Source organism: Streptomyces sp. NPDC001393, from assembly GCF_053597455.1.
Genome location: NZ_JBSFIH010000013.1, coordinates 1 through 55,394, shown reverse-complemented (window position 1 = coordinate 55,394; position 55,394 = coordinate 1). Strand labels below are relative to the sequence as shown.

Genomic DNA, 55,394 nt, shown 5'->3' with positions numbered 1-55,394 from the left:
CCGGTGCAGCACCCCCCGCGCATGATCGAGCGGCCCGGGAAGCGCCACCCCCACCCCGAGCAGCGAACCGGCCGCGGACGGCTCCTGCCCGGCCGTCCCCTCCTCGCCCGGAAACGCGCCCAGGGCCTCCCGTACCACCCCCTGCACCGCGTCCCCGACCACCGCCAGCACGGCCTCCGCCCCGGCCCCCAGGTCCAGTTCGGCCCGCCGTTCCTCCACCACGGCCCCGTCCAGATCGACCAGCACCACCCGCAGCTCGTCCCGGTCCAGATGCGCCCCCACCGCGTGCCCCGCCTCCGGCACCAGCCGCAGCACGGTCCGCGGCTTGCCCCCGGTCGACGCCCGCCGCCCGGCCTCCGCCGCGAACCCCTCCTGACGCAGCCGCGCGGTGATCTTGCTGACGGCCTGCGGGGTCAGCCCGGTCCGCTCGGCCAGTTCGAGGCGGCTGATCCCCTCCGTCCCGGCGTCCCGCAACAGCCCCAGCACCAGCGCGGTGTTGTGCGACCGCACCGCGAAGAGGTTCGCCCCCGCCGATCCCGCCACCGACGACCCGGCCCGCGTCTCCGTTCTCGTCCTGTTCACGCCCCCCATTGTCCCCACCGCTTGCACTTTGGCAACAGCGTTGCGAAAGTGGGAGCCATGGGATCCATGACAGGACGCACGACCGCCACCCCCCTCCGCGTCGGCCTGATCGGCTACGGCCTCGCCGGCTCCGTCTTCCACGCCCCGCTGATCGCCGCCACCGAGGGCCTCGCCCTGCACACCGTGGTCACCGCCAACCCGGAGCGGCAGCAGCAGGCCCGCGCCGAGTTCCCGGACGTGGCGCTCGCCGCCACCGCCGAGGAGCTGTTCGACCGCGCGGACGAGCTGGACCTGGTCGTCATCGCCTCCCCGAACAGGACGCACGTCCCGCTCGCCTCCGCCGCCCTGAAGGCGGGCCTGCCGGTGGTCGTGGACAAGCCGGTGGCCGGCACCGCGGCCGAGGCGCGCGACCTCGCCGCCCTCGCCGAGGAGCGCGGCCTGCTCCTGTCCGTCTTCCAGAACCGCCGCTGGGACAACGACTTCCTGACCCTCCGCAAGCTGCTCTCCCAGGGTGACCTCGGTGACGTATGGCGCTTCGAGTCCCGCTTCGAGCGCTGGCGCCCCCAGCCCAAGGGCGGCTGGCGCGAGTCAGGTGACCCGGCAGAGATCGGAGGTCTGCTCTACGACCTCGGCAGCCATGTCGTCGACCAGGCCCTGGTCCTCTTCGGCCCGGTCACCGAGGTGTACGCGGAGACGGTCGTCCGCCGCCCCGGCGCCGAGACCGACGATGACACCTTCATCGCGCTCACGCACGCCGGCGGCGTCCGCTCCCACCTCTACGTCTCCGCGACGGCCGCCCAGCTCGGCCCCCGCTTCCGGGTGCTCGGCTCCCGCGCGGGCTATGTGAAGTACGGCCTCGACCCGCAGGAGGCGGCCCTGCGCGAGGGCCTGCGCCCCGGCCCCCGGTGGGGCGCGGAGCCCGAGTCCCTGTACGGCCGTATCGGCGCCGGCGAGTCCCCGCTGACCGGCGGCGGCACCCCCGTGCCGACCCTCCCCGGCGACTACCCCGCCTACTACACGGCCGTCGCCCGCGCCCTGACCGGCGCCGGCCCCAACCCGGTGACCGCCCTGGAGGCAGCCGCCGCCCTCGACGTACTGGAAGCGGCCCGCAGGTCGGCCACGGACAAGGTGACGGTGACCCTCTGATGCCCCAGCACCAGCACAGCCAGCAGCACCATCCCCAGATCACACCCAGGACCACCCCCGAACTCACCCCGTCCGTCGAGGAACTGGAGGCGCAGGAACGCCGCCTGGTCTTCCGGCAGTTCACGTACGACGACGCCTGGGCCCTCGGCTCACTCCTGGTCGAACTGGCCCGGGAGCGCCAGGCCCCGGTCGCCATCGACATCCACCGGGCCGGACAGCAGCTCTTCCACGCGGCCCTGCCGGGCTCCACCCCCGACAACGACGCCTGGATCGCCCGCAAGCGCCGGGTCGTCGAGCGCTACGGCGCCTCCTCCTACCTGGTCGGCGCCCGCTTCCGCGCCAAGGGCACGACCTTCGAGGACTCCTCCCGCCTGGACCCCGACACCTACGCGGCCCACGGCGGCTCGTTCCCGATCAACGTCGAGAACGCGGGCCTGATCGGCGCGGTGACGGTGTCCGGGCTGCCCCAGCTCCAGGACCACCGGTTCGTCGTGGAGGCGTTGGAGCAGTTCCTGAACGTGTGACGCCGAGCGGGATTACGTGAGGGATCCCTCCGGTTGGGAATGGCTGCAGACGTGATCGTCACGGCCCCACCCGGAGGGACAGACCCATGAGCACCGTGAGCAATCTGAAGGACCGGATCGGCCGGTACGGCATCTGGAGCATCGGCCTGCGCGCGGAGGACCCCTCCCGGCGCGGTGAACTGGGCGAGGCGGCCGCCGAGTTGGAGGAGCTGGGCTTCGGCGCCGTATGGCTGGGCGGCAGCAGCGCCGCCCGGCACGCCGAGCCCCTCCTGGAGGCGACCGACCGTCTCACCGTCGGCACCAGCATCCAGAGCATCTGGCAGTACGACGCCGAGACCAGCGCGGCCGCCTTCGCCGAGGTCGACGCGGCACACCCCGGCCGCTTCCTGCTCGGCCTCGGCGTGAGCCACGCCAAGCTCGCCGACCAGTACCGCCGCCCGTACTCGGCCCTGGTCGCCTACCTCGACGCCCTGGACAAGGCCGGGATGCCCGCCGACCGCCGGGTGCTGGCCGCCCTCGGCCCGAAGGTCCTGGAGCTGTCCCGCGACCGGGCGGCGGGCGCGGTGCCGTACCTGGTCACGCCCGAGCACACCGCCCACGCCCGCGAGATCCTCGGCGCCGGGCCGCTGCTCGCCCCGGAGCTGAAGGTCGTCCTGGAGGCCGACCCGGCCCGCGCCCGCTCCCTCGCCCGGGACACCCTCGCGATGTACCTCGCCCTGCCGAACTACACCAACAACTTCCTGCGGCACGGCTTCACCGAGGACGACCTGGCCGACGGCGGCAGCGACCGCCTGGTCGACGCGGTCTTCGCCTGGGGCGACGAGTCCCGCATCCGGGACCGGATCAACACCTTCCACGAGGCGGGCGCGGACCACGTGGCCCTCCAGGTGGTGGCAGGCGGCGACGGGAACGCCCTCCCGAGGGAGGAATGGCGCAGGCTCGCCTCTCTACTGGGTTGAGTGGAAGCGCCCCCGAAGGGGCGCGGGGAACTGCGCGACCAGCCACGAATCACCCGCACCCGCCGAACTCGCGCAGCCCCTCCCTCTTAGGCGTCCTTCAATTCCTGCCGCTGCCGACCGAGCCCCGGAATCTCCAGCTCGACCACATCCCCCGCCCGCAGATACGGCTTCGGCTCAGGCCGCCCCATAGCCACCCCCGCCGGCGTCCCCGTGTTGATGACGTCCCCGGGGTACAGCGTCATGAACTGGCTGACGTACCGCACGACCTCCCCCACGGGAAAGATCTGCTCGGCCGTCGTGCCGTCCTGCTTCAGCTCCCCGTTGACCCACAGCTTCAGCGAGAGGTCCTGCGGATCCGGAACCTCGTCGGCCGTCACCAGCCACGGCCCCAGCGGGTTGAACGTCTCGCAGTTCTTGCCCTTGTCCCAGGTGCCACCGCGCTCGATCTGGAACTCCCGCTCGGACACGTCGTGCGCCACCGCGTACCCGGCGACATGCGCCAGCCCCTCCTCGGCGGACCCGAGGTACCGGGCCGTACGCCCGATGACGACGGCGAGCTCCACCTCCCAGTCGGTCTTGCGCGACCCGCGAGGGACGAGCACCGTGTCGTTCGGCCCGACCACCGTGTCCGGCGCCTTGAAGAAGACCACCGGCTCGGCGGGCGGTTCGGCGCCGGTCTCGCGGGCGTGGTCGTGGTAGTTGAGCCCGATGCACACGATCTTGCCGATGCGGCCGAGCGGCGGACCGATGCGCAGCCCCGTCGCGTCGAGGTAGGGCAGCTCGCCGGAGTCGGCCGCCGCCCGTACCCGGTCGAGCGCGGTCTCGTCGGCGAGGAGCGCGCCGTCGATGTCGTCCACGAGGCCCGACAGGTCCCGCAGGGTCCCCTCGGGTTCGAGCAGCGCGGGCCGCTCGGCCCCTGCCGTACCGACTCGCAGCAGCTTCATGGTCACAATCTCCCTCGATCGCGGGCGCCCGACCGATGGGTGCAGCCATCGGAGGACTTGGTCGATCCTCCAATCGACCAGTCCACTCCGCAAGACCCTGTTCACGTACTGGACCGTAACCGCGCCCCGCTACCCCGCTACCAATGCCCCGCTACCGGTACAGCGCCGCCCGTTCCACCGCCGTCCAGGCCGTGCTGGTGACGACGTACAGGGCGGCGGCCAGCGGTACGACGGCCACGGTGACGAGCGTGAAGAAGGACAGGAACGGCATGACCTTGCCGACCGCGCCGAGCCCCGGCACCTGCTCGCCGCCCGCGGGGCCGGCCGCGACCGGGTTCGCGGCCGTCATCGCCTTGGTGCGCCGGTAGTTGAAGGCGGCGACGGCCGCCACGATCGCGAAGAGCCCGAGGTAGACCAGCCCGGCCGGGCCGAACACCCCACCGCCGGCGAGGGCGTCGGCCCACCGCCCGCCCAGCGGCGCCGCGAGCAGCCGGTGGCCCAGCAGCCCGTTGCTCCCACCGCCGATCGTGGAGCTGGAGAACAGGTGGTAGAGCAGGAAGAAGGCGGGCAGCTGCAGCAGGCTGGGCAGACAGCCGGACAGCGGGGAGACCCGTTCCTCGGCGTGCAGTTCGAGCACCGCCTGCTGCAGTCGCCGCGGGTCCTCGGCGTGCTTCTCGCGGAGCTCGGCGATGCGCGGCTGCAGTGCGGCGCGGGCGCGCTGGCCACGGGCCGCGGCGCGCGAGAGGGGGTGGACGAGGAGTCGTACGAGCGCGGTGAACAGGACGATCGCGGCGGCGGCCGCGGAGGCGTGGAAGAGCGGCTGGAGCAGGTCGGCGAGCTGCTCGACCAGGCGGGCGAAGAGGGAGAAGACGGACATGGCTGAGCCCTCCGGGGGTCTCGTCGTGCCGGAACGGAGTGGACCAACGGCATGACGACCCGCGCGGGGTCACGCACCACGGTGATGCGGGAGTTCGTGCCCTACGCGGCGGTCGCCGGAAGGGCGTGCCCGGGTGCCCTGGGCCGGCGCCGGCCGGGCGCGTCGGGATCGCGCTGCGGCAGGAAGGCCGTACGCCGGGCGCGGTCGCGGATCGCCGTACGCACCCGGGTGGGCGGGACGGCGGGCGCGGAGCGGGCGGCGAGCAGGGAACAGAGGGCGAGCGCGGAACCGGCGGCGGCGGTCGCGGCCAGCGCCACGGTGGTGGTGAGGGTGCCGGTGTCGAGCAGCATGACCAGCAGCAGGAGAAGCAGCAGCGCGGCGAGCGCACGCGACCGCGCGAGCCTGCGGACCACTTCGCAACCCCCCACTGCTTCTCCACGGTCTCAACCACCGACGTCTGCTTGCCCTTTATACCCGAACACCCGACATACCCGAACACCCGACCAGACACCGGAAAGGCCCCGCATGCCTCGCACTCCCCTCTGCGTCCTGAGCGACACGATCCCCGCACGCGTCGCCGACGGTCACGCGGTGGACCGGTTCGTCGAGATCGGCTCCTTCACCAAGGTGCTCACCGGTACGGCGCTCATGCGCATGGCCGCCGCGGGCCTGCTCGACGTGGACGACCCGGTCGAGCGCCTGCTCCCCGCCGCACCGCGCACCGGCATCACGCTGCGGCACCTGGCCGAGCACACCTCCGGGCTGCCGCGCCTCCCGCCCGGCGCCGGGGGCCGGGATCCGTACGCCGCGTTCGACGGCGACGCCCTGCACCGGCTGCTCGGGCGGCTGGACGGGGTCGTGGTCCGGCCGCCGGGACAGCGGGAGGAGTACTCCAACCTCGGGTACGCCGTCCTCGGCGCGGCACTCGTCCGCGCGGCCGGTGCGCCGTACGAGGAACTGCTCGCGGAGCACGTACTGCGGCCGCTGGACGTCCACGAGGTGAGCGCACACCCCGACCCGGCCCGGCGCCTGCCGGCGCCCGGCTTCCTCGGCAGGGGCCGCAGGCCCTGGACCATGGACGGGGCGATCCTCCCGGCGGGCGGCCTGTGGGCGACGCCGCGCGCGGTCGCCGAGCTGCTCGTCCGGCTGGTGCTGGAGCGCCGGCTGGGGGATCCAGCGCCCTCGTGGCAGACGGCCGGCGAACTGCACTGGCACAACGGCGCGACCCGTCACGCCTCGGTCTTCGCCGGAGCCATGGCGGACGGCCGGTGGGTGGTCGTCCACCGGCTGGGCGGCGACCCGGAGGCCACCGACCAGGCCGGCGTCGACATCCTCAGGGGCACCGGCCCGGGCGGTTCCTGACCGGCCATCCGCACCTCAGGCGGTTTCCGTCTGCAGCGGCTCCAGCAGCCGCTTCGGCTTCAGCAGGGCCTTGCTGACGGGATCCGCCGGGTCGGGGTCGAGGTCCGGTCCGGGCACCATGACCACGTCCCCGACCGGTACGACGGTCCCGCAGGCGGGGCATTCGCCGTACGGCCCGAGTTCCGTGCCGCAGTCCGCGTGCCGGAAGTAGCGCAGCCGGGTCTCGGAGAAGTGCTCGCGGCCCCACAGCCCGAGGGCGCGCAGGGTGGGCCACAGGGCGATGCCGCGCTCGGTGACGACGTACTCGTCCCGCGGCGGCGACTGCTGGTAGCGGCGCTTTTCGAGGATGCCCTCGGCGGTCAGGGTCTGCAGCCGGGCGGCCAGGACGGCGCGCGGGATGCCGAGGTGGACCAGGAAGTCGTTGTAGCGCCGCACGCCGTAGAGCGCGTCCCGGACGACGAGCAGCGTCCAGCGCTCGCCGACGATCTCGAGCGCGCGGGCGATCGCGCACTCCTGTGTCGCGTAGTCCTTGCCCAGTGCCATGCCGTCCACTGTAGCCACTTTCCGACATATAGGTTCGATGACCGAACCGATGATGTTACGGTGGTGGAGTCATGCAGGTTCATTGACTGAACCGAAGCCCCGGAAGGACAGGATCCCGCCATGACCGGGCTCGACTCCGCCACCACCCGCGCCACCCCCGTACACGGCACGACCGCCCGGGACGCCCCCGCACGCCCCCGGGCCACCCTCGCCCTGACCAGCGCGGCCACCGCCGTGGCGCTGATGACGTACACGGCCCCGATGGTCACGCTCCCGGACACGGCGGCCGCCCTGCACACCCCGCTCTCCGGCCAGGCCTGGCTCCTGAACGGCACCCCGCTGGGCCTTGCCGCCCTGCTCCTGGTGGCCGGCAGCCTCGCCGACGACTACGGCCGCCGCCGCGTCTTCCTCGCCGGCACCCTGGCCCTCGGCATCACCACCGCCCTCGCCGCCTTCACCACCTCGACCTGGCAGTTCACCCTCGCCCGCATCGCCCAGGGCGCGGCGAGCGCGGCGATCCTGGCGAGCAGCCTCGGCCTGCTGGTGGCGGCCTTCCCCACCGCGCGCGGCCGGCTGCACGCGACCGGCGTGTGGGGCGCCTTCGTCAGCGGCGGCATCGCGGTCGGCCCGCTGGTCGCGGGCGCGCTGCCGACCTGGCGGGTGGCGTACGGCGTCCTGGGCGCCGCCGCCGTCGCCGTGGCCGCGCTCGGCACCCGTGCGCTGGCCGAGTCCCGCGCCCCGCGCGGCGGCCGCCCGGACATCCTGGGTGCCCTGACCTTCGGCCTCGCCCTGGTCGCCCTGGTCGCGGCCCTGACCCTGGGCCGCGACGGCTGGCTCCGCGCACCGGTGGGACTGCTGCTGGCCGCCGCCGTACTCCTGCTCGCGCTCTTCGCCGCCGTGGAACACCGGACCGCCACTCCGATGATCGACCTCGGCCTGCTGCGCCACGCCCGCTTCCTGGCCTCCTCGGCAGGCGGCCTGTTCACGGGCCTCGCGGTGATCGGCATGTTCAGCTTCCTGCCGGCCCTGCTCCAGCAGACGCTGCGCCTGACCCCGATGCAGACGGCCTGGCTGTTCCTCCTCTGGTCCGGCCTGAGCTTCGCGGTGGCCCTCCAGGTCAAGCACCTGGCCGGCCGCATCGCCCCGCGCACCCAGCTGGCCGTCGGCTTCGCCCTGCACACCGTCGCCGTCCTGACCATGCTCGGCGCCCTGGCCTCCGGCTCCTGGACCCGGCTGCTGCCCGGCCTGATCATCGGCGGCATCGGCAGCGGCCTGCTCAACGGCGCGCTGCCGCTGCTGGCCGTCGAGTCGGTCCCCCGCGAACGCGCCGCGATGGGCTCAGGCGCCCAGCAGACCTTCCGCTACATCGGCTCCTGCGCCGGCGTGGCCCTGACCATCGCCCTCGCCACCTCCACCGGACATCTGGCCCACGGCGCGAACATCGCCCTGCTGGTGTCGGCGGGTCTGGCTGCGGTCGGAGCGGTGAGCGTGCTGGTGCTGCGGGAACGGGCGTAGGCGCTAGCGGGGCCGCATGGACACCAGCTTCCCCCACACCACCATCCGGTAGCGCGAGGTGAACTCGGGGGTGCAGGTGGTGAGGGTGATGTAGTAACCCGGCTCGGAGTACCCGTACGCGGGCCGCACCAGGGAGCGCGGCACGGGCCGGATGACCCCCGAGTCCATCGCCGAGGTCTGCGGCAGGACCTGGTCGACGTCGTACGTGTACGTCGCCGTCCGCGTCTCCACCTCGATGGCGTCCCCGCGCCGCAGCCGCGGCAGGTACCGGAAGGGCTCGCCGTGCGTGTTCCGGTGCCCGGCGAGCGCGAAGTTGCCCGCCTGCCCCGGCTGCCCGGTGCCCCGGTAATGGCCGACGTACCCCTTGTTGAGCACGTCGGCCTTGCTCACGCCCTCGGCGACGGGCACGCGCAGCCCCAGCCGGGGGATGGTGAGGACGGCGTACGCCTGGGAGCGGGAAGGGAAACTGACGGGCGTGTACGACCGCCGCGGCGCAGGGGACATGGAAGTGTCCGGGGCCGATGCGGAGGCGGTGGGCCCGGTGGGCGCCGGGGCCGCGCCCCCGGCGCCGTACCCCTGATGGCCCCACTCCCGCTCCAGCGCCTCCACCTGCCGCTCGGCGCCACGCCGGGCCTCCCGGTTGGTCCACCACAGCTGGTGCACGACCAGCAGCATGAGCAGCACACCGACGGTCACGATCGCCTCGGCCCCGCCCCACAGCACGCGCCGCCGCCGGGCGCGCCTGCGCCGATCGCTGTGCCGTACGACCCGCACGCCCGACCATGCCGGCATCCGCACCCACCTCCATGGGCCTCCCGGGAGCCGCCCGCAGGGTAGGGGCAACGGCCACAACTGGCCATAGCCGCACGTGAATCGGCAACCTCGGCCGACTTCCTCAACGGGTTTTAGAAACCACTGCCGGAACCCTCGACAACCCTACCCGTCACCCCCGATGCTTCCTGCTGCCGAAGCCGTGAGGGAGAGGGCGGAGAAGAGCGATGATCCGACGGAGAACACTGTTGGCCGCGGCGGGCGGCGGCATCCTGGGCAGCGCCCTGGCCACGGGCACGGCCCAGGCGGACGCGACAATAGCAGTCAACCCGTCGATTTCTTACGGGACTTGGGAGGGCTGGGGCACGTCACTGGCCTGGTGGGCGAACGTCTTCGGGGCGAGGGACGACTTCGCGGACATCTTCTTCACGACGAAGACGACGACGTACAACGGCACGGCGCTCCCCGGCCTCGGCCTGAACATAGCCCGCTACAACCTGGGTGCGTGCAGCTGGAACAGCGTGAACGGCGAGTCCATGGTGGCCTCGCCCAACATCCCGAAGTTCAAGCAGATAGAGGGCTACTGGCAGGACTGGACGAACGAGGACCCGACGTCGTCGTCCTGGAAGTGGACAGCGGACGCGACCCAGCGGGCGATGCTGCTGAAGGCAACCCAACGCGGCGCGACCAGCGAACTCTTCGCCAATTCCCCCATGTGGTGGATGTGCCTCAACCACAACCCCTCGGGCGCCTCGGACGGCGGCAACAACCTCCAGTCCTGGAACTACCGCCAGCACGCCTCCCACCTGGCGTCGGTGGCCCTGTACGCGAAGCAGAACTGGGGCGTGACCTTCTCGACGGTGGAGGCCTTCAACGAACCGTCCTCCTCCTGGTGGACGGCGACGGGCACCCAGGAGGGCTGCCACATGGACGCCACGGTCCAGTCGGCCGTACTCCCGTACCTCCGCAGCGAGTTGGACAAACGCGGCCTGACGACGAAGATCTCCGCGTCGGGCGAGAACACCTACGACCTGGCCCGCACCACCTGGGACTCCTTCTCCTCCACGACCAAGGGCTACGTGGACCGGGTGAACGTCCACGGCTACCAGGGCTCGGGCGGCCGCCGCGACCTGCTCTACACGGACGTGGTGACCACGTCCGGCAAGGCCCTGTGGAACTCCGAGACCGGGGACGGCGACGCCACGGGCCTGACCCTGGCCGGCAACCTCCTCTACGACTTCCGCTGGCTGCACCCCACGGCGTGGGTGTACTGGCAGGTGATGGACCCGAGCGCGGGCTGGGCGACGATCGCGTACGACGCGAACACCCTGCAGCCGGGCGCCGTACAGACGAAGTACTACGTCCTGGCCCAGTTCACCCGCCACATCCGCCCCGGGATGACGATCCTGGACACGGGCGCGAGCTACGCGGCGGCCGCCCTGGACCGGCAGGCCAACCGCCTGGTCATAGTGGCCGCGAACACCTCCTCCTCCGCTACGACCCTGACCTTCGACCTCTCCCGCTTCTCCTCGGTGACCGGCGGCCCGGGCGGCCTGGTCCCCCGCTGGAACACGGTGACAACGGGCGGCGCGGACCTCTACACCCCCCACTCCGACACCCACCTCTCCGGCAAGACCCTGTCGGCGCCCTTCGCGGCGAAGTCGATCCAGACGCTGCAGGTGGACGGGGTGACGGTGTAGGAAAGATCCGGGTGACGGTGTGGGAAAGATCCGGCAGGAGCCTGACCAGGCCATACCCCACCCTGTCCCGCTCGGCAGTACGGTGTCCCCCATGCGCCCCGACACGCCTGCCGAGAACGTCGACCACACCGCCGAAGCGGCACGCCTGGAGCGGACCGCCGGACTGTACCCCGAGGACACCGAGGCCCTGCTCCTGAGGGCGGCGGCCCACCTGGAACTGTCCGGCGACCGCCCCGCGGCCACCACCCTCTACGACCGCCTGCTCGCCGCTGCCGACGGCCTGGACAACCCCGCCCTGGTCCGCGCCCTGAAGGCCTCCAACCTCTGGGAGTACGGCCACGAGGCGGAGGCAAGGGCGATCATCGAGGGCATCCGCATGGCCGCCCCGCGCGACCCGGCCCCCTGGGTGATCATCGCGGAGTCCCTGGAATCACACGACGAGCTCGAAACGGCGGAGGAGACTTTCACGGAGGCCGCCCACCTCCTCCTCCCGACCGACGAGGACACCGAACCGGCCCCCGCCACCCACCCCCTCCTCTACGGCCGCCACCGTGTCCGCCGCATGCTGGGCCTCCCCCACGACACCTGGGACACCCTGGCCGACACCCTCCACACGTCCCCCGTGTCCCTGGACGAACTCCACGACCCCAAACGCGTCTGGTCCCTCGGCTCCGACAACCCCGCCGAACTGGCCGCGGAAATCTCCCGCCTACGAGCCGAACTGGGCGCCTACCGAGAGGCCCTCTCCCGCCCCTTCCCGGTAGCCGTCCTCCACTGGCCGGCGGGCGAGCTGGCCGAACTCCTCTCGGCCTACCCGACCCTCTCCTCGGAGTACCCCTCCCACGACACCCACCTGTCGACCATAGAGTCCTCCCTGCGCGAACTCTCCGCCTCGGGCACGGGAAACCTCGGCATCGTCACAGGCACGGTCCCCTCGTACGAGGCCTTCGCGGCATCGGAGGGCTCGTCCCCGGAGGACACCGCGCTGCTGCCCCAGTACGCGACGACGCTGGCGGCACGGGGGCGGGCGGTGGCTTGGCCGCCGCAGAGGGGGGCGGGGTGTTGGTGCGGCTCTGCCCAGAGCTATGAGGGCTGCCACGGAGCCTAGGAACGCGCCGACCCGCCACCGCAAGCCGCTGAAATGGCCCGGCGTGCCACCACCCAGCGCCGGCGCCCTCATTCCGGCTGCGCATCCAGCCCACCGAACGGCCACCCACCTGGGCCCCGCCTTCCCCGGGCCGCCCGCTCGCCTCTTCCCCGTGCTGGAGCGGCCCGGGTCACGGGTGGCCCGCAGGGCCATCGGCGCAGCCGACGCGGGAGTGGAGCGCAGCGGAACGGACGCGCCCTTGATGCGGGCCGCGGAAGCACGACAATGCCGAGAAGCGGGCGGCTCAGCCTGCTCCCAACAGATTCGACCCCAAGGCTGTGCCCTTTCTCTGGTAGGGCCACACCGCTCCAGTTGCGCCGGCAGAATTGCTGGCGTGTCCCATGCAGTGCCTTCCTCCGCCGCCGTCTCCGCTCGCATGAGCCGACAGGGATCGCGCGACACGGCGCCCGAAGTCGCGGTCCGCCGGCTCCTCCATGCAGCAGGACTGCGGTACCGAGTGAACCGGCCGGTACCGGGCATGCCTCGGCGGACGATCGACATCGTCTTCACCAAAGCCAAGGTTGCGATCTTCCTGGACGGTTGCTTCTGGCACGGCTGTCCCGAACACGCGACGCATCCGAAGGCCAACGCTGCGTGGTGGCGCGCCAAGCTCAACAAGAACATGGCACGCGACTTGGAGACGACGGAGCACCTACAAGCCTCGGGCTGGACGGTGTTGCGCTTTTGGGAGCACGAGTCCCCCGAGGAAGTGGCACGCCGAATCGCACAGTCGGTAGCGCCGAAGGGCGGTCACACCGCAGAGGACGGCCAGGCTGCACCAAGCATCAATCCGGACACGGTCCTTGGTAGTGACAACCATCTGACCTAATAATGTGTAGGCCTTGTAAAGATGACGCTGGGTACCTCCCGGACGCTAGGCCTTCCGGAGCACGAGGGCCTGCCGATCCAGACACATGAACGAGTGGGAGCGGGGGCGGTCGGATCCTATGACCGACGAGTTCGACGGCATGTATGACACGTTCAAGGCACTCCTGGACGCCTTCCCACCTTCCGAAGCCGTCAAGCGGCTGGAGATGCTGGGCGTCAAGCCGGAGATTGTCCAGGAGATCCGCGAGCGCCACGAACAGCACACGATACGCATCAAGGAACTCGAAGAGCCCCATGCCGTCGTCCTCGGGAACCGCGACACGTGGTACACCGGCCCGCAGGACAAGGACAAGTGCTGGCCGGCGATCGTTGAACTGCTGCGGAAGGACGGCTGGCCCGATGAACCCGCCATCCGCAATCTCGACGACTCCTCGACTCGCGTGGTTTCCCTGCTGAACCACCCGAAGGAGAAGTCGTTCTCAACACGCGGTCTCGTCGTCGGCTACGTGCAGTCCGGCAAGACGACCAACTTCACCTCCGTCATGGCCAAGGCGGCCGACCGCGGTTACAAGCTCTTCATCGTTCTGGCGGGCATCCACAACGGGCTCCGACGCCAGACCCAAGCCCGCCTGGTCCAGCAACTCGTGGAACCCAACCCGTCTCTGTGGTCCCAACTGACCGGTCTGGAGAAGGACTTCACTCCCCAGGAGAATCCGGCCGCGTACTTCGGTAAGAGCAACAAGACGCACGTGCTGTGCGTGGTCAAAAAGAACGCGACAGTGCTTCGCAAACTGGCGCAGTGGCTGGAGAAGGCGGCGGACTACTTGCAGGACTGCCCGGCGTTGATCATCGACGACGAGGCAGACCAGGCGACGGTGGCCACGAAGTCCATCAACCCTCTGATCCTCAACATCATGAGCAGCCTGCCGCGTTCCGCCTACGTGGGCTACACGGCATCTCCATTCGCCAACCTGCTCATTGATCCGAGCGCACAGGATTTGTATCCCCGCGACTTCGTTGTGAACCTCCCCAAGCCGGAGGGCCACTTCGGAACGGAGGTCCTGTTCGGCCGCTATGCACTCGACGGCGAAGATCCCGAACAGGTCGACGACGGATACGACATGATCCGTTCGGTTCCCGACGAGGATGTGCCCTGCGTCCGCCCGGAGACGAGGGCCGATGTTGAGGGCTTCGAACCTGTCATCACTGACACACTCCGCAGGGCCGTCGAGTACTTCTGGCTGACCACGGCAGCTCGCCGTGTGCGCCGTAAGGGCAACCCACACAGCACGATGTTGGTTCACACCAGCGTCAACACGGCTGTGCACAACAGCTTCAAACGCCCGTTGGAACACTTGTTGAAGCGCGCCGGTGAATCCCTCGCCGATGCCGGCTTCCTCTCCCGACTGCGTGATCTGTGGGACGAGGAGACCGCTCGCGTCCCTGCGGAGGAGTTCGGAGAAAAGAAGGTCCCCTTCGACGACTTGGCACCCGAACTGCCGGGTGTTCTTCGAAGCTGCCGCATCATCATGGACAACTCCAGCAGCGAGGATCGCCTGGACTACGAGAACGGCCCTGTCGTGGCAATCGCCGTGGGAGGCAACACGCTTTCCCGCGGGCTGACCCTCGAAGGTCTGTCGGTCAGCTACTTCGTACGTGCCGTGTCCGCGTATGACACGTTGCTGCAGATGGGACGCTGGTTCGGTTTCAGAAACGGCTATGCGGATCTGCCTCGGATCTGGATGACCGACGAACTGGCGGAGTGGTTCCGCCACCTCGCCACCGTCGAGACCGAAATGCGCCGGGACATCGACATATACATGACGGAGGCCGAGACACCCATCACCTTCGCCGTACGCCTGCGCACGCATCCGGCGCTGCGCGTCACCGCGGCGGCCAAGATGCGCGACGCTGTCACAGCGGCTTCTTCGTACGGCGGCAAGCGAGTCCAGACCCATTACTTCCGCACGGACGCTGACTGGCTACGCGGGAACATCACCGCGGCGCGAGACCTGGTGGCAGCATCTCGGTCGAGTGCGACTCAAATCGACTCCCGGTTGCCGGAGGGGCGCTACGTCTTCCGTGACGTGCCACACGACGTCGTGACTGAATTCCTGGCCGCGTACAAATTTCACGACAAATCGCCTGAAAACGACGCCGACCTGATCATCGGCTACATTCAGAAGCGGATCAAAACGGCCGACTCCCTCCGCCGGTGGAACGTGGCGATCGTCGGCAATCCCACAGGTGAACCGTTCGACCTTGCTCCGGGCATCAGCGTTGGACTCAACAGCCGTGCCCGTCTTGCCGTGAGCAATCCCGATCCGTACTTCGCCGACATCAAGACGCTCATGAGCCGCCGCGATGCGGCCGTGGACCTGGACGGCGGCGCGGCAAAGCTGACCGAAAAGGGCATCATGGACAGGCGCCGTGATGTTCTCCCGGACACAGGGCTGTTGGTTCTCTATCCGATCGACAAGGTTTCCGCGCCCAGCCCGACCAAGAAGCTCCGCGCTCCGCTGAACGCCGAAGAGCACGTCATCGGTGTGGGCCTGGTCTTCCCCGAGCCCAGGCATGGGGACAGCACCGTCGAGAAGTACATCTCTGCCAATCTCTCGGGGCTGCGGATAGAGGACGAAGACTACAGCCCGCTCGTCGAAGGCGAAGACGCGTGAACGACGAGGACTTCCGAAAATTGGTCGAGGAGCATTGGGCTGCGCTCGAGACCGAGCAGACCACCGGTGAACGCCGCCTGCGTGTGTCACAGCTCCCGGTGATGACGGCCCAAGGGGCCCTGACCGCGGGCGTCGACCATGAGGGGTACCGCCACGTGCTGGTGCCGGTGCACACGCACCGGAAGATCCGTACGAGTCCCGACGGGCCCGTACTCCGGCTGAGCAAGCGTCCGTTGGAAGACGACGAGACCTACCAGACGTATGCCGATCTCGCCTGCTTGCGGACAGATCTCAACGACTTGTTCACTGATCTGTGCGTTGACGCCTTGAGCGCGATTGCGGCCCTGCCCGAGAATCCGGTCAAGGCCCTTTATGGAGTCCTTGACCGCTGGAAGGCCCTCTTCCAGTCACAAAGCGCTCCACTCGGCCCCGACCAGATCGCCGGCCTGTTCGGCGAGCTGCTGGTTCTGGACCGGCTTCTTTCACGTGACTCCAGCGCCCACCGGATTTGGCGAGGACCTGAAGGGCACCCTCACGACTTCGCCGCGGGGAAGGCTGCTGTAGAAGTCAAGGCAAGTGCCGCGACCGGAAATCGAAAGCCCCGGATACACGGGCTCGACCAGCTCGATGCTCCCCCCGGAGGAACGCTTTGTCTGGCTTGGTTCGGGCTTGAGACGCCCGGCGCAGGTGACGCCGGACTCGGGTTCTTGGAGTTGCTGGAACAGACGCTTCATTCATGCGACGACGAGACCGCCCTCCTCACCATGCTCGCCGGGGCGGGCTACCGCCCCATCGATGCGGAGAAGTACCGAGGCATTCGCTTCGTGGTCAAAGAGGAGAGATGGTATCGGGTGGCGTCCGACTTCCCTCGACTGACGAAGCAAACCCTTCTGGAGGCAGGTGTACCGGTGTCCGTTCAGGACGTCGAGTACACAATCGACCTGTCCGCCGACATTCCTGCCCCCATGACCGCCGAAGAGGCAGTTCAAATGCTCGACCGTCTGATCCAGGAGTCTGTGTGACCATGCCTCGGTGGTTCTCCCAGCCCTATCCTCCGGAAGGTGCGAGTGCCGCTGAAGGCATCCGTAACCAGTTGGGACGTCCGGAACTCGACCTGCTCACCATCCTTGTGCGCGAGTCCGCTCAGAACAGCTGGGATGCCCGCCTTCCGGAGTCCGGCGTCCCAGTCGACTATCGCATCGACATGTGGACCGTCGGCCCTGCCCACACCGGCGCATGGAGAGAGCTACTGCTCTCAGGTGCTCCCGCCCCGAACGGCGACAATTTTCCACTCCGCGAGACGCTCAGGCGGGGCCCGATCCGTGTATTGGCCGTGTCCGATCGGGGTACCCGCGGGCTCGGAGGACCAACCCGAGCAGACGATGCCGTGGGGCCCGACCGCGACTTCGTCTCCTTCATCCGCAACATCGGGGAACCTCGCGACACCGCTCTGGGGGGCGGCACCTACGGCTTCGGCAAAGGCATCTTCTACCTGCTGTCCAAGCCCGGAACGGTGCTGGTCCATTCCCGCTGTCGCAACCCACACGGAGAGTACGAGACCCGCCTCATCGGTTGCACCCTGTGGAAGAGCTATGTTGCTCTCGCGGACCGGGGTGAACGTCGCTACACGGGTAGGCACTGGTGGGGTGACACTTCGGGCAGCGTCGTCGAACCGCTTGTCGGGGAGGCGGCCGAGACCACCGCGCAGCGCCTTGGCCTCAAAGCCTTCGGCTCGCAGGAGACCGGTACGACCGTCGTCGTGATTGATCCCAGTCTCGACGAACTCGAAGGACCCCAAGCAGCCGACTACTTGTGCGACACCATTGCCTGGCACCTCTGGCCCAAGATGATCAGCACGGCTGACAGACCGGCCGCCATGCGCTTCTCGGTCACGTGTGACGGTGTCCCACATCCGGTACCCGATCCTCGGAGTACCCGGCCGTTGAACATGTTCGTCGCGGCGTACGAAGAGATGGCAGGTCCGAAGGGGACCGACCTCGAATGTCAAAGGCCCAAGCGACATTTGGGACGACTCGGTCTGGTAAAGCGCATCATGCCGCCGCTCGAAGCAACACGGGCTTCACTCATGCTGGACATAGACGACCTGATCCATCATGTCTGCCTGATGCGCCCCGCTGAGCTCGTGGTCACATACCATCCAGGGCCCAAGCCTCCCAGCACGAATCAGGGCTATGCCGGTGTCTTCCGCGCCGACGAGGCAATGGACGATGTCTATGCCAAGGCTGAGCCACCCACGCACGATGCCTGGAACCCGCACTCCCTCGAAAGACCGGAAAGCACCTTCGTGCAAACGACATTCCGGCGGATCAACGAGGCTCTGGAACGGCTGCTGTCCCTCAGCGGCGTGGCACGTCCGGGAGCAAGCAGCGTGGCACTTGGCGCGGCCAGTTCGATGTTCTCCGGCCTGGTGGGTGGTGCCTGGGGAATCGGTGGAGCCACGGCCTACGCCAAGCCCGGCAGTACCGCGGTGCGCCACACAAGGTCGGAGGCCGACGAGCCGAAGCGTGCGGCGTCAGGCCGTCAGGTACAGGGACCTGCAGGGCTCGATTCCGAAATGGTCAACGGCCTCGGATCCCAGGGCACGAACGAACAGTCGCTCTCCGGGAACGCAGGGCCCGCCAATGGAGGTGCCGTTGCCCGCCGGCCGCGGGTGCAGTACGTCGGCGAGCCCTATTACGACGATCGCGGGAACAGCTCCGTGCTGATTCAGGAATTCCGACTTCCCGTGCCGGGGCCCCAGCGCGTACGGATCGACCTTGCCGTCACTCTCCCCGGGACCGGCGGGCGCGAGACCGATCCACCCATCGGTGCGAGCATGCCCGAGCTGGTGGGTTGGGAGAACGACACGGGCCGCCTGCACACCTCGGATCCCCAGGTACTCGATGGCGGCGACTCCGTCTGGCGGGCAGTCGTGCGGCCGGCGCCGGACACCATGACTGAGATCGGCATCAAGGTCGAGGCGGTGAAGAGCCCGTGACTCGGCGTGTCCTTCCCTATCGCGTTCCGTCGGAGGACGTCGTCAGTGCCGACCCGTGGCGACTCGTTGTCGAGGAGGGTGAGGTGGCCCTGCCCGAGGCATTGCCGGACTGGGACTATCACATGGATCTGCGGGTACGGAGGAATGTCCGCATCGATGTGGACCAGGCGCGCCGGCAGTCCGGGCTGCCGGAAGATGCCTCTCTCCTGATCTCCGCTGTGTGGACGGCCACCGGATCGAATCTGAGCGGCCCGGCTCAGCACCTGCGTTTGACGGGAGCAGGCACCGTCACCACGGAATTCGACGTGCTTCTGCGTGGTTCCGATCTCGGCGGTCTGCTGCTCCTGGACACCGCTCTCGTGCTGGCCGATCGGCGAAGCGACGCCCGCCCCTCGTCGCCGCGGCGAGCGGGTTCCGTGCTCTGGAGCGACCGAGCGGAACTGCGCCTGCAGGGCGATGCACCCCAATTCCCGATGGCCGTCATCGACTTCGCCCGCACTTCGTTCCCCGATGACGCCGCATGGCACCTGCAGATCAGTGGTGGCATGGAGCACGCCACGATGGGGGCTTTGCTCTTGCTGGTCAACGAGCGAAACACGGTCACGGCCACAGCGTTCCAAAATGCGGCCAGGCCTCGCCCCATTGACCGGATCGTGCTGTCCGCTGTTTACGCGGATGCGGCCAGAACCATGATCGAGCACGCCCTCGCTGATGACGACTTCGCAGAGGATGCCGACTTCACGGACGGCTCGCTCGGTGCCACGCTGCTCAGCCTGTTCGATCAGCTTTTCCCCGCGCAGTCGATCAATGACGTACGCCTGCGCCAACGGCAGTCACCGGCCTTGTTCGCCTCGGACCTGCAAGCTGCCGTAAGAATCTTCGAGGTGTCGTGATGAGCTTCCTGTACCCTCGGCTCCTCGCCGCACAGGCGAGACCGCTCTTCGACGAGTACCGGCAACTCGCTGTCGGCGACCTGTCCCGCCGTGCGGCGGTCGCACACGACTCAGCCGTCTACGTGGCCACAGGCGGCGACCGTATCGCCCCTGATCAACTCCGTGACTTGAGGGAGGGCGTTCTCGATCTGGCGAAACAGGCGGGCTTCCCGGACGACTCCGACCGAACCCGTAACTCGGAGTTCGATCTGCAGTTGGCTGCGCTGCTCCACGCCGAGATGGGCATGGTGCCCGCTGAAGCCGCATCTCGGGACGTTTGGGCCTTTCTGGCGCTGATCGTCCTCCCGGACGTCGCATTCTGGCGCTATCCCCAGCCGCCAAAGGATCGCGTCCTCGGCACCGACCTCACACGACACGTTTTCGGTCGGCTTTGGTGGCGCGCTCAGCTCGTGCGCTCGACCGACGATCCGGAACCGTACGCTGCGCTCAAGATCCTCGGTGAGGCCGCGTTCGACCAGATCTACGCCCGACGCGCCGCGCTCGGCGGCAGCCCCCACCTCGTCCGCGCGATCCTGCGCGTTTGGCAGGATCTGGATCTGAGAGGCCTGAACGAACGCGACACACTCCGTGATTTCCTCAAGCGACTGCTTCGGCTCGCACCCTTCGTATTGTTCGACGGCATCGAAGAGCATGCACTCGACAACGAGCTGCGTGCAGTCGCCCGAGAGTCTGTCGAAGCGCAACGTCAAGACGCGCCAATCACCATGGAAACACCTGCGCCTCGGCGGCAGAACGTCGTGCCAAGCGATGCCCGCGACGCTTCCCTGTCGGTGACCCCGATCGAGCACAAGCAACCGATCTTGGAGTCCGTTCCCGGGCCTGAGGTCACCACTGGGCGGTTCAGCTCGCTGGAAATATGCGCTGGTGCAGGTGCACAGGCACTCGGGCTCGAACGTGCCGGCTTCGACCCGGTGATGCTCATAGAAACCAAGGCCGACGCCTGCTTCTCCATCGGGCTTAATCGCCCTGAATGGGACATTGTCTGTATGGATGTCCTTCAGTTCCATCCCGGCCTGCGTCCCGACGTCACAGGAGTCGATCTTGTCAGCGGTGGGTTGCCCCGTGTGAAGTCCCTGGCGACCGTCGGCCGAGCCGAGGACACAGAGGAACGCCGGGTGCTGCGCGCGGCGATTTCCCTGGCCTGTGAGATCAAGCCGAAGGCCGTGCTCTTCGAGAACGTTCCCGACCTCATCGATGATCCTGAATTCGATGCTGACCGTGCCTGGATCGAGAACGAACTGCTCAGGGCAGGCCTACGTTCGAGTTGGAAGGTTCTCAACGCTGCGGACTTCAGCGTCCCGCAGAACCGCAAGAGTGGCTTCCTAGTAGCTCTCCGGGATCCTTACTTCGCTCGCTTCGCCTGGCCGGTGCCGAGCGGAGCGCCGGCTCCGACCGTGGGCCAAGTCCTCGGCCCGTCCATGTCCGCCCGGGGCTGGCCGGGAGCAAGGCACTGGATCCGGCGGGCGGATCGCATCGCCCCCGCGTTGGTCGGAGGCTCCGACCGACGAGGGGGCGCCGACCTCGGCCCAACCGGCAGCAAGAAGGCGTGGGCCGCGCTGGGCGTGAACGGCAGCAGCCTCGGTGACGAACCGCCAGGACCGGACTTCCCGATCGGGGATGAGCCCAAGCTCACAGTGGAGCAAGCCGCGATGATCCAGTCGTTCCCTGCCGATTGGAAGCTCCACGGTGGCAAGACATCCCGGTATCGTCAGATTGGGCACGCGATGCCCCCACCGCTCGCCACTGCCGTAGGTCTCGCCATCGCGGCCGCACTCCGAGGCTAAAATCGCCCCATGGTCACGTCCCGTCCCGTTGCACACGATCCCATCACAGTCATCGACCTGTTCAGTGGCTGCGGTGGGTTCACTCAGGGATTTCACGAGTTTCGCCCTGCAGAAGGAGTCGCGGACGGGCCCGTCTTCCACAGCATCGCGGCCGTCGAACACAATGTTGCCGCGGCTGCCACGTACGCAGTGAACTTCGGAAGCCTCCGGCCCGACGAGCGGATCCCCGCTGCTCGCGTCCATGTGGGCGACATCGAAGAGTGGCAGCCGACACCGGAAGCTCTCCACGCGGATGTCGTCGTCGGAGGACCGCCATGCCAAGGGTTTTCGGCGCTGAACCGCAACAAGAAGGGCAGTGAACGCAATCGCCTCTGGGAAGAGTACGTCAGGATCGTTGCCGAAATCCGCCCCAAGGTATTCGTCATCGAGAACGTCGACCGCTTCCTGAAGTCGGACGAGTTTCGCAATTTGCTCAACGAGGTTGAGTCGGACGGCAAGCTTTCCGAGTACCGACTGGTGGATCCACCTGGTCACGCACCCTCCGAAACCAGCGAAGAGAAGATCAAGCGTTACCTGCTCAACTCGGCTGATTATGGTGCAGCCCAGGCGCGTCGTCGCGCCATTGTCATCGGCGTTCGTCGCGATCTCGACAACGGCCGAACGTTGACGTACCCCACGAGAACGCACCTTCGGCGGCCGAAGCACCTGCACATGGCCACCGCCCAGCAGTTCGATGGGTTGGATTCAGGAGTGTCGTACTGGCAGGCGGTGGACGACATTTTCACCGAATCAGCGATGCGCCACCTACGAGGAACCGAACTTCCGGACGGAAAAGAATTCATTCCCGAGGTGAATTCCGTACAGCCGGGGATCTTCACCACTCTCGACTTGCACTTCGGTCGAAACCCGGAAGCGCTCTCCAGAGCGCGCTATCGCGCCATCCCGCCGGGCGGGAACCGGAAGGACCTGCGCGACAAGTGGTACACGGTGGATGAGTTCAACGAGATCCACGTCTTCGACACGCCCAATCCACCGGGCGTCAGGACACCTGTCGAATACCTTTCGACGAAGAGTTGGGACAACCACAACACCGGCACCGGTGACGTCATGGGTCGCCTCCGGTATGGCGAACCTTCGGTCACCATTCGTACCGAGTTCTTCAAGCCGGAAAAAGGTCGCTACCTGCACCCTGAGCTGCCACGCCCCATCACTCACTACGAAGCCGCCCGCATCCAGGGCTTCCCGCTCAGTTTCCGCTGGTGTGGCTCGAAGACCGAAATTGCCACACAGATCGGAAATGCCGTCCCGATCCCTCTCGGTAAGGCGATTGCTGCGTCAATACACGCATATCTTCGCGGCTGAGCGTCGCGCCACGTGAGTCCGACAGCCCGAAACCTTGTTGCGAATTCAGGCTCGGGCTGTCGTCACACGGCGCAGAGCGGAGGTTCGGGCCGGCCGCTGGTTACCGATTGGCGAGCTGCTCCGCCTCGGCCTCGAACTGCAGTTGGGCCCTGTCCAGGGCCTGGTCCACATCATGGCCGTGCGCTTGAAGCCAATGAAGAAGGTCGGCGATGGCCGCGACCACCACCCTCTCGGCCATGCCGGCACTCAGTCTGCTCGACGCGGCCGGGCGCGCAGACTGCCGCACGTCGTACACGCCGAGGACGCAAGCAGCCCTTGAGACGTGCAGGTTCTGACTGTGGCCGTTCGGCGTACTCAAGCTGGTCTCGAACTCGACCCACGTGACCTTCCGGTCGGGCAGGAGTTGAACGCCCCAGCGGTCGGAGCAGGCAGCGACAAGCGCCATGCCGCGTCCCGACTCCGCATCGCCGTTCGCGTCGATCAGCGTCGGTAAGGCTCGACTGTCGGGGTCATGGATCTCGATGTGCAGGCGGGTGCCGTGCATGGAGACGACGAGGGTTGAAGGGGTTCCCGGACCAACATGTGTGATCACGTTGGAAACCAGCTCGCTGAGGCAGAGTTGGACACGTTCGATCAGCTCAGTTAGGCCCCAGAGGCGCAGATGGATTTTCAGCACGCGTCTCAGTGCGGCCACCTCCTCCGGCACGGCGAGGAAGGGCAACTCCCAGGGGCGTCTTGACGTACATGCACTGCAATCCATCTCTCGACTCCTTCTCCCGAGTGTCGTCGGTACTGCTCGGCAAGCAGTGGCCTGTCGCCCTGGCGCAAGCCCACCTCTCCCAGGGCAGGAGAGACCAGGCAGGCATGCGCGATGCACTTCTGTTCGCCATGGATCAGCGGCTCGATGCTCAACCTAGAAGCCCGGCCGGTAAATTTGCCACACGTTCCAGCAAATTAGCTCGATCGTGGATGGGGGCGCGAGCACACGGCAGACTGCCGTCTGAGCAGACACGGAAGGATCGACATGCCCCCGAAGCAAGTTCCGACCCAGCGGCAGAAGCGCCTTGGTTACGAGTTGCGCAGAATGCGGGTGACGGCAGACATGTCTGCGGAGGAGGCTGCGAAGCTCCTCGGCGTCGACCGAGGGAAGATCTCCTACATGGAGTCCGGCGTACGCAACATCAGCGAGGAACGCCTGCGCACCCTGGCCCATCACTGCGGGTGCACCGATGACAAGTACGTGAGCGCCCTGGTCGACATGGCCTCGCCCAGCCCTCAGGGCTGGTGGGAGCAGTACCGTGGCGCTCTTCCTCAAGGACTCCTGGACATCGCCGAGTTGGAGCACCGGGCTGTTCGGATGCGTGCTGCGTGTACGGTACACATCCCAGGGCTGCTCCAGACGACCGATTACGCACTGGCGGTGTTCCGTGCCGTCCTTCCACAACTTCCGGAACACGAGGTGGCGATGAGGGCGGCCCATCGCAACCGACGCCAGGAGGTTCTCTCGGCCGAGGCAGCTCCTGCCTTCACCGCCATCGTGCACGAAGCGGCGCTTCGGATGCAGTTCGGAGGGCCCCGGATCGCTCGTGAACAACTCGATTACCTGCTCGCACAGTCCGAGAAGGACGGTGTGACGGTGTTGGTCGTCCCCTTCACCCATGGTGGTTTTCCCGGCGCGGGGCAGACCGTCCTGCACGCAGAGGGCCCGACCGCGCAACTGGACACCGTGCAGATCGACAACTCTCACGGTCCGGACTTCCTGTACGGCGAAGCAGAACTTGCCAAGTACCGTGCTCATATGGACCGGATGGAGGAGCTGGCACTGTCCCCCGGCGACTCGAAGGACTTCATCCGCGCCATCGCACACGGACTCCAGGAGGCGTGATGACCGAGATCCAGTGGGAAGAGCCGTTCTGTGGGGAGGGCAACTCGTGCTTCCGGATCGGTACCGATGAGGGCGGCAACGCGTACATAGCCGTGGTCGGGCAGGAGGACCGTTTCATCGCCGATACTCGGGACGCCCTGCGCACGATGATTCGGGACATCAAGGCGGGGAAAGCGGACCATCTGCTGAGGTGAGCCCGATCCGGCGGCATCAGCCGCGCGCGGTGGGAAAACCGATCCGATCCCAGAGATGGCCCGGGCTCGCTGCTCGTGCAGAACCCCGCGGCGGGTGCTCCACTGCTACGGTCGACCCATGTCCCTCTCGGTGTCCACTGCCCGCTCCGTCGACCTTCGGACCGAACCGATTGATCAGGTCGTCGACCACGTGGAGCGGTCTCTTGGTGCCCGCTTGGACCGGGAGTCGGTGGTACGCAAGCGCCGCACGGTCGGGGCACGGACCGATCGCGGCACGTGGGTGCGTATTGAACGGCGGCCACTCGACAGGATCGGGGTCCAGGGGTGGAACGGCACGGAGTGCGCCGCTCGCCTCTCGGGCGTCGCGAAGCCCGCATGGCTCGGGTGCCTGGTCTGGCAGAGCGTAAGCGAGCCTGTGATGTGGCGAGCCGACGAGACGGAGCTTCTGCCAGGTCGACCGGTCGGCACCGCCATTATGGGCGAGGATCCGAGGCTGCCCGACGCCTGGTGGCAGAGGCTCAACGCCTCGTTGGACGCACTCGCCGCTCAGGAGACAATGCGTGTTGCCACACCGGACACGGAAACCATCACCCAGGCACTTGTGACCGAGACCATTCATGGCGCCTTCCAGGACGGCTTCGACACTGCCGTCAAACGGTGGGTACCTGCCCATGCTGATCTCAACTGGGCGAATGTAACTGCGCCGGCCTTCAGTCTCTTCGACTGGGAAGACTGGGGCATCGCACCCATGGGACTGGACTCCGCCTCCTTGTGGGCAAGTTCCCTCGCCGTCCCGTCTCTGGCCGATCGTGTCTGGCGAGAGCGACGCTCCGACTTCGAAAGCCGGGACGGCAAGCTGATGGTCCTTTTCGTGTGCTCGAAAATCCTCGGACCGCATGCGCACCCCGAGGATCCCCGACTCGGCCCAGCACGCGGGATGGCGGACAAGACGATCGAGGAACTTCAGTCGGCCTGACCGCTCGACCGCGCCTTGAGCAGACGGCGATAGGCGTCCACCGACCTTTCGTCCACCTCACTTGCCAGGCCAGCCACCAGTTCGCCCAGATGGGCCGGGACATCGGTGCCCACAGCCACTGCTGCAACGCGAGGAAGCGCGTACGCAATCCGGAAGGCCGCCTGTACGCGTGAGAGCTCGCAACCGTCACGCAGGAAGAGACGTGGCTCGAACCTTTCCCACAGCGGTTCATTGGCGCTGCCTCCGAAGGGGCTCATCCCCCAGACTTCTCCGTCGTCCAAGCCCCAGGCCGCTCTGAGGGCGTCCGTGGCGTCGAGTGTTTCGCAACCGACCAGGAGGCCTGCACGGGTCATCAGAACGGCCGGCTTCGGCATGTTCACATCGACCAGGGCCGACAGCCGCGAGGGATTCCAGGAAGCAATGCCCCAGGCACCGCACGTCCCCTTCGTCGCGGCATCACCCAAAGCCGCGCATGCCTCTGCCAGGATTTGTCGGCAGCGCGGCGCGTTCTCGTGGAGTGAGTGTTCTGGGTTGTGCAGGAACACCAAGTCCGGCTCACGTCCGAGCTCTTCCGCCGTCTGTTCCACGGCTGTGAGCAGCCGTTCCGGTGCCAGGGAGTGTTCCTGGCCGTCCGGCCCCGGGAAGTAGCCGACCTTCGTCGACACGCGGAACTTCGACAACAGGTCACCGGCTGCCCGGGCCAGCACCTGATGCGAGCGGAAACGGAGGTAGTTGAAGGCGGTGTCGAGTTGAGTGACGCCGACGTCCAACGCGCCGGTCAGGAGGCGGCGTTCGTGACGAGACCGGTGTAACCCGAGGACAACTCGGGGGTCAGCACGGCGCACATCTCCTCCTTCACCAGCGTCTCGGCAACCTCGATCACATCTGTGCCGACGATGGCGGAGGCACGGTCGAGGGGGACCGGCCTTCCGCTCAGCAACAGACGCAGAGCGGGGAGGGCCTTGATCGCGAAGGTGAGTTTCTTCCCCGATGCCACTACGTCGACGGTCTCGCCGTTCTCCACGACGCGGGGAGCGAAGTGGGTGGTGCACACCACGGCCTCGAGGGTCCCGAAAGCGTCGAGGAACGGCACGTGGCGAGGCAGCGTCGTCTGCTGCTCGTACGCTGCCAGGAATTCCTCCGGGGTACGCTCACCGATCAGCCGACCGGCGGCCTCGATCAAGGCTTCATGGCCGGTTCCGTGACCGCGGTCCAGGTCGTGACGGAAGATCTCATGCTCGCGACACCAGTCAGCCAGCCAGGCGAGCCAGCTCGCTCCGGTTCGCTTGGTGATGCCGAATGTGACGTGCAGACTCTTTCCGGCGCCGATGCCTGTACGCGTCGCCTGATGCCAGTGGCCTCGAGGGATGTGCATGACGTCCCCCGCCCTCATGACGCCGGACCAGATGGTCTCTTCACTTGGCATGTCATTGGGGTCACAGTCCCGGTACATGGGGACCCGACGTGAAGCCGATCGCACCTCCCACTGCTTCTCGCCGGCGAGTTGCAGGACGACGACATCGTGGTCGTCCCAGTGCAGGGGGAATCCCGAGGCGTCGTTCGTCGTCAGGTAGGCATTGACCTGGACCCGCTCATGGGACCACCACTGAAACGCCCGGCATGCGACTTCCATCGTCGGGTCGAAGACGTTGACCTGATCGAGGATGAGCGTCGCTCCTTCTCGTAGAAGTCGGCCCAGGCTGCGCATGTCTGCCATGGAGATGCTCTGGCCGCGAGGGCTGACGGAATCGGTGCAGTACACGGCCGAGTGGACTTCCACGGCGTTCTGGAAGCACCTGAACTGCGGGCGGCTCAGGCTCCTGCGCATCGCGATGTCCAGCAGGCGGTTCGGGGTCAGGATCCGCGAGGCAAGCGCCGGGTCACCCATGCTTCCTCGCACGAAGGCCTTGCCCAATTCCTCCGGCCCATGCCATCCGAGCGCATGCTCTACGGCGCGAATCAACTGGTGTTCCACCACTGCCTCCTCAATGGGTCGATCTTGAATTGCGGAGACGGTGTGGGCCGACATGGCGGACCATGCCAGCCCAACCGCCGTGCGGCTACTCGCCGTCGTGCAGGTTGCCGTCGCCGCCCGGCCATGGCGCGTCGCCGGAGCTTCCGGCGTTGTCCGACCGGAGGCTGTCGTACCGGTCGTGCACGGCGGTCAGCTCTTCCACCGCGAGCAGCAGGCCGCTCGGGGCGGGAGGTGGTGTGCTGTGGTCTGCCACCTGGAGTTCTCCCTTCCTGTTGGTTCTCCCGTCGGGAATCCGGCGGGAAGTCGACGGACGACCCTCAGTGGCAAGAGCGGACACATGTGACCAGGGTGGACATGGCGGAGGCCTTCGAAGAGCTGAGTACGGCTCCGACTCCGACAGGGCTGCACGAGGGCGGAGCAGCCGGACTGGAAGACCCCCCTGAGCCGGAGCACATGCGGCTCTGCTGATGTCCAGTCAAGTTCCTGCCGCGCCACCTGGAAACGTTTCCGGGGGGTTCCTCTCACAGATGCAGCACTCCTCAAGCGCGGAAGCGCAAAGTAGCCTCCCAACTACACCCTGACGGGACGACAGGAGTGATGACGTGCCCGGAGAGCCATTAGCAGTGCATCCGCTCACCTTCCTCCGCCAGTGTCGCGGTTGGGGAAAGGCTGAATTCGCCAGGCTTATGCAGGCGCACGGGAAGACGCTGGGAATCCCGTTGGCGACCAACCGGACGACCGTATGGAAGTGGGAACAGGGACAGGAACCGGACACGGATGCCCAACGCGTACTTGCCGAGCTCTTGGGGGTGCCGTACGAGCACGTGCAAGCTGAGGGATGGCCACAGTGGCTCCCGGTGTGGGAGGTCACGGCACTGAGCGCTCCATGGACCGAAGCCGGGACCGTCGCGACACTGGCCGACCTGGTGGGCAGCGGACGCGCGGATCGTCGCGGTTTCCTCACCATCACAGGAGCCGCCCTGACAGGGCTTGCGGGAAGCTGGGTGGAAGCGCCCTCCGCCTTCGCCTCGGCACTCGACGGCGATCACGTCACGGACCGGATTGTCTCGACGATCGAGCAACGAATCAGCACTCTTCGCACCCTCGATGACCAACTCGGAGGCGGCCGGCTCCTGGAGCAGGCGCGTGGTGATCTCGCCCTGGTCACCGGCCTTCTCAGCGCGGGCAGGTACACGGAGGAGATAGGCGTCCGCCTGTACGCGCTGGCGGCCCGGGTGTCCCATCTGACCGGTTGGATGGCTTACGACGCTGGGCTGCGGTCGGCGGGACAGCGGTACTACGTGGGGGCACTGCGGAGTGCGCGGACGGCGGGGGACGACGCCTTCGGTGCCTTCGTCCTCGCGGAGATGGGAGTTCACGTCTCCGAGGCTGGGAGGACCGCCGAGCGGGTCGACCTCATTACGACGGCCATCGACAACGCTCCTCGAACTCTGCAGCCATGCACCCGGACATTCCTCTACTTGCACAAGGCCGAGGCACTGTCGCGTGACGGCAACCACCGGAGAGCTGAGTCGGCACTCAACCACGCCATGTCCATCTGGGACCGCCACTCGGCGGCGGAGAGCCCGGACTGGCTCACCTGGTTCGGGGAAGCGCAGTTGAGCTCGACTGAAGGAAAGGTCCTGTTGCGCTCCGGGCAGGTACAACGCGCAACGAGTTCATTGGAGCATTCCGTCGCCGGGGCTGCGCCGCGGGACAAGGCCGTACGCTCCAGCCGTCTGGCCGAAGCCCGGCTGATCGGCGGTGACCTGGACGGGGCACTGGACGCCGCGAACCAAGGCGCCCACCTTCTCGAGGGCAAGGTCGGCTCCGTACGGGCGCTGGACCGTCTGAAGGAGTTCTCCGCTCGGCTGGAACCGCACAGATCCGTACGGTCCGTCAGGGAGTTCCGCGAACGACTTCAAGCACTGGCCATCACAATCTGACCACCGCCGCCTCGTCTGTCGATGACGATACCGAACCCTCGAAGCCAACGGCCGGAATGCCAGGATGGGCGGTATGACGACGATCGACGGTGAGGTCGAGTCCGGGTTCGAGGCCGTGCGCGAGGCATTCGCGGAGAATTTCGCTGAGCGCGGGGACATCGGTGCGGCGGTTTGCGTGTACCGGGACGGTCGGCCGGTGGTGGACCTGTGGGGCGGGACCGCGGATCCCGACACCGGTCGCCCATGGACACTGGACACGCTTCAACTGGTCTACTCGGCTACGAAGGGGGCGACTGCGGCGGCAGCACATCTGCTGGTGCAGCGCGGCTCACTGGACCTGGATGCTCCAGTGGCCGCGTACTGGCCCGAGTTCGCCACGAGGGGCAAGGCAGAGATTCCGGTCCGCCTGTTGCTGTCCCACCAGGCCGGTCTCGTCACGCTGGACCGGCCGGTACCGCTGGCCGAGGCGTTGACCTGGCATCCGATGACCGCCGCGCTGGCCGCTCAGCGCCCGGCGTGGACTCCGGGAACCGCCCATGGTTACCACGGCCGGACCTGGGGCTGGTTGGTCGGCGAGGTGATCCGCCGAGTGTCCGGCCGTACTCCGGGCCGTTTCTTCGACGACGAGATCGCTGGTCCGCTCGGGTTGGACTTCTTCATAGGACTGCCGGCGACTGAATGCGGCCGTGTCAGCCGCATGGTGTTCCGGAAACCCGACATCGACCTCACTGCCCTGCCTCCCGAGTCGATCCCCAAGGAACTCCGCGAGCAGGTCGCGTCCTGGCGCGACCCGGGCTCCCTCAGCAACAGGGCATACGCCGTCACCGACCCAGCCGAGATCGACTTCAACGCACCCGAGGTGCAGGCCGCAGAACTTCCTGCCTCCAATGGCATCGGCACCGCTCGTGCACTGGCGCGCATGTATGCCGCGCTGATCGGTGAGGTGGATGGCGTGCGCCTGTTCACGCAGGAAACCCTGGAATCGGCGACAACGGAGCAGGCGAGCGGGATGGACCGGGTGATGGTGATTCCAAGCCGATTCAGCGCCGGATACATGCTGTCCACCGAGGCCAACCCCATGACCGGCCCAAGTTCCTTCGGCCACACCGGTCGAGGCGGCTCACTCGGCTTCGCCGACCCCGAGCACCGGATCGCCTTCGGTTACGTCGTGAACCACATCATCGGGGGTTCCGGGGACGCGCGAGCACAGGCCCTGGTCGACGCGGTCCGGAAGTCACTGCCGTGACGTCGTAAAAAGGCGCTGAGGGAGCCTCTGCCGTGTGCCGCAGGAGGCAGAGGCCGTACGGCGATTTCCTGGCCGGGAAGCCGAACTTGCCGTAGGCGACACGTTGCCGTACGGCCGCCCGCTTCTTGGTCCGTGTCGTGCCTCCGCAAGCCGAGTCAAGGGCGCCTCCGTTCCGCTGCGCTCCACTCCGGCGTCGCCTGACGGCGATGGCCCTGCGGGCCACCCTGGACACGGCTCGCTCCGGCACAGGGAATAAGCGAACGGGCAGCCGGTGAAAGCCGGGCAAGCTGATGGATCGTCAGGTTCGCTGCATGAGGGCCGGAGTGAGGGGGCCGCCCGGGTGGGTTGGGCTGTCGCTCGGACCCAGGCGAGGGGAGCGCGGCGTCTGCGGAACGGGTGGCTTGGGGCGGGGGCAGTGTGAGGGTGGGTGCTTTTGGCAACTTGTATGGATATCGGGGGTTTCGGCCGCGAGGTGGCGGATTCGGCGCGTCGCTGGCGACTTTGGAGGATTTGCACATAATCTCCGTCACTGAAAGAAGTCGATCTATCACAGATCGCATCCATTTCTCGCCATGGAGATGACATGCACAAGCTTCACAAGGCTGCCGTCCTGGTCGCCGCCCTCGGGAGCGTCGGGCTTCTGGCCTCCGGGACCGCCTACGCCGGCGGCGAAGGGGGCGGGGGCAGCAGCGTCTTGCAGAGCTCCAACTGCAAGTCGCACGACCTCAACGTCGACGTGCTCGGCGAAGTCGGAATCCTCAACGGCGTGCTGGGCAACGCGCTGAACGGCGAGGGCGACCCGGGCGCGCAGAGCACCCACATCGGCTCGACCATGGGCTGCAGCAGCAGCGCCTTCTAAGAGGGCGGCTCGGGACCGCCTAACGGCGGAGAACGGCGGCCGGCCAGCCTTCCGGTGGGCCGGCCGGCTCGCCCGCCGACGGGGACGGGATGGGTGGTGACCTCGGGTGGCTTCAGATGACCTGGGGTGGCCTCAAGTGACCTCCGGTGATCTCACTCGTGCGCGGCATACCTGACGAAGACCGTATGCGCGCGAGGTTGCCACCCATCCCGGTGCACAGCGTGAAAGACAGAACCACCGGCCAAGCCCCCCGCGACGACGGCGAGTTCCGCGGGGGGCTTCCCTCTGGGCGGCTGCACCCTCGGGGCCGGGTCCGGCCGACCGAAGAGCACAGGTAGCCCGCGGGGAAGCACCGCGCAGCCCGCGGGGAGTTGGGGCAGGGCGGTACGGGGCGGTGCCTCGCGTGGGCTGACTGGCGCGGCGACAGGGGAGAGCGTCCCGGGTCGCGTTCGTGGGCCCGGGACGCCCTGTGGTGTCTGTCGCCGGCCCCGTCACGCAGGCCGTCAGCCGCTGATCTGCTTCCGGCCGCCGCCGTCGCCTCCGCTGATCTGGATGCGGCGTGGCTTGGCCTGTTCGGCCACCGGGATGCGCAGGGTCAGGACGCCGGCCTCGTACGACGCGTCGATGCGGTCCGTGTCGAGGGTGTCACCGAGGAACAGCTGGCGGGTGAAGGTGCCCGTGGGCCGCTCGGCGACGAGCATCTCCGCGTCCTCGGGGGCCGGGTTGCGGCGCTCGGCCCGGACGTTGAGGACATTGCGCTCGACGTCCAGCTCGATCGTCTCGGGGTCGATGCCGGGGAGGTCGAAGTGGACCAGGAAGTCGTCTCCGGCCCGGTAGGCGTCCATCGGCATCGCGGCCGGGCGCGTGGCCTCTCCGAGGAACTGCTGCGCCAGGCGATCCAATTCGCGGAAGGGGTCCGTACGCATGAGCATCACGGGTCACTCCTCTCTTCAGGGGCTGGGGTGCGATGCCCTACGGCTTCTTATATAACTCTCTGCCGGAAACTTGACAAGACCTGACTCAGGTTAGGGGAGTGCCATCGGCTGCGCGTTAGCCTCGGGCTCGGACAACAGCACATACCGTGAAAGAGGAGGCACTCGTGGCCAGGGTTCCCAGTGCAGTCGTCGCCGCCACCGGACTCGTCGGCGGGTACGGCGTCGCCCGCTGGACCAAGAAGCGGCAGCTCGGCGGGGCCGTACTGGCCGTCGCCGGGGTCGCCGCCGCCCAGCAGTGGCGCACGCGGGCCGGAGGGAAGGCCGCCGGTGCGCTGAGCGCCGCGTACGTCGCCGCGTTCGCCGGGTCCCACCCGCTCGCGAAGAAGGTCGGCGCCTGGCCGTCCGTCCTCGGTGTCGCCGGTGCCGTCGCCCTCGCCTCCTGGGCCGTCGCCGACCGCAAGGCCTAGACAGACACCGGTGTCCTCGCCGTGCCGGTGCTTCCCGCGCGGAGCGCCCTGAGCGCCCTGAGCGCCCTGGTGGAGGGCCGGAGGGCGGGGTTCGCATCCGGCACGGCTCGGCCCTCCAGGGAGCGGCGCTCCGCGGCGTACGGCCAGGACCGCATCGCCGACCCCGCCCGTGCCGGTGAGGTCGGCGAACAGCAGGGGCCTCTGATGCCGCCCGCCGCCGTGCCGAGGGCGTAGAAGAAGCGAAGTACGTCCCCTCCAGGCCGCAGACGCAGACCTCCCCCGAGCCGCAGGGGACGGCGGCGGACCGGCGCCCGTGCCCCGCGGTTTCAGGCGCCCAGCGTCCGCGTCACCGTATAGATCAGCAGCCCCGCCAGCGATCCCACCACTGTGCCGTTGATCCGGATGAACTGCAGGTCGCGGCCGATGTGCGCCTCGATCTTCCGGGTGGTGTGCTCCGCGTCCCAGCTCGCCACGGTGTCCGTGATCAGCGAGGTGATCTCCCTGCGGTACGTCGTCACCACGTGCACCGCCGCACCCTCGACCCAGCTGTCCACCTTCCCCTGCACCTTCGGCTCGGTCGCCATCCGCGCACCCAGCGACAGCAGCGCGCTCCGCACCCGCAACCGCAGCTCGCTCCGCTCGTCCTCGGCCGCCGCCACCACCATGGCCCGTACGGCCGTCCACGCGGACGCGATCAGGTCCTGCACCTCGCCCCGGCCCAGCACCTCCCCCTTGAGCCGCTCCACCCGAGCCCGGGTGTCCGTGTCGGACTGCAGCTCGGCGGCGAAGTCGGTCAGGAAACGGTCCAGCGCGCCCCGCGCCGGATGGGACGGCATGTCCCGCATCTCGGCGCAGAACCGCAGCAGCTCCTTGTAGACCCGCTCACCGACCTTGCGGTCCACGAACCGCGGCGTCCAGCCCGGCGCGCCGCCCTCCACGGCCACCATCACGTCGTCCCGGTGCAGCACCAGCCAGTCGTGCGCCCGGGCCACCACCAGGTCCACCGCCCGCCGGTGCCCGCCGTCGGCGACGATCCCCTCCAGCATCTTGCCGAGACCCGGCGCGACCTCCTTGGTGTTGGCCCGCCGCGTGATCGCCTCGCTCACCACCGCCTGCACATCCCTGTCCCGCAGCACCGTCAGCGCCCCGCGCAGCGCCGTCGCCAGCTCCGCCGTCACCCGGTCCGCGTGCTCCGGCTCGGCCAGCCACGCCCCGAGCCGACTGCCGATGCCGACCGCGCGCAGCCGCTGCCGTACGACGTCCTCGGACAGGAAGTTCTCGCCGACGAACTCCCCCAGCGAAACGCCCAGCTGGTCCTTCTTGGTGGGGATGATCGCGGTGTGCGGGATCGGCAGCCCCAGCGGGTGCCGGAACAGCGCGGTCACGGCGAACCAGTCGGCCAGCGCGCCCACCATGCCGGCCTCCGCGGCCGCCGCGACATAGCCGGCCCACGGCCCGGCGCCCTCGTGCGAGGCCAGCTTGGCCAGGACGTACACCAGCGCCACGACCAGCAGCATGCTCGTCGCCGTGAGCTTCATGCGCCGCACCCCACGCCGGCGCTCCTCGTCGGCCGGGGTGAAGGCCGTCATGGTCTTGTACGACACGACCCGCGCCGGCGCCGCTTCCGTCTCGGTCGGTTCCATCAGCTCCACCCGTTCAGCGCACCCGTACGGTGATCCCGATCGGTGATCCCGCACACAATTGTCCCTTCCTGACCGACTCCCGGAACGGAACAAGAGTTCCCGGCGTCTGTCCGAGGGGAGGTTTGGGCAGGGCCCTGTCAGGTCTCCCCGGCGCATGACGCATCATGGGCTGATCAAGATCGGAGCCTCGGGCTCCCCTCCCCGAGGGGAACAACACAAGCGTGACCAGACGTCGTGGTTATGCGGTGATCGGTGCGCTGCTCGCACTCGTCCTGGCCGTGTCCGCCGCCATCTACTTCACCGTGGCGGCCGACGACGGCACCCCGCGCGGCGCCCTCACCGACGACCGCCCCCACCACGTCGCCCCCGCCTCCACCGGCACCTGGGTCGGCGCCTGGTCCGCCTCCCCGGTGGGCGGCGAGCCCGGCACCGAGACCGCCGGACTCGCGGGCCGCTCCGTACGCAACGTCGTCCACACCAGCACCGGCGGCACCAGCGCCCGGATCACGCTCTCCAACCTCTACGGCCACGAGCCGCTGACCATCACCCACGCCTCCATCGCGCTCTCCGCCGGCGACGGCACCGCCGCGGCCGACCCGGGCTCCATGCGCCGCCTCACCTTCAACGGCGCCACCACCGTGGTCGTACCCGCCGGCGAACAGATCGTCAGCGACGCCGTACGCCTCGCCGTCCCGCACGACAGCGACGTCCTGGTCACCACCTACTCCCCCACCCCGTCCGGCCCGGTCACCTACCACCCGCACGCCCGGCAGATCTCCTACGTCGCCGCCGGCGACGCCACCGAGGACGCCACCGGCACCCCGTACACCCAACAGACTCCACACTGGCGCTACTTGACCGCCCTGGACGTCCTCAGCAACGAGGCCGACGGCACTGTCGTCGTCTTCGGCGACTCCATCACCGACGGCGTCTCCTCCACCACCGGCGCCAACCACCGCTGGCCCGACCTCCTCGCCGGACGCCTGCGCACCGCGATCGAGACCGGGCACCAGACGCCCCGCTACAGCGTCGTCAACGAGGGCATCAGCGGCAACCAGGTCCTCACCGACGGACTCGGCCGACCCGCCGAGAACGAAAGCGGCCTCGGCCGCTTCGCCCGCGACGCGCTCTCCCACCCGAACGTCAAGGTCGTCGTCATCGACCTCGGCGTCAACGACATCCTCCGCAACCCGCAACTCGCCGACCCCGACAAGATCATCGCCGGCCTGCGCACCCTCGTCGGCGACGCCCACGCCCGCGGCCTGAAGGTCATCGGCGCCACCCTGATGCCCTTCCAGGGCCACCGCGGCTGGACGGCGACCCGCGAGACGGTACGACAGCAGGTCAACGCGGAGATCCGGTCCGGCCGGGTCTACGACGCCGTGGTCGACTTCGACAAGGCCCTCCGCGACCCCTACGACCCCCGCCGCCTCCGCCCCGACTACGACTGCGGCGACCATCTCCACCCCAGCGACCTGGGCTACGCCAGGATGGCCAAGATCTTCGACCTGAGCACGCTCAACGGCGCGGGGCAGGCGGAACTGTAGGGCTGCAGATACGGCAGGACTGCAGATACGGCAGGACTACAGGTACGGCAGGACTGCAGGTACGGCGGCCCGGGAACGACGAGGAATACTGACGGGCATGACCCGCTTGATCCTCGCCACCCGCAACGCCGGAAAGATCACCGAGCTGAGGGCCATCCTCGCCGAGGCCGGCCTCCCCCACGAGCTGGTCGGCGCCGACGCCTACCCGGACCTCCCCGACGTCAAGGAAACGGGCGTCACCTTCGCCGAGAACGCCCTGCTCAAGGCCCACGCCCTCGCCCAGGCCACCGGCCTGCCCGCGATCGCCGACGACTCCGGCCTCTGCGTCGACGTCCTGGGCGGCGCCCCCGGCATCTTCTCCGCCCGCTGGGCAGGCCACCACGGCTACGACAAGGCCAACCTCGACCTCCTCCTGGCCCAGCTCGCCGACATCGCGGACGAACACCGGGGCGCCCACTTCGCCTGCGCGGCGGCGCTCGCCCTGCCGGACGGGCGCGAGCGGGTGGTCGAGGGCCGGCTGCGGGGTGTCCTGCGGCACGCGCCCGCCGGCACGAACGGCTTCGGCTACGACCCGATCCTCCAGCCGGAGGGCGAGACCCGGACCTGCGCCGAGCTGAGCCCGGAGGAGAAGAACGCGATCAGCCACCGGGGGAAGGCGTTCCGGGCGTTGGTGCCGGTGGTGCGGGAGTTGTTGGGCTGAGATTGCGGAGAGGCCCCGCACCTTTGAATCTAAGGTGCGGGGCCGTTTGTGCCTGTGCGCCCGGTCGGATTCGAACCGACAAACACGACCACCTAAAGATCGCCGCTCGGCCGTTGGCGTACGGGCGCGTAAGCCGGGCCCTACTTTACTGTGCTACGTCGTTCGGCGTCCGCCCCCTCTGCACCAGGTGCTCGTGGTCGCGTGGCAGTTGGGGCACAACAGCCGGAGATTCTCACGCCGGTCGTCGCTCCAGTCGCCGTTGATGTGGTCGATCTCCAGCGTCATCCGCTGCCCGAACCACTCCGGCCCGACGCCGCACTCGGCGCACTCCTCCGGAATGCCCACCTCACGGAGCGCACGGCGCAGCAGGTGGGTACGCGTCCGGCGTCGGCCGTCGTGCTTGACCAGGATGTCCTCGGGGCGCCTGATGCGGTCCGTGCGGGTCTTGCCTCGTTGGTGCGCCTGCCCCAGGAAGTGCGCGGTCGAGATGCCCTCTTCGGCGACCCACTCACGCAACAGGGCCCGTTGCGTGCCGGTGTCCGGGCACCCAAGGCGGCGCAGCGTCTCTGCGATGGAGATCGACTCGGCGACCGCTATGCGCAACTCCTCGGGTGCCGGGTGGCGGGGGCTGCCGGAATCGGAGAAGTGCGAGATGTCGATCCTGAAGTGGGCGAATCGCCGCACGAGGTAGCGACGCAGGTTGCCGTACGGGCTGGTGCCGAAGAAGGCGATGACCTCGTCCAAGCTCGCACACTGCTTGGCCGCTTCAGCCAACCGCTCACGCGTGTACTGCACGCCGCTGCTCATAGGGCGGCTCCGCCGCGAGAACGGCCCTTGCCGCGCCCTCGGTAATTGTCCGTGGTGGAGTGGCAGTTGGGGCAGAGGAAGCGGAGGTTCTCGATGCGGTTGTCACGCCAGTTGCCGTCGATGTGATCGACCTCCAGCGGGAGCGGACGGCCCCGCCACTCCGGCTCAGTACCGCAGCGAGCACAGCGCTCCGGAACGCCTACGGCCGTCATCGCCCACTTGAGCCTGTCGCTCGGAATGCGCCGGGCCTGGCCGACCGATTGCTCGACGAGCAGAGCCTCCGGCGTTCGGGCCCGCCAGGGTTTTCCTCGCCGCGTCGGCAGCTGGAAGTGCGAGGTGTCGATTCCGCACGCCTTGATCCTGCGGCTGATGTGCGTGTGGTGGCCGCCGACGACCTCCAGGCCGAGATGGCGCAACACCTGGCCCATGTTCGAGGAGGCGGCCACGGCCCGCTCAAGCACATCCCGCGTCCACTTCACCCCCTCCCGCTCGAAGTGCGAGACATCCACCCCCAGCTTCTTCATCCGCTCCCAGACATACCGCCGCCGCGAACTCCTCGGATCCACCCCCAACCTCTCCAACGCCTCCGACAACGTCCGCGCCCCGCGAGCCGCCTCTTCCAGCCGCTCCTTCGAGTACTCGCTGGCCCCCATCGAGCCCCCTCCGTTCCGGGCGTGCGTTCGCAGCCCGTACGGAGTAACGAACCGGTTATCGGACAGTCACGCACGGAAAAGAGAAAGCGGCCCGCACCAGGTCATCACTCCGGTGCGGGCCGCCATCAGCAGGCTCAGGCGCTCAGATCCCCAGATCCTTGATGATCTTTGCCACGTGGCCCGTGGCGCGGACGTTGTACAGGGCTCGTTCCACCTTGCCCTCCTCGTCCACGATGATCGTGGAGCGGATGACGCCCATGTAGGTCTTGCCGTAGTTCTTCTTCTCGCCGTAGGCGCCGTAGGCCTCGGTGACCGTCTTCTCCGGGTCGGCGAGGAGGGTGACCTTGAGGGACTCCTTTTCGCGGAACTTCGCCAGCTTCTCCGGGGCGTCGGGGCTGATGCCGAGGACGTCGTAGCCGGCCTCGGCCAGGAGGGAGAGGTTGTCGGTGAAGTCGCAGGCCTGCTTGGTGCAGCCGGGGGTCAGGGCGGCCGGGTAGAAGTAGACGATGACCTTGCGGCCCCTGTGGGAGGACAGGGAGACCTCGTTGCCGTCGGCGTCGGGGAGGGTGAAGGCGGGGGCCACGTCCCCCGGCTGGAGTCGCTCGCTCATCGGGCCAGGGTAACCGGGGGGCCTTGCGGTGCGCCGGGAGGAGAAGCTGACAGACTGTTCGGAACAGATTCAGCAGACATCGGCAGACTTCGGAGGCCGTACGGTGGCGGAGACGGCGGACACCAGGACCCCGGCGCAGATCGAGGCGGACATCAAGCGTCGCCGCGAGGTGCTGGCCGAGACGCTCGACGAGATCGGGGTGCGGGTGCATCCGCAGACGATCATCGGGGATGCCAAGGCCAAGGTCGTCGCCAACATTGATCACACGGTCGGGCGTGCTTATGTGCAGGTCAACCGGGTGGTGAGTGAGGTGCGGGCGCAGTTCGTGGACGAGGAGGGCTCGCTGCGGGTGGAGCGGGTCGTGCCCGTGGCGCTGCTCGCCGTGGGTGTGGTGGGGCTGCTCGCCTTCAGTGGTAAGCGGCGCAAGGGCTGACCCGGGAGCGGACCGGCGTGGCGAAGACAGGTAGGTTCGAGGCGTGAGCGCCAACAGAAACCAGCACAGCACCCCCCATCACGACAAGCTGCCCATCCGGATGCTGCACGACCGGGTTCTGGTCAAGCAGGAGACCGGTGAGGGCGAGCGGCGGTCGGGGGGCGGCATTCTGATTCCCGCCACCGCGGCGGTCGGGCGGCGGCTGGCCTGGGCCGAGGTGGTCGCGGTCGGGCAGAACGTACGGACCGTGGAGCCGGGTGACCGGGTTCTGTTCGATCCGGAGGACCGGGCCGAGGTCGAGGTGCGGGGTGTGGCCTACGTGCTGATGCGCGAGCGGGATCTGCACGCCGTGGCCGCGGACCGGTTCGAGGGGTCGGAGGACTCGACGGGTCTGTATCTCTGAGTCCGTTCGGGATCTCTGAGTCCGTTCCGGTGAAGGGGCTGGTGACCGTGGTCACCGGCCCCTTTGTCGTTCCTTTGCTATGTTCGGAGGGGCCAGCCCGACGAGACGCGCCGTACCGGGATTCCCGACCCTCAGGCAAAGACGACGCACCCCCGTTCAGAGATTCCTTCCGGAGGTGCCTGTCATGGCCTGGGTTCTGCTTGTCGTCGCCGGTCTGCTGGAGGTGGGCTGGTCGATCGGGATGAAGTACAGCGACGGGTTCAGTCGGCTGGTGCCCAGTGTGTTCACCGGTGCCGGGATCGTCGCCAGCATGGTGCTGTTGTCGTACGCGGCGAAGTCCCTGCCCATCGGTACCGCGTACGGCGTGTGGGTGGGCATCGGGGCGGCCGGTGCGGCGGTGCTCGGCATGGTGGTGCTGGGTGAGCCGGTCACCGCCGCCCGGATCCTCTTCGTGTGTCTGCTGCTGGTCGCCGTGGTGGGGCTGAAGGCGACCGGCGGTCACTGACGCGTCATGGCGTCAGGCTGCTGGGTCGCCGCCTCCGGCGCCGGCGGCTGTGCCTGTCGTGCCGCCGGCGCCGGCATCGGTTCCGCCGCCCGTGGTCGTGCCGCCGCCGTTGGCTCCTGCGTCGGTCGTGCCGCCGCCCGTGGTGCCGCCGCCGCCCGTCGTGCCGCCGCCGGTGGTGCCGCCGCCGGTGGTGCCGCCGCCGGTGGTGGTGCCGGTCGTGGTGGTGCCGGTGCCGCCGGTGGTGGTCGGGCCGCCGGTGGTGGGTGTGCCGGTGGTGCCGCCGGTGGTCGGGCTGGGAGTCCCGCCGCCGGTGCTCGGGGTGCCGGTGGTGCCGCCGTTGTTCTGGCCGCCGGTCGTGCCGGGCTGGGACGGGCCGGTGGTGCTGGGCGGCTGCGGCTGGTCGGCGCCCTGCTCCAGCTGGAGGTCGAAGTCGGAGGCCGGCTTGTCCTTCAGCGCCGCCCCCGTGTACTGGGCCCAGATCTGGGTCGGCGCGCCGCCGCCGTTGATACGCGCCTGGCCAAGGGCGCCGTACAGGGGCATGTGCTTGGCCGTCACCGGGTCCTGGCCCATGACCGAGACCACGGTGGCCAGGTCGGGGGTGTAGCCGGCGAACCAGGCGGCGGTGTCGTTCTCGGCGGTGCCGGTCTTGCCGGCCGCCGGGCGGCCCGCGGCCTGGGCGGCGATGGCGGTGCCGTTGTCGACCACGCTCTTCAGCATGGACGTGGTGGTGTCGGCGGCCTCCCGGCTGACGACCTGCTTGACCGGCTGGTCGGGCAGCTTGACGTCCTCGGTGCCGTCCTTGGTGATCTTCTCGATCATCGTGTACGTGCCGTGCTGACCGTGGTTGGCGAGCGTCGCGTAGGACTCCGCCATGTCCAGGACGCTGGCGGTGGCGGTGCCGAGGGCGATCGACGGGTACGGCTGGAGGTCCGGGGTGTTGGAGGGGACGCCGAGGTCGATCGCGGTCTGCTTGACCTTGGACGGGCCGACGTCGACGGCCATCTGCGCGTAGACCGCGTTCACGGACAGGTCCGTGGCCTTGGTGACGGTGATCGGGCCGTACGACTTCTGGTCCTCGTTCTGCGGGGCGTAGGGGCCGCCGCTCCAGCCCTGTACGGGGCGTTCGTTGGTGCCGTCGTACATGGTGTTCGGGGTGATGGTGCGGCCGTCCTGGGTGGTCGAGCCGTTCTGCACCGCGGAGGTGAACACGAAGGGCTTGAAGGTGGAGCCGACCTGGAAGTCACCGCGGGTGGCGCCGTTGGTGTACTGCTTGACGTAGTCGATGCCGCCGTACATGGCGACGACCTTGCCGGTCTTGGGGTCGACGGAGGCGCCGCCCGCGCGGACGTAGCTGTCGACCTTGTTGTTCTTCTTGTCCAGCTTGGAGATCAGCTGGTCGTTCACCGCCTTGACGAAGGCGTTCTGCTTGCTCTTCTGGATGGTGGTGGTGATGCGGTAGCCGCCCAGTGCGAGCTGGTCGTCGGTGAGGATGTTGTTGGTGGTCAGGTAGTGCTTGACCGCCTCGACGAGGTAGCCGCGCTGGCCGGACATGCCGGTGGAGACGGTCTGTTCCTTCGGCATCGGGAACGTCATGCCGGCGCGCTTGGCCGCGCTGAGCCAGCCCTTCTTGACCATGCCGTCCAGGACGTAGTTCCAGCGGGCGACGGCCGCGGCCTTGTTCTCGGGGTGGGCGACGACGTCGTACTCGCTGGGCGCGTTGACGAGCGCGGCGAGGTAGGCGGCGCGGGCCGGGTCGAGGTTCTGGGCGTCCACGCCGTAGTAGGCCTGGGCGGCGGACTGGATGCCGTAGGCGTTGCGGCCGAAGTAGCTGGTGTTGAGGTAGCCCTCGAGGATCTCGTCCTTGGACTTGTTGCGGTCCAGCTTGATCGAGATGAAGAACTCCTTGGCCTTGCGGGTGAGCGTCTGCTCCTGGCCCAGGTAGTAGTTCTTCACGTACTGCTGGGTGATCGTCGAGCCGGACTGCTTGCCCTTGCCGGTCGCAGTGTTCCAGGCGGCACGGACCATCGCCTTGGGGTCGATGGCCGACTCGGAGTAGAAGTCGCGGTCCTCGGCGGCCAGTACGGCGTGCTGGGCGTCCTTGGAGACCTGGGCGAGGCTGACGTTCTCCCGGTTGATCTGGCCGTCGCGGGCCAGCTGGGAGCCGTCGGCGTAGAGGTAGACGTTGGCCTGCTTGGTGGCGAGGGCGTTGGCCGGCGGGATGTTGACCATCGAGTAGCCGAGGAAGAAGAGGCCGACGAGCAGCAGGATGCCGAGGACGAAGGTGCCGAGCACCATGCGCCAGGTCGGGATGATCCGCCGCCATCCGGTCCGCTTGGGCCGCTTCGGCTGCTTGCCGTTGCCTCCGTTGCCTCCGTTGCCTGCCGCGGGGGTGGCGGCGAGGAGGTTGGTCTTCTCCTCGGGAGAGGGCGTGGTGGTGCCGGTGCCTGCGTTGAGGCGGGGGCCGGTGCCGGTGCCGCGGGTGGTGGCTCCGGCCGCGGCGGCGGCGCCGGCGGACAGGCCGGCGGCGCGGGGGGCGGTGTCGGGGCCGGTCGTACGAGGGCTGCGCCCGGCGGCGTCCGGTTCGGCCGCTCGGGGTGCGTTGACCCGTCGGAGAACCTGGGTGGTCTCGGGCGCCGGAGCTTCAGCGGAGCCCTGAGCGGCCTTGTCGGACCGGTCCTGCTGGCCTGCCCGGGGGGCCGTGACACGCCGGAGCACCTGGGTGCTCTCGGCGGACTGCGTCTGCTCGGAGTCGGCCCGTGCGGCCGGGACCTGCGGCTTCCCGGCGTCGGTACGGGGCCGACCGGAGCCCTGGGACCCGGTCGAGGCACCGGAGGCCTGGGTGGGCATGGACGCTCCCGCCGAGCCCTCGCGAGTCTCCGACGCTCCCCGGCCCTCCGAGCTCCCACCGGAGCCCGAAGCCCCGCCGGGCGCTGAGGCGGCACCGGCTGCCGCACCGCTCTCCCGAGCAGCCGGCCCGTTGCCGGACGCCGACGCACCGCGGCCCGCCGAACCCTCGCGGGTCACCGGCGTTCCCTGGTCCGCCGAACTGCGACCGGAACCCGAGGCGTCACCGGACGACGAGCGCCCGCGATCCGTCGGCGCTTCACCGGCAGCCTCACCAGGTGCCCCGCCGGAGGCCGATGCACCGCGAGCCGCCGCACCCCCGCCGGAGCCCTGAGCCCCGCCGGGCGTCGAGAGCCCGGCCGAGGGTGTGTCGCCGCTGGACTCGGGCGTGCCCTGCTGGTCCGTCCGGCCGCCTCGGGCCGCCTGGCGGGCCCGGGCCATGGAGGCCGTACGGTCCACGGCCGAGCGGTCCGCCGGAGTCGACGTGGCGGCCGGAGCCGAGTGGTCCTGGGACGCCGCAGGATCACCCGTCCGGCCGAGCCCGGCCTCCCGCGCCTGCTGGCCCTGTCCGGCCCGCTCAGCCTGCCGGGCCCGCTCGGCCTGCCCGGACTGCTCATCCCGGCCGGACCGCGTGGCCTCCGCCGTACCGCCGGTACTCCCGGTACCCGCCGTAGCCGCCGTACCCCCCGCACCCGGCGCCTCGTCGGGCTGCGTCGATGCGTCGGACCCCTCGGGCGGGGTCGGCTTGTCGGTTGTGCTGGCCTGGGCGGGGGCCGGTTCGGCGGGGTCGCCGGGCCCTTCAGCCGGCAGCGGCCTTCTCGGCGGCACGCCTTCGGTCGGCTGCTGCGGCTGCGGCTCGTCGCTCATGTCGTGCACGGACTCCTGTTTCGCGTCGTACGTTCCGGTACGCCTCGTACGCTCTTCTGCGCCCCCGGTTTGAAGACTCTCGCACCTGGCGTTCCGTTCCCGGATTCCAGCACGCTTCGGGCACGAAATTGCGTGGCCGGTCGCCGGGCCCGGGACTAGGCTCCTGCGCTTCGGTGTCGAGCGGTCCCGGGAGGTGGACTGGCGTGGGCTCGGGACGGTTGTACGTGGCCGTCGCGGCGGGGGGATTCAGACGGTACGCGACGTATCGGGCCGCCACTGCGGCAGGGGTGTTCACGAACACGGTCTTCGGACTGATCCTCGTCTATACCTATCGCGCGCTGTGGGACGAGCGGCCGCACCTCGGCGGATGGGATCAGGCGCAGGTCGTGACGTATGTGTGGCTGGGGCAGGCGTTCCTGTCGACGCTCGCGATCGGCGGCGGGGGCGTCGAGAACGAGTTGATGGAACGCATCCGTACGGGGGACGTGGCGATCGATCTGTACCGGCCCGCCGACCTGCAGATGTGGTGGCTGGCGACGGACCTGGGCCGGGCGTTCTTCCAGCTGGCCGGGCGGGGGCTCGTCCCCTTCGTGTTCGGTGCTCTGTGCTTCCCCGTGTACTTACCGACGGACGTGGGCACCTGGGTCGCCTTCTTCGTCGCCGTGCTGCTGGCGATGATCGTCGGGTTCGGCATCCGGTACCTGGTGGCGCTGAGCACGTTCTGGTTCCTGGACGGTACGGGTGTGACCCAGATGTCATGGCTCGTCGGCTTCTTCTGCTCGGGCATGCTGCTGCCGCTGAACATCTTCCCGGGGGCGCTCGGCGAGGTCGTACGGGTGCTGCCGTGGTCCTCGCTGCTCCAGGCGCCGGCGCAGATCCTGCTGGGGCACGCGGACCCGCTGGGCACGTATGTGTTCCAGGGGGCGTGGGCGGTGGTGCTGCTGGGTGCGGGGCGGGTGGTGCAGTCGGCGGCGACGCGGCGGGTGGTGGTCCAGGGTGGGTGAGAGCGGTCGGCTCAGGGAGGGCCTGCGGGTCTATCTGATGATCGCCGGGATGTGGATCAGGTCCACGATGGCCTACCGCGCCTCGTTCGTGATGACCACGTTCGGCAACTTCGCGGCGACCTTCTTCGACTTCGTCGCGATCATGCTGATGTTCTCGCGGGTGGATGCCCTGGGCGGCTGGTCGCTGCCCGAGGTGGCCTTCCTGTACGGCCTGTCGGGGACGGCCTTCGGCCTGGCCGACCTGGTGATCGGCTCGATGGAGCGGCTGGGGCGGCGGGTGCGCGACGGCACGCTGGACACGCTGCTGGTGCGTCCGGCGCCGGTGCTGGCGCAGGTGGCGGCCGACCAGTTCGCCCTGCGCAGGCTGGGCCGGGTGACGCAGGGGCTGCTGGTGCTCACCTGGGCGCTGCTCCGGCTCGACGTCGGCTGGACGCCGCTGAAGCTGCTGCTGATGCCGGTGATGCTGGTGAGCGGCTGCGGGATCTTCTGCGCGGTGTTCGTGGCGGGGGCGGCCTTCCAGTTCCTGGCGCAGGACGCCTCGGAGGTGCAGAACGCCTTCACCTACGGCGGGACGACGCTGCTGCAGTATCCGCCGACGGTGTTCGCGAAGGAGCTGGTGCGCGGGGTGACGTTCGTGCTGCCGCTGGCCTTCGTCAACTGGCTGCCCGCGACCTATGTGCTGGGGCGGCCGTATCCGCTGGGGCTGCCCGAGTGGCTGGCGTTCGCACCGCCGCTGGTGGCGGTGGGGTGCTGTGCGCTGGCGGGGCTGGCCTGGCGGGCAGGACTTCGTTCGTACCGGAGCACGGGGAGCTAGCGTGAGTGATTTCATCGTCCTCGACGGGGTCGAGAAGGTCTTCGAGGTGCGCAGGAAGACCGGGTTCCTGAAGCGGGAGCGGCGCGAGGTGCGGGCGGTGGACTCGATCTCGTTCACCGTGGCGCGGGGGGAGATGGTCGGGTACATCGGGCCGAACGGCGCCGGGAAGTCGACCACGATCAAGATGCTGACGGGGATCCTGACGCCGAGTGCGGGGCGGCTGCGCGTGGCGGGGATCGACCCGTCCCGGGAGCGGCGGCGCCTCGCGCACCGGATCGGGGTGGTGTTCGGGCAGCGTACGACCCTGTGGTGGGACCTGCCGCTGATCGACTCCTACCGGCTGGCGCACCGCATGTACCGGATCCCGGACGCGCGTTATCGGGAGAACCTGGACCGGTGCGTGGAACTCCTAGAGCTTCAGGCCCTGTTGGACGTGCCGGTACGGCAGCTCTCGCTGGGGCAGCGGATGCGCGGGGACATCGCGGCGGCCCTGTTGCACGACCCCGAGGTGCTGTACCTGGACGAGCCGACGATCGGTCTGGATGTCGTGTCGAAGGCCAAGGTGCGGGGCTTCCTGCGGGAGTTGAACGCCGAGCGGGGCACGACCGTGCTGCTGACCACGCACGATCTGCAGGACATCGAGCAGTTGTGCTCGCGGGTGATGGTGATCGACCACGGCCGGCTGGTGTACGACGGCCCGCTCGCGGGGCTGCACGAGGCCGGGGAGAGCGAGCGGACGCTGGTGGTGGACCTGGAGCGGGAACTGCCGCCGGTTCAGGTGCCGTCGGCGCGCGTGGTGCGGGTGGAGGGTCCGCGGCAGTGGCTGGCGTTCCCGGCGGGGCAGTCGGCGGCGCCGCTCGTGGCGCATCTCGCGGCGGAGTATCCGCTGGTGGACCTGTCGGTGCGGGAGCCGGACATCGAGGCCGTCATCGCCAAGATGTACGCGGAGAAGGCGGTCTCGTAGGCTTCTGTCATGACCGACGACGCAAGTCCCGACCTCCGGGCGTCCGACGCCGACCGTGAACGGGTCGCCGAGGTCCTGCGGGACGCCCTGGCCGAGGGCCGGCTCGACATGCAGGAGTTCGAGGAGCGGCTGGAGGCGGCGTACAAGGCGCGTACGTACGGCGAGCTCGCGCCGCTCACCCGCGATCTGCCGACGGCCCACGCACCGGCGCCCACTCCGGTCTCGTTCACCAAGGAACCGGCGCGGGGCGGGAGTTGGGAGGGGCGGATCGTGGGGGGCGAGGGGTCCTCGGCGGGTGCGGTCGCCATCATGTCCGGCTTCCAGCGCAAGGGCCGCTGGACGGTGCCGAAGCAGTTCAACTGCCTCGCGTTCTGGGGCGGCGGCGAGATCGACCTGCGGGAGGCGGACTTCGCGGACCGCGAGGTCGAGATCAACTGCGTGGCGATCATGGGCGGTGTGCAGGTGATCGTGCCGCCGGGGGTCGAGGTCGTCGTCCGTGGCATCGGCATCATGGGCGGCTTCGACCATCCGCGGGACGACGGGCCGCCGGAACCGGGCGCTCCGCGGGTGATCATCGGGGGTCTTGCGTTCTGGGGCGGGGTGGACGTGACCCGCAAGATCACCCGGGCCGAGCAGCAGCGGCTGAAGGAGCAACGCCGCCAGGAGAGGCTGGAGCGCAGGGAGTCCCGGAAAAGGCTGGACTGAGGCGCCCTTTCCCCGCGGCCCTACTTCGAGCACACCTTGGTCAGTTCGCCGGCCGCATCCGTGACCGGGCCGAGGTCCGGGGTCCTGTCGCCGTTCCTGATGGCCGTACGGACGTTCCCCACGGCCTTGCGCAGGTCGTCGACCGCCTTGTTGACGTCGGCGTTGTCGGTCTTGTCGCCGATCTTGTCGAGGTTCTTCTCGATGGAGTCCAGGGAGGCGTCGGCCTGGGTGGGATCGTTCGCGGCGTTCTCCACGGCCTGCTGCAGGTCGGTGACGCTGTCGGCGATGGAGTCGGCGGTCTGCACGCAGTCCAGGGCCTTGTTCACGGCGTCGCAGCCGGCGGTGAGTCCGGCGGTGAGCGCGACGGTCGCCACGGCGGCGGCGACGGCGGTGAGACGGCGTCGGCTGACGGCCATGGTGGTGGTTCCTCCCCTGGTAAGGCTGTGCCGTACCCCTAGGACGCCGAGGAGGGCGCGCGGGTTGCCCGCGCGCCCTCCTTGTGTTGGTCCGCCCTTTACTCGGCTTTTTGCTCGGCTGTTTACTTCGCGAGCGTGGCTTCCAGGGCCGCGCGCTGGTGGGCGGTGAGCTCGGCGCACCCGGTGACGGCGAGGTCGAGCAGGGCGTTCAGTTCGTCGCGGGCGAAGGGCTCGGCCTCGGCGGTGCCCTGGACCTCGACGAAGCGGCCGTCGCCGGTGCAGACGACGTTCATGTCGGTCTCGGCGCGCACGTCCTCCTCGTAACAGAGGTCGAGCAGGGGCACTCCGCCGACGATGCCGACCGAGACGGCGCTCACGGTGCCGGTCAGCGGCTGCCGGCCGGCCTTGATCAGCTTCTTGCCCTGGGCCCAGGAGACGGCGTCGGCGAGTGCGACGTACGCGCCGGTGATGGCCGCCGTGCGGGTGCCGCCGTCGGCCTGGAGGACGTCGCAGTCGAGGACGATGGTGTTCTCGCCGAGCGCCTTGTAGTCGATGACGGCGCGCAGCGAGCGGCCGATGAGCCGGGAGATCTCGTGGGTACGGCCGCCGATCTTGCCCTTGACGGACTCGCGGTCGCCGCGGGTGTTGGTGGCGCGGGGCAGCATGGCGTACTCGGCGGTGACCCAGCCCTCGCCGCTGCCCTTGCGCCAGCGCGGGACGCCCTCGGTCACGGATGCGGTGCAGAACACCTTGGTGTCGCCGAAGGAGACGAGGACGGAGCCCTCGGCGTGCTTGCTCCAGCCGCGTTCGATGGTGACCGGGCGGAGCTGTTGGGGGGTACGGCCGTCGATGCGAGACATGGCAAGGAGCCTAGCCGTACCTGGCGAAGGGGCTCCTCCCGCAGGTGTTCCTGTGCGGGAGGAGCCCCTTTCGAGGTGAGCCGGCGGGGCTCACATCATGTCTTCGATCTCCGCGGCGATCGGGTCGGCGTCGGTGCCGATGACGACCTGGACGGCGGTGCCCATCTTGACGACGCCGTGGGCGCCGGCGGCCTTCAGGGCGGTCTCGTCGACCAGGGAGGGGTCGGACACCTCGGTGCGCAGCCGGGTGATGCAGCCCTCGATCTCCTCGATGTTGTCGATACCGCCGAGGCCGGCGACGATCTTCTCAGCCTTGCTGGCCATGTCCTGTCTCCCTGAATTCCCTGATCCGAACCGCTTTGTCGCAGTAACCCACAGTTGGCCCAACTTCGCGAGCGGTCTTGCCGTGTGTGCCGAATGATGGCGGTCACGAGTCACGACAGCGGAACCGTCCCGCGAACTGGTCTACACCACACCCGGTACGGTCGCCAAACCGCGTCCGAGTCGAGTGGCCGGGAGGACGCCATGAGCGCCGAGAGCGCGCCCGCCGACAGCACGGCCGGCCCGGCACGGGAGCGCTGGAACCGCCTGTTCCAGGGCCTGCAGAAGATGGGGCGCAGTCTGCAGCTGCCGATCGCGGTGCTGCCGGCGGCGGGCATCATCAACCGGCTCGGCCAGCCCGACGTGTTCGGCAAGGACGGGCTGGGCTGGACGAACGTCTCCAAGGTCATGGCGGGCGCGGGCGGCGCCCTGCTCGACGGCTCGATCGGGCTTCCGCTGCTGTTCTGCGTGGGCGTGGCGATCGGCATGGCGAAGAAGGCGGACGGCTCGACGGCGCTGGCGGCGGTGACGGGCTTCCTCGTCTACTACGGGGTGCTGCACCAGTTCCCGCAGTCCTGCCCCGGCGGCTCCAAGGCGGTCCCCCAGGTCGGCTGCCAGGTGACCGTCGGCGCGGGCACGGGTTCGGTGACGCCCTTCACCTTCCAGAACCCGGGCGTCTTCGGCGGGATCGTGCTGGGTCTGCTGGCCGCCTTCCTCTGGGCCCGGTTCCACCGCACCCGGCTGGTGGACTGGCTGGGCTTCTTCAACGGCCGGCGGCTGGTGCCGATCATCATGGCGTTCGTCGCCATTGTCTTCGCGGCCCTGTGCCTGTGGATCTGGCCGCCGATCGGCAGCGGTCTGGAGGGGTTCAGCAAGTGGCTGCGGGACGCGGGCTCCTGGGGCGCGGGCGTCTTCGGCGTCGCCAACCGGGCGCTGCTCGTCGTCGGGCTGCACCAGTTCCTGAACGTGCCCATCTGGTTCCAGTTCGGCAGCTACACCAAGCCGGACGGCACGGTGGTGCACGGCGACATCAACATGTTCCTCCAGGGCGACCCGCACGCGGGCCAGTTCACCTCGGGCTTCTTCCCGATCATGATGTTCGCGCTGCCGGCCGCCGCGCTGGCCATCACGCACTGCGCGCGGCCCGGCCGCCGCAAGGAGGTCGGCGGTCTGATGCTGTCGGTGGCGCTGACGTCGTTCGTGACCGGCATCACCGAGCCGATCGAGTACTCGTTCATGTTCATCGCGCCGCTGCTGTACGCCGTCCACGCGCTGCTGACCGGCGTGTCGATGGCGGTGACCTGGGCGCTCGGGGTGCACGACGGGTTCAGCTTCTCGGCCGGCCTGATCGACTACGTCATCAACTGGCACCTGGCGACGAAACCCTGGCTGATCATCCCGATCGGCCTGTGCTTCGCGGCGGTCTACTACGCCGTGTTCCGGCTCGCGATCACCAGGTTCGACCTGAGGACGCCGGGCCGTGAGCCCGAGGACGAGGTCGAGGACATCACGAAGGCCTGAGAGTCCAAGGCCTGGGGGTCTACAGCGCGTAGCACAGCCGTAGCGGATTCGCGGGTTCCTTACGCCGCCTTCATCGTGCTACAACAGGTCTACACCACTCGGTGGTGTAGACCAGAGACGCTGCCGTCCCTCCCCCATGATTCCACGGGCGGCGCCTTGCATGCCCCCAGGAGGAACTTGTGACCACGGCGACCGCCGCTCCCGCGGCCGAGAAGAAGAAGGGCGCCGGCGTGATGGCTGTGCTGCAGCGCATCGGCCGCAGCCTGATGCTGCCGGTGGCGGTGCTGCCGGCCGCCGCCCTCCTGGTGCGCCTCGGCAACACCGACATGCTGGGCCGCCCGTCCTTCCCGACGTTCCTGACGAAGATCGCGTCGTTCATGGCGGCCGGCGGCAACGCGATCCTCGACAACATGGCGCTGCTGTTCGCCGTGGGCATCGCGATCGGCTTCGCGAAGAAGTCGGACGGCTCCACCGCGCTCGCCGCGGTCGTCGGCTACCTCGTCTTCAAGAACGTGCTGGGCACGTTCACCGACAAGAACCTGCCGAAGGTGGCGACCGCCGTCGACGGCAAGGTCGTCATGGTCAACGCCCCGGTGGACGCCAAGGTCCTCGGCGGTGTGGTGATGGGCATCGTCGTGGCGCTGCTGTACCAGCGCTTCTACCGCACCAAGCTGCCCGACTGGGCGGGCTTCTTCGGCGGCCGCCGCCTGGTGCCGATCCTGTCCGCCTTCGCCGGTCTCGTCATCGGCATCGTCTTCGGCTACATCTGGCCGGTCCTCGGCACGGGCCTGCACAACTTCGGTGAGTGGCTGGTCAAGTCGGGTGCGGTCGGCGCGGGCATCTTCGGTGTCGCCAACCGTGCGCTGATCCCGATCGGCATGCACCACCTGCTGAACTCCTTCCCCTGGTTCCAGGCGGGCGACTACCACGGCAAGAGCGGTGACATCGCGCGCTTCCTGGCCGGTGACCCGCACGCGGGCCAGTTCATGACCGGCTTCTTCCCGATCATGATGTTCGGTCTGCCGGCGGCGTGCCTGGCCATGGTGCACTGCGCCCGTCCGGAGCGCCGCAAGGTGGTCGGCGGCATGATGTTCTCCATCGCGCTGACCTCGTTCGTCACAGGCGTGACCGAGCCCATCGAGTTCACGTTCATGTTCATCGCGCCGGTGCTGTACGCGATCCACGCGGTGCTCACGGGCATCTCGCTGGCGCTGACCTGGGCGCTGGGCATGAAGGACGGCTTCGGCTTCTCGGCCGGAGCGGTCGACTTCGGCCTGAACCTGGGCATCGCGACCAACCCCTGGGGCCTGGTCCTGGTCGGCCTGTGCTTCGCGGCGGTCTACTACACCGTCTTCCGCTTCGCGATCATCAGGTTCAACCTGCCCACACCGGGCCGGGAGTCGGACGAGGAACTCGCCGAGCTGCAGAAGGCCGAGGCGAAGTAGCCCTTCCCCGCACACGTCGAAGGCCCCGGAACCCATGGGTTCCGGGGCCTTCGCGCGGTCCGCGGCGGCTGTCCGCGGCAGCTAGACCTCGTACGTCGCCCTCGGCGCCGCCAGTTCCACCGGGCCCCCGAACACCTCGCGCGCGTCACGCAGGTTGGCCTGCGGGTCGGTCCACGGCGGAATGTGGGTGAGCAGCAGGCGCCGGGCGCCGGCCCGGGCGGCGGTCTCGCCCGCCTCACGGCCGTTGAGGTGCAGGTCGGGGATGGTCTCCTTGCCGTGCGTGAACGCGGCCTCGCACAGGAACAGGTCGGTGTCCCGGGCCAGCTGGTCCAGCGCCTCGGTGACCCCCGTGTCGCCGGAGTACGTCAGCGACCGCCCGCCGTGCTCGACACGGATGGCGTACGCCTCCACGGGATGGCGGACCCGCTCGGTGTGCACCGTGAACGGGCCGATCTCGAACGTGGACGGCTTCACGGTGTGGAAGTCGAACACCTCACTCATGGAGGAGGCGGAGGGCGTGTCGGCGTAGGCCGTGGTCAGGCGGTGCTCGGTGCCCTCGGGGCCGTACACCGGGATCGGGTCGCAGCGGCCTCCGTCGTGGCGGTAGTAGCGCGCGACGAAGTACCCGAGCATGTCGATGCAGTGATCGGCGTGCAGATGGCTCAGGAAGATCGCGTCGAGGTCGTAGAGACCGCAGTGGCGCTGCAGCTCGCCCAGGGCGCCGTTGCCCATGTCGAGAAGCAGCCGGAAGTCGTCGGCCTCGACGAGGTAGCTCGAGCAGGCCGATTCCGCGGACGGGAACGACCCCGAGCAGCCGACGACGGTGAGCTTCATGAAGCAGAAACCTCCGTTGGCGGAAAGATCGAACGGCAGGATCGAAGGGCGGGGAACGGGGGTCGTGCGGTGCGTCGAGCGTAAGGCGCAAAAGCACGGGTCGCTCCTCCGCCAGGGGCCGTTGTGGGCGAACTCACCTGTGCTGTCACCGGTTCGGCTGGACCGGGGGCGCAGAAGGTTCCGCAGAGGGCGCGCGCTCATCGGCGCGCGCCGGTAACGTCGTCGTATGGACACGTCCTGGTGGCTGGCACTCGCGGCGGTGATACTGCTCGCGCTGGTCGCCACGCTCATCGACGGCTGGGGGCGCGGCCGGCGGTACGCCGGGCGGCGCCTGAGGCCCCTCGGCCGCGCGGGAACGGGCCCGGCGAGGGCCGCCCGGCCGGCCCCCGGGGACATCTGGTGGGCGGACGTCCCTTACGAGGACCGGACCGAGGCCAAGGACCGGCCGTGTCTGGTGCTGGCCGTGCGCGGGAACCGGGCCACGGTCGCCAAGATCACCAGCAAGTACCACGACGAGCGCGCGGGTGTGATCCCGCTGCCGCCGGGCGCGGTCGGCGACGCCCGGGGCCGGCCGAGCTTCCTGGAGACGGACGAGCTGCGCGAGGTGCCTGTCGGCGACTTCCGGCGACGGGTCGGTGTGGTGGATCCCGTTTTGTGGGATCAGGTGCGGCACCTCGCCGGCTGATCACTTCACGTTGACCGTCACCGTCCACTCCTGGATGCCCTTGCACGACATCTGACCCGGTGCCGTCGGCTGGGCGCACAGGGGCCGGGAGGACGTCAGTTTCTCGGTGCCGGTGCTGACCGCCTGGTACGCCGCCGTCGCCTGGCCCGGCTGGATGACGAAACCGGCGTTGATGCCCTTCAGTGCGGTGCCTTGGGCCGTGACCGGCTTCCAGGGGCGGGACTTGGTGCCGTCCAGGGCCAGGCGGACCTCGCCGCCCTTGGCCACGCACACGGTACGGCCGCTGTCGGAGACCTTGAGCTGGACGAGGGGGGCGCAGCCGGTGCCGGTCGGGGACGCGGACGGTGACACCTTGCTGTCACCGCCTGCGCCGGCCTTGCCGCTCTGGGAGCCGCAGCCGGCGAGGAGCAGCGCTGCCGCCGCGAGGGCGCAGAGGGTCGTACGGCGCATGGGGTTCGCCTTTCTGCCGTGCGTGGCCGTGAGGGAGTCGGCCGCCTGGTGCAGATGAGACGTGCCGGCTGCCAAAAAGGATCCCGCACACGGAAGGAAATATTCCGTATGCGGGATCCGGTGTTCACGGGCGGCGGGTCAGCTGGTCGTCAGGGCGGTGTCGTCCACGACGAAGCTGGTCTGCTGGGAGGAGTCCTCCACGCCGTTGAACTTCAGGGTGACCGTCTGGCCCGCCAGCGAGGACAGGTCGAAGGTCTTCTGCGCGTAGCCGGAGGCGGCGTCGACGTTCGAGTACGTCGCCAGGGTGGTCGAACCGGCGGTCACCGTCAGCTTGTCGTACGCGGTGCTGCCGGTCTCGGCGGTGTCGATGTGCAGGTAGAAGGTGAGCGTGGCCTTGCAGCCGGCCGGGATCGTCACCGACTGGGACACGGTGTCGGTGTGCGAGGAGCCGTAGCCGTCCAGCCAGGCGTAGTAGGAGCCGCCGTGGGCCGCCTCACCAGAGTCGTTGGTGATGACCCCGCTCGACGCGCTCCAGCCGGTGTTGCCCGACTCGAAGCCCGGGTTGGCCAGCAGCTGGGAGCCGGAGCAGGTGCCGCCGGAGGAGCCGACGGTCCAGGTGAAGGAGGTCGAGCCGGAGGCGCCGGTTGCGTCCTTCGCGGTGACCGTGACCTGGTAGGTGCCCGCGGTGGACGCCGTACCGGAGATCAGTCCGGTGGAGCTGTTGATGGACAGGCCGGTGGGCAGGCCGGAGGCGCTGTAGGTCAGGGCCGCGCCCGCGCTGTCACTGGCCTGGATCTGCAGGCTGGCCGAGCCGCCGGTGGTGGTGGACTGGCTGCCGGGGTTGGTGACGGTCACCGTGTTGCCGGTGCTGGCGCCGGAGGTGAACGCGGCGGTGCCGTTCGGGGTGCCCCAGCCGGTCGGGCCGTCGTAGCCGGTGCCCGCGGTGCAGAAGTAGGACGGGGAGCAGGAGCCGTTGTGGCCGCTGGTGACGTCGTACAGGTTGCCGGTGTGCTGGTACGGGTACTTCGCCGGGTAGTCGGTCGAGCCCGGGGTGCCCGCGAGGGCGTACACGCTCGCGATGATCGGCGAGGAGGCGCTGGTGCCGCCGACGACGCCCCAGCCGGAGCCGCCGTAGGTGTCGTAGACCGCCACGCCGGTGGCCGGGTCGGCAACGGCGGAGACGTCGGCCTCCATGCGCTTGGAGCAGCCG

Annotated in this window: 56 protein-coding genes and 1 tRNA gene (1 of these 57 running past the window's edge); 34 read left to right on the top strand and 23 right to left on the bottom strand. The window is 68.8% G+C overall.

Annotated features, from left to right (window positions below; all coding sequences use genetic code 11):
* Positions 1-591: the start of an ROK family transcriptional regulator gene (locus ACWC2T_RS16900; protein WP_450671115.1), read on the bottom strand. It extends 606 nt beyond the left edge of the window; the window shows 591 of its 1,197 coding nt (coding positions 1-591); the start codon lies at positions 589-591; the stop codon falls past the left edge of the window.
* 57 nt (positions 592-648) lie between these two features.
* Here ACWC2T_RS16900 and ACWC2T_RS16895 point away from each other — a divergent pair, with 57 nt between their 5' ends.
* The 3 genes from ACWC2T_RS16895 (at position 649) to ACWC2T_RS16885 (ending at position 3,211) form a co-directional block, all read left to right on the top strand.
* A complete protein-coding gene (locus ACWC2T_RS16895) occupies positions 649-1,728 on the top strand; it encodes a Gfo/Idh/MocA family protein (protein ID WP_450671114.1) in 1,080 nt (359 codons plus the stop codon).
* A complete protein-coding gene (locus ACWC2T_RS16890) occupies positions 1,728-2,252 on the top strand; it encodes a heme-degrading domain-containing protein (protein WP_450671113.1) in 525 nt (174 codons plus the stop codon). The genes ACWC2T_RS16895 and ACWC2T_RS16890 overlap by 1 nt, the downstream gene beginning before the upstream one ends.
* An 86-nt stretch (positions 2,253-2,338) precedes the next feature.
* Positions 2,339-3,211, top strand: coding sequence for an LLM class F420-dependent oxidoreductase (locus ACWC2T_RS16885; protein WP_450671112.1), 873 nt, complete (start codon positions 2,339-2,341; stop codon positions 3,209-3,211).
* Between the two features lie 86 nt (positions 3,212-3,297).
* On the opposite strand, the gene ACWC2T_RS16880 is transcribed toward ACWC2T_RS16885, so the two are convergent.
* The 3 genes from ACWC2T_RS16880 to ACWC2T_RS16870 all read right to left on the bottom strand — a co-directional run bounded on the left by ACWC2T_RS16880 (position 3,298) and on the right by ACWC2T_RS16870 (position 5,460).
* Complete coding sequence (locus ACWC2T_RS16880) at positions 3,298-4,155, bottom strand: fumarylacetoacetate hydrolase family protein (protein ID WP_450671111.1); 858 nt, start codon at positions 4,153-4,155, stop codon at positions 3,298-3,300.
* Between the two features lie 151 nt (positions 4,156-4,306).
* A complete protein-coding gene (locus ACWC2T_RS16875) occupies positions 4,307-5,032 on the bottom strand; it encodes a YidC/Oxa1 family membrane protein insertase (RefSeq protein ID WP_450671110.1) in 726 nt (241 codons plus the stop codon).
* A gap of 101 nt (positions 5,033-5,133) precedes the next feature.
* Positions 5,134-5,460 (bottom strand): DUF6412 domain-containing protein, encoded by a 327-nt coding sequence (locus ACWC2T_RS16870; RefSeq protein ID WP_450671109.1) that lies wholly within the window; start codon positions 5,458-5,460, stop codon positions 5,134-5,136.
* Positions 5,461-5,557: 97 nt separating this feature from the next.
* Between ACWC2T_RS16870 and ACWC2T_RS16865 the strand changes: the two genes are divergently transcribed.
* A complete protein-coding gene (locus tag ACWC2T_RS16865; RefSeq protein WP_450671108.1) occupies positions 5,558-6,394 on the top strand; it encodes a serine hydrolase domain-containing protein in 837 nt (278 codons plus the stop codon).
* Positions 6,395-6,409: 15 nt separating this feature from the next.
* Here ACWC2T_RS16865 and ACWC2T_RS16860 read toward each other — a convergent pair whose 3' ends face one another.
* Positions 6,410-6,937, bottom strand: a complete 528-nt coding sequence (locus tag ACWC2T_RS16860) for a winged helix-turn-helix transcriptional regulator (protein WP_450671107.1) — start codon at positions 6,935-6,937, stop codon at positions 6,410-6,412.
* 120 nt (positions 6,938-7,057) lie between these two features.
* On the opposite strand from ACWC2T_RS16860, the gene ACWC2T_RS16855 reads away from it, so the two are divergent.
* Positions 7,058-8,452: an MFS transporter gene (locus ACWC2T_RS16855; protein WP_450671106.1), complete on the top strand. Its 1,395-nt coding sequence runs from the start codon at positions 7,058-7,060 to the stop codon at positions 8,450-8,452.
* A gap of 3 nt (positions 8,453-8,455) precedes the next feature.
* Here the strand turns inward: ACWC2T_RS16855 and ACWC2T_RS16850 are convergent, their stop codons facing one another.
* Positions 8,456-9,244 carry a class E sortase gene (locus ACWC2T_RS16850; RefSeq protein WP_450671105.1) on the bottom strand — a complete coding sequence of 263 codons (789 nt, stop codon included), beginning with the start codon at positions 9,242-9,244 and terminating at the stop codon, positions 8,456-8,458.
* A gap of 206 nt (positions 9,245-9,450) precedes the next feature.
* Here ACWC2T_RS16850 and ACWC2T_RS16845 point away from each other — a divergent pair, with 206 nt between their 5' ends.
* The 9 genes from ACWC2T_RS16845 to ACWC2T_RS16805 all read left to right on the top strand — a co-directional run bounded on the left by ACWC2T_RS16845 (position 9,451) and on the right by ACWC2T_RS16805 (position 22,670).
* On the top strand, positions 9,451-10,923 hold the full coding sequence (locus ACWC2T_RS16845) for a beta-1,6-galactanase (protein ID WP_450671104.1): 1,473 nt from the start codon (positions 9,451-9,453) through the stop codon (positions 10,921-10,923).
* A gap of 91 nt (positions 10,924-11,014) precedes the next feature.
* The gene (locus ACWC2T_RS16840) at positions 11,015-12,031 is read left to right on the top strand and encodes a hypothetical protein (RefSeq protein WP_450671103.1); all 1,017 of its coding nucleotides are present in this window, start codon (positions 11,015-11,017) and stop codon (positions 12,029-12,031) included.
* Positions 12,032-12,446: 415 nt separating this feature from the next.
* Positions 12,447-12,899 (top strand): very short patch repair endonuclease, encoded by a 453-nt coding sequence (locus tag ACWC2T_RS16835; protein ID WP_450671224.1) that lies wholly within the window; start codon positions 12,447-12,449, stop codon positions 12,897-12,899.
* Positions 12,900-13,017: 118 nt separating this feature from the next.
* On the top strand, positions 13,018-15,573 hold the full coding sequence (locus ACWC2T_RS16830; protein WP_450671102.1) for a Z1 domain-containing protein: 2,556 nt from the start codon (positions 13,018-13,020) through the stop codon (positions 15,571-15,573).
* Positions 15,570-16,595, top strand: a complete 1,026-nt coding sequence (locus ACWC2T_RS16825) for a PD-(D/E)XK motif protein (RefSeq protein ID WP_450671101.1) — start codon at positions 15,570-15,572, stop codon at positions 16,593-16,595. Before ACWC2T_RS16830 ends, ACWC2T_RS16825 begins: the two co-directional genes overlap by 4 nt.
* Positions 16,592-18,571, top strand: coding sequence for a hypothetical protein (locus tag ACWC2T_RS16820; protein ID WP_450671100.1), 1,980 nt, complete (start codon positions 16,592-16,594; stop codon positions 18,569-18,571). Before ACWC2T_RS16825 ends, ACWC2T_RS16820 begins: the two co-directional genes overlap by 4 nt.
* Before the next feature lie 83 nt (positions 18,572-18,654).
* Complete coding sequence (locus ACWC2T_RS16815) at positions 18,655-19,464, top strand: hypothetical protein (protein ID WP_450671099.1); 810 nt, start codon at positions 18,655-18,657, stop codon at positions 19,462-19,464.
* Positions 19,464-21,308 (top strand): DUF6339 family protein, encoded by a 1,845-nt coding sequence (locus ACWC2T_RS16810; RefSeq protein WP_450671098.1) that lies wholly within the window; start codon positions 19,464-19,466, stop codon positions 21,306-21,308. Before ACWC2T_RS16815 ends, ACWC2T_RS16810 begins: the two co-directional genes overlap by 1 nt.
* A 9-nt stretch (positions 21,309-21,317) precedes the next feature.
* Positions 21,318-22,670 carry a DNA cytosine methyltransferase gene (locus ACWC2T_RS16805; RefSeq protein WP_450671097.1) on the top strand — a complete coding sequence of 451 codons (1,353 nt, stop codon included), beginning with the start codon at positions 21,318-21,320 and terminating at the stop codon, positions 22,668-22,670.
* Positions 22,671-22,770: 100 nt separating this feature from the next.
* Here ACWC2T_RS16805 and ACWC2T_RS16800 read toward each other — a convergent pair whose 3' ends face one another.
* Entirely contained in the window at positions 22,771-23,376 is a 606-nt protein-coding gene (locus tag ACWC2T_RS16800) for an ATP-binding protein (RefSeq protein ID WP_450671096.1), read from the bottom strand.
* Positions 23,377-23,694: 318 nt separating this feature from the next.
* Here ACWC2T_RS16800 and ACWC2T_RS16795 point away from each other — a divergent pair, with 318 nt between their 5' ends.
* The 3 genes from ACWC2T_RS16795 (at position 23,695) to ACWC2T_RS16785 (ending at position 25,725) form a co-directional block, all read left to right on the top strand.
* The gene (locus ACWC2T_RS16795; RefSeq protein ID WP_450671095.1) at positions 23,695-24,555 is read left to right on the top strand and encodes a helix-turn-helix domain-containing protein; all 861 of its coding nucleotides are present in this window, start codon (positions 23,695-23,697) and stop codon (positions 24,553-24,555) included.
* Positions 24,555-24,749 (top strand): hypothetical protein, encoded by a 195-nt coding sequence (locus ACWC2T_RS16790; RefSeq protein WP_450671094.1) that lies wholly within the window; start codon positions 24,555-24,557, stop codon positions 24,747-24,749. The genes ACWC2T_RS16795 and ACWC2T_RS16790 overlap by 1 nt, the downstream gene beginning before the upstream one ends.
* A 118-nt stretch (positions 24,750-24,867) precedes the next feature.
* Complete coding sequence (locus tag ACWC2T_RS16785) at positions 24,868-25,725, top strand: hypothetical protein (RefSeq protein ID WP_450671093.1); 858 nt, start codon at positions 24,868-24,870, stop codon at positions 25,723-25,725.
* Here the strand turns inward: ACWC2T_RS16785 and ACWC2T_RS16780 are convergent.
* The 3 genes from ACWC2T_RS16780 to ACWC2T_RS16770 all read right to left on the bottom strand — a co-directional run bounded on the left by ACWC2T_RS16780 (position 25,713) and on the right by ACWC2T_RS16770 (position 27,953).
* The gene (locus ACWC2T_RS16780) at positions 25,713-26,570 is read right to left on the bottom strand and encodes an aldo/keto reductase (RefSeq protein ID WP_450671092.1); all 858 of its coding nucleotides are present in this window, start codon (positions 26,568-26,570) and stop codon (positions 25,713-25,715) included. The two genes, ACWC2T_RS16785 and ACWC2T_RS16780, sit on opposite strands and share 13 nt — an antisense overlap.
* Positions 26,504-27,700, bottom strand: a complete 1,197-nt coding sequence (locus tag ACWC2T_RS16775) for a JmjC domain-containing protein (protein ID WP_450671091.1) — start codon at positions 27,698-27,700, stop codon at positions 26,504-26,506. Before ACWC2T_RS16775 ends, ACWC2T_RS16780 begins: the two co-directional genes overlap by 67 nt.
* Positions 27,701-27,785: 85 nt before the next feature.
* Positions 27,786-27,953, bottom strand: a complete 168-nt coding sequence (locus ACWC2T_RS16770; RefSeq protein ID WP_450671090.1) for a hypothetical protein — start codon at positions 27,951-27,953, stop codon at positions 27,786-27,788.
* Between the two features lie 349 nt (positions 27,954-28,302).
* On the opposite strand from ACWC2T_RS16770, the gene ACWC2T_RS16765 reads away from it, so the two are divergent.
* From ACWC2T_RS16765 to ACWC2T_RS16755, 3 genes are all read left to right on the top strand, one after another.
* Entirely contained in the window at positions 28,303-29,646 is a 1,344-nt protein-coding gene (locus ACWC2T_RS16765) for a transcriptional regulator (RefSeq protein ID WP_450671089.1), read from the top strand.
* A 73-nt stretch (positions 29,647-29,719) separates the two neighbouring features.
* Positions 29,720-30,892: a serine hydrolase domain-containing protein gene (locus ACWC2T_RS16760; protein WP_450671088.1), complete on the top strand. Its 1,173-nt coding sequence runs from the start codon at positions 29,720-29,722 to the stop codon at positions 30,890-30,892.
* Between the two features lie 583 nt (positions 30,893-31,475).
* A complete protein-coding gene (locus ACWC2T_RS16755) occupies positions 31,476-31,751 on the top strand; it encodes a hypothetical protein (protein ID WP_450671087.1) in 276 nt (91 codons plus the stop codon).
* Positions 31,752-32,254: 503 nt separating this feature from the next.
* Here the strand turns inward: ACWC2T_RS16755 and ACWC2T_RS16750 are convergent.
* Complete coding sequence (locus ACWC2T_RS16750) at positions 32,255-32,683, bottom strand: Hsp20/alpha crystallin family protein (RefSeq protein ID WP_450671086.1); 429 nt, start codon at positions 32,681-32,683, stop codon at positions 32,255-32,257.
* A gap of 167 nt (positions 32,684-32,850) precedes the next feature.
* Between ACWC2T_RS16750 and ACWC2T_RS16745 the strand changes: the two genes are divergently transcribed.
* Both ACWC2T_RS16745 and ACWC2T_RS16740 read left to right on the top strand, forming a co-directional pair.
* Positions 32,851-33,153, top strand: coding sequence for a hypothetical protein (locus tag ACWC2T_RS16745; RefSeq protein WP_450671085.1), 303 nt, complete (start codon positions 32,851-32,853; stop codon positions 33,151-33,153).
* A 21-nt stretch (positions 33,154-33,174) separates the two neighbouring features.
* The gene (locus tag ACWC2T_RS16740) at positions 33,175-33,387 is read left to right on the top strand and encodes a hypothetical protein (RefSeq protein ID WP_450671084.1); all 213 of its coding nucleotides are present in this window, start codon (positions 33,175-33,177) and stop codon (positions 33,385-33,387) included.
* Positions 33,388-33,479: 92 nt separating this feature from the next.
* On the opposite strand, the gene ACWC2T_RS16735 is transcribed toward ACWC2T_RS16740, so the two are convergent.
* A complete protein-coding gene (locus tag ACWC2T_RS16735) occupies positions 33,480-34,796 on the bottom strand; it encodes a DUF445 domain-containing protein (protein ID WP_450671083.1) in 1,317 nt (438 codons plus the stop codon).
* 221 nt (positions 34,797-35,017) lie between these two features.
* Between ACWC2T_RS16735 and ACWC2T_RS16730 the strand changes: the two genes are divergently transcribed.
* Together ACWC2T_RS16730 and rdgB are read left to right on the top strand one after the other, a co-directional pair.
* On the top strand, positions 35,018-36,343 hold the full coding sequence (locus ACWC2T_RS16730; RefSeq protein ID WP_450671082.1) for an SGNH/GDSL hydrolase family protein: 1,326 nt from the start codon (positions 35,018-35,020) through the stop codon (positions 36,341-36,343).
* A gap of 97 nt (positions 36,344-36,440) precedes the next feature.
* A complete protein-coding gene (gene rdgB / locus ACWC2T_RS16725) occupies positions 36,441-37,043 on the top strand; it encodes an RdgB/HAM1 family non-canonical purine NTP pyrophosphatase (protein ID WP_450671081.1) in 603 nt (200 codons plus the stop codon).
* Between the two features lie 55 nt (positions 37,044-37,098).
* On the opposite strand, the gene ACWC2T_RS16720 is transcribed toward rdgB, so the two are convergent.
* The 4 genes from ACWC2T_RS16720 to bcp form a co-directional block, all read right to left on the bottom strand.
* Positions 37,099-37,171, bottom strand: a tRNA-Leu gene (locus tag ACWC2T_RS16720).
* Positions 37,172-37,196: 25 nt separating this feature from the next.
* A complete protein-coding gene (locus ACWC2T_RS16715) occupies positions 37,197-37,850 on the bottom strand; it encodes an HNH endonuclease (protein WP_450671080.1) in 654 nt (217 codons plus the stop codon).
* Positions 37,847-38,503, bottom strand: coding sequence for an HNH endonuclease signature motif containing protein (locus ACWC2T_RS16710; RefSeq protein WP_450671079.1), 657 nt, complete (start codon positions 38,501-38,503; stop codon positions 37,847-37,849). Before ACWC2T_RS16710 ends, ACWC2T_RS16715 begins: the two co-directional genes overlap by 4 nt.
* Positions 38,504-38,645: 142 nt before the next feature.
* Positions 38,646-39,113, bottom strand: a complete 468-nt coding sequence (gene bcp, locus ACWC2T_RS16705) for a thioredoxin-dependent thiol peroxidase (RefSeq protein ID WP_450671078.1) — start codon at positions 39,111-39,113, stop codon at positions 38,646-38,648.
* 103 nt (positions 39,114-39,216) lie between these two features.
* Here bcp and ACWC2T_RS16700 point away from each other — a divergent pair, with 103 nt between their 5' ends.
* The 3 genes from ACWC2T_RS16700 to sugE all read left to right on the top strand — a co-directional run bounded on the left by ACWC2T_RS16700 (position 39,217) and on the right by sugE (position 40,454).
* Positions 39,217-39,546 carry a DUF3618 domain-containing protein gene (locus tag ACWC2T_RS16700; RefSeq protein WP_388758776.1) on the top strand — a complete coding sequence of 110 codons (330 nt, stop codon included), beginning with the start codon at positions 39,217-39,219 and terminating at the stop codon, positions 39,544-39,546.
* 43 nt (positions 39,547-39,589) lie between these two features.
* Positions 39,590-39,949: a GroES family chaperonin gene (locus ACWC2T_RS16695; protein ID WP_031159553.1), complete on the top strand. Its 360-nt coding sequence runs from the start codon at positions 39,590-39,592 to the stop codon at positions 39,947-39,949.
* 184 nt (positions 39,950-40,133) lie between these two features.
* Positions 40,134-40,454 carry a quaternary ammonium compound efflux SMR transporter SugE gene (gene sugE / locus ACWC2T_RS16690; RefSeq protein ID WP_450671077.1) on the top strand — a complete coding sequence of 107 codons (321 nt, stop codon included), beginning with the start codon at positions 40,134-40,136 and terminating at the stop codon, positions 40,452-40,454.
* 12 nt (positions 40,455-40,466) lie between these two features.
* On the opposite strand, the gene ACWC2T_RS16685 is transcribed toward sugE, so the two are convergent.
* Positions 40,467-43,169, bottom strand: a complete 2,703-nt coding sequence (locus ACWC2T_RS16685) for a transglycosylase domain-containing protein (protein WP_450671223.1) — start codon at positions 43,167-43,169, stop codon at positions 40,467-40,469.
* Positions 43,170-44,368: 1,199 nt separating this feature from the next.
* Between ACWC2T_RS16685 and ACWC2T_RS16680 the strand changes: the two genes are divergently transcribed.
* The 4 genes from ACWC2T_RS16680 to ACWC2T_RS16665 are packed head-to-tail and all read left to right on the top strand — an operon-like array spanning position 44,369 to position 47,652.
* Complete coding sequence (locus tag ACWC2T_RS16680) at positions 44,369-45,169, top strand: ABC transporter permease (RefSeq protein WP_450671076.1); 801 nt, start codon at positions 44,369-44,371, stop codon at positions 45,167-45,169.
* Positions 45,170-45,206: 37 nt separating this feature from the next.
* On the top strand, positions 45,207-45,983 hold the full coding sequence (locus ACWC2T_RS16675; RefSeq protein WP_450671222.1) for an ABC transporter permease: 777 nt from the start codon (positions 45,207-45,209) through the stop codon (positions 45,981-45,983).
* Between the two features lies 1 nt (position 45,984).
* On the top strand, positions 45,985-46,947 hold the full coding sequence (locus tag ACWC2T_RS16670) for an ABC transporter ATP-binding protein (protein WP_450671075.1): 963 nt from the start codon (positions 45,985-45,987) through the stop codon (positions 46,945-46,947).
* Positions 46,948-46,956: 9 nt separating this feature from the next.
* The gene (locus ACWC2T_RS16665; RefSeq protein ID WP_450671074.1) at positions 46,957-47,652 is read left to right on the top strand and encodes a DUF1707 SHOCT-like domain-containing protein; all 696 of its coding nucleotides are present in this window, start codon (positions 46,957-46,959) and stop codon (positions 47,650-47,652) included.
* A gap of 20 nt (positions 47,653-47,672) precedes the next feature.
* Here the strand turns inward: ACWC2T_RS16665 and ACWC2T_RS16660 are convergent, their stop codons facing one another.
* The 3 genes from ACWC2T_RS16660 to ACWC2T_RS16650 form a co-directional block, all read right to left on the bottom strand.
* Positions 47,673-48,068: a hypothetical protein gene (locus ACWC2T_RS16660; protein ID WP_450671073.1), complete on the bottom strand. Its 396-nt coding sequence runs from the start codon at positions 48,066-48,068 to the stop codon at positions 47,673-47,675.
* A 122-nt stretch (positions 48,069-48,190) separates the two neighbouring features.
* Positions 48,191-48,928 carry a ribonuclease PH gene (gene rph, locus ACWC2T_RS16655; RefSeq protein ID WP_055707353.1) on the bottom strand — a complete coding sequence of 246 codons (738 nt, stop codon included), beginning with the start codon at positions 48,926-48,928 and terminating at the stop codon, positions 48,191-48,193.
* 90 nt (positions 48,929-49,018) lie between these two features.
* Entirely contained in the window at positions 49,019-49,252 is a 234-nt protein-coding gene (locus ACWC2T_RS16650; protein ID WP_385843640.1) for a glucose PTS transporter subunit EIIB, read from the bottom strand.
* Between the two features lie 201 nt (positions 49,253-49,453).
* Here ACWC2T_RS16650 and ACWC2T_RS16645 point away from each other — a divergent pair, with 201 nt between their 5' ends.
* Both ACWC2T_RS16645 and ACWC2T_RS16640 read left to right on the top strand, forming a co-directional pair.
* On the top strand, positions 49,454-50,770 hold the full coding sequence (locus ACWC2T_RS16645; protein WP_450671072.1) for a PTS transporter subunit EIIC: 1,317 nt from the start codon (positions 49,454-49,456) through the stop codon (positions 50,768-50,770).
* A gap of 179 nt (positions 50,771-50,949) precedes the next feature.
* The gene (locus ACWC2T_RS16640) at positions 50,950-52,215 is read left to right on the top strand and encodes a PTS transporter subunit EIIC (protein ID WP_450671071.1); all 1,266 of its coding nucleotides are present in this window, start codon (positions 50,950-50,952) and stop codon (positions 52,213-52,215) included.
* Positions 52,216-52,296: 81 nt separating this feature from the next.
* Here the strand turns inward: ACWC2T_RS16640 and ACWC2T_RS16635 are convergent, their stop codons facing one another.
* A complete protein-coding gene (locus ACWC2T_RS16635) occupies positions 52,297-53,049 on the bottom strand; it encodes an MBL fold metallo-hydrolase (RefSeq protein ID WP_450671070.1) in 753 nt (250 codons plus the stop codon).
* Between the two features lie 226 nt (positions 53,050-53,275).
* On the opposite strand from ACWC2T_RS16635, the gene ACWC2T_RS16630 reads away from it, so the two are divergent.
* A complete protein-coding gene (locus ACWC2T_RS16630) occupies positions 53,276-53,734 on the top strand; it encodes a type II toxin-antitoxin system PemK/MazF family toxin (RefSeq protein ID WP_450671069.1) in 459 nt (152 codons plus the stop codon).
* Here the strand turns inward: ACWC2T_RS16630 and ACWC2T_RS16625 are convergent, their stop codons facing one another.
* Together ACWC2T_RS16625 and ACWC2T_RS16620 are read right to left on the bottom strand one after the other, a co-directional pair.
* On the bottom strand, positions 53,735-54,184 hold the full coding sequence (locus ACWC2T_RS16625; protein WP_450671068.1) for a hypothetical protein: 450 nt from the start codon (positions 54,182-54,184) through the stop codon (positions 53,735-53,737).
* A gap of 138 nt (positions 54,185-54,322) precedes the next feature.
* Positions 54,323-55,394 (bottom strand): putative Ig domain-containing protein (locus tag ACWC2T_RS16620; RefSeq protein ID WP_450671067.1); only part of this gene is annotated, 1,072 nt, incomplete at its 5' end.

Coding starts and splice junctions, on each gene's coding strand:
- rph (WP_055707353.1), bottom strand. CDS start 48,928: ATGTCTCGCATCGACGGCCGTACCCCCCAACAGCTCCGCCCGGTCACC.
- ACWC2T_RS16750 (WP_450671086.1), bottom strand. CDS start 32,683: ATGCTCATGCGTACGGACCCCTTCCGCGAATTGGATCGCCTGGCGCAG.
- ACWC2T_RS16880 (WP_450671111.1), bottom strand. CDS start 4,155: ATGAAGCTGCTGCGAGTCGGTACGGCAGGGGCCGAGCGGCCCGCGCTG.
- ACWC2T_RS16630 (WP_450671069.1), top strand. CDS start 53,276: ATGGACACGTCCTGGTGGCTGGCACTCGCGGCGGTGATACTGCTCGCG.
- ACWC2T_RS16735 (WP_450671083.1), bottom strand. CDS start 34,796: ATGGAACCGACCGAGACGGAAGCGGCGCCGGCGCGGGTCGTGTCGTAC.
- ACWC2T_RS16650 (WP_385843640.1), bottom strand. CDS start 49,252: ATGGCCAGCAAGGCTGAGAAGATCGTCGCCGGCCTCGGCGGTATCGAC.
- ACWC2T_RS16830 (WP_450671102.1), top strand. CDS start 13,018: ATGACCGACGAGTTCGACGGCATGTATGACACGTTCAAGGCACTCCTG.
- ACWC2T_RS16645 (WP_450671072.1), top strand. CDS start 49,454: ATGAGCGCCGAGAGCGCGCCCGCCGACAGCACGGCCGGCCCGGCACGG.
- ACWC2T_RS16810 (WP_450671098.1), top strand. CDS start 19,464: ATGAGCTTCCTGTACCCTCGGCTCCTCGCCGCACAGGCGAGACCGCTC.
- ACWC2T_RS16860 (WP_450671107.1), bottom strand. CDS start 6,937: ATGGCACTGGGCAAGGACTACGCGACACAGGAGTGCGCGATCGCCCGC.
- rdgB (WP_450671081.1), top strand. CDS start 36,441: ATGACCCGCTTGATCCTCGCCACCCGCAACGCCGGAAAGATCACCGAG.
- ACWC2T_RS16875 (WP_450671110.1), bottom strand. CDS start 5,032: ATGTCCGTCTTCTCCCTCTTCGCCCGCCTGGTCGAGCAGCTCGCCGAC.
- ACWC2T_RS16795 (WP_450671095.1), top strand. CDS start 23,695: ATGCCCCCGAAGCAAGTTCCGACCCAGCGGCAGAAGCGCCTTGGTTAC.
- ACWC2T_RS16855 (WP_450671106.1), top strand. CDS start 7,058: ATGACCGGGCTCGACTCCGCCACCACCCGCGCCACCCCCGTACACGGC.
- ACWC2T_RS16840 (WP_450671103.1), top strand. CDS start 11,015: ATGCGCCCCGACACGCCTGCCGAGAACGTCGACCACACCGCCGAAGCG.
- ACWC2T_RS16760 (WP_450671088.1), top strand. CDS start 29,720: ATGACGACGATCGACGGTGAGGTCGAGTCCGGGTTCGAGGCCGTGCGC.
- ACWC2T_RS16885 (WP_450671112.1), top strand. CDS start 2,339: ATGAGCACCGTGAGCAATCTGAAGGACCGGATCGGCCGGTACGGCATC.
- ACWC2T_RS16755 (WP_450671087.1), top strand. CDS start 31,476: ATGCACAAGCTTCACAAGGCTGCCGTCCTGGTCGCCGCCCTCGGGAGC.
- ACWC2T_RS16805 (WP_450671097.1), top strand. CDS start 21,318: ATGGTCACGTCCCGTCCCGTTGCACACGATCCCATCACAGTCATCGAC.
- ACWC2T_RS16625 (WP_450671068.1), bottom strand. CDS start 54,184: ATGCGCCGTACGACCCTCTGCGCCCTCGCGGCGGCAGCGCTGCTCCTC.
- ACWC2T_RS16890 (WP_450671113.1), top strand. CDS start 1,728: ATGCCCCAGCACCAGCACAGCCAGCAGCACCATCCCCAGATCACACCC.
- ACWC2T_RS16785 (WP_450671093.1), top strand. CDS start 24,868: ATGTCCCTCTCGGTGTCCACTGCCCGCTCCGTCGACCTTCGGACCGAA.
- ACWC2T_RS16710 (WP_450671079.1), bottom strand. CDS start 38,503: ATGGGGGCCAGCGAGTACTCGAAGGAGCGGCTGGAAGAGGCGGCTCGC.
- ACWC2T_RS16665 (WP_450671074.1), top strand. CDS start 46,957: ATGACCGACGACGCAAGTCCCGACCTCCGGGCGTCCGACGCCGACCGT.
- ACWC2T_RS16715 (WP_450671080.1), bottom strand. CDS start 37,850: ATGAGCAGCGGCGTGCAGTACACGCGTGAGCGGTTGGCTGAAGCGGCC.
- ACWC2T_RS16660 (WP_450671073.1), bottom strand. CDS start 48,068: ATGGCCGTCAGCCGACGCCGTCTCACCGCCGTCGCCGCCGCCGTGGCG.
- ACWC2T_RS16850 (WP_450671105.1), bottom strand. CDS start 9,244: ATGCCGGCATGGTCGGGCGTGCGGGTCGTACGGCACAGCGATCGGCGC.
- ACWC2T_RS16635 (WP_450671070.1), bottom strand. CDS start 53,049: ATGAAGCTCACCGTCGTCGGCTGCTCGGGGTCGTTCCCGTCCGCGGAA.
- ACWC2T_RS16895 (WP_450671114.1), top strand. CDS start 649: ATGACAGGACGCACGACCGCCACCCCCCTCCGCGTCGGCCTGATCGGC.
- ACWC2T_RS16845 (WP_450671104.1), top strand. CDS start 9,451: ATGATCCGACGGAGAACACTGTTGGCCGCGGCGGGCGGCGGCATCCTG.
- ACWC2T_RS16835 (WP_450671224.1), top strand. CDS start 12,447: ATGAGCCGACAGGGATCGCGCGACACGGCGCCCGAAGTCGCGGTCCGC.
- bcp (WP_450671078.1), bottom strand. CDS start 39,113: ATGAGCGAGCGACTCCAGCCGGGGGACGTGGCCCCCGCCTTCACCCTC.
- ACWC2T_RS16790 (WP_450671094.1), top strand. CDS start 24,555: ATGACCGAGATCCAGTGGGAAGAGCCGTTCTGTGGGGAGGGCAACTCG.
- ACWC2T_RS16675 (WP_450671222.1), top strand. CDS start 45,207: ATGATCGCCGGGATGTGGATCAGGTCCACGATGGCCTACCGCGCCTCG.
- sugE (WP_450671077.1), top strand. CDS start 40,134: ATGGCCTGGGTTCTGCTTGTCGTCGCCGGTCTGCTGGAGGTGGGCTGG.
- ACWC2T_RS16865 (WP_450671108.1), top strand. CDS start 5,558: ATGCCTCGCACTCCCCTCTGCGTCCTGAGCGACACGATCCCCGCACGC.